The 57,671-nt window shown below is 38.2% G+C and carries 52 protein-coding genes and 3 pseudogenes (1 of these 55 running past the window's edge); 28 read left to right on the forward strand and 27 right to left on the reverse strand.

Going from position 1 to position 57,671, the window contains the following annotated elements; translation table 11 throughout:
- The first annotated feature begins 318 nt into the window (after window positions 1–318).
- The gene (locus I6F66_RS09870; protein WP_197209185.1) at window positions 319–3,378 is read left to right on the forward strand and encodes an ATP-binding protein; all 3,060 of its coding nucleotides are present in this window, start codon (window positions 319–321) and stop codon (window positions 3,376–3,378) included.
- Window positions 3,379–3,403: 25 nt separating this feature from the next.
- Here the strand turns inward: I6F66_RS09870 and I6F66_RS09875 are convergent, their stop codons facing one another.
- The 6 genes from I6F66_RS09875 to I6F66_RS09900 all read right to left on the reverse strand — a co-directional run bounded on the left by I6F66_RS09875 (window position 3,404) and on the right by I6F66_RS09900 (window position 10,603).
- The gene (locus I6F66_RS09875; RefSeq protein ID WP_165741799.1) at window positions 3,404–4,237 is read right to left on the reverse strand and encodes a UDP-2,3-diacylglucosamine diphosphatase; all 834 of its coding nucleotides are present in this window, start codon (window positions 4,235–4,237) and stop codon (window positions 3,404–3,406) included.
- A gap of 361 nt (window positions 4,238–4,598) precedes the next feature.
- Window positions 4,599–6,323, reverse strand: coding sequence for a proline--tRNA ligase (locus tag I6F66_RS09880; protein ID WP_165741928.1), 1,725 nt, complete (start codon window positions 6,321–6,323; stop codon window positions 4,599–4,601).
- 89 nt (window positions 6,324–6,412) lie between these two features.
- Window positions 6,413–7,117, reverse strand: coding sequence for a tRNA (N6-threonylcarbamoyladenosine(37)-N6)-methyltransferase TrmO (gene tsaA, locus I6F66_RS09885; RefSeq protein ID WP_165741930.1), 705 nt, complete (start codon window positions 7,115–7,117; stop codon window positions 6,413–6,415).
- A gap of 413 nt (window positions 7,118–7,530) precedes the next feature.
- Window positions 7,531–8,100, reverse strand: coding sequence for an outer membrane beta-barrel protein (locus I6F66_RS09890; protein WP_197209186.1), 570 nt, complete (start codon window positions 8,098–8,100; stop codon window positions 7,531–7,533).
- Window positions 8,101–8,359: 259 nt separating this feature from the next.
- A complete protein-coding gene (locus tag I6F66_RS09895) occupies window positions 8,360–8,824 on the reverse strand; it encodes an acyl-CoA thioesterase (RefSeq protein ID WP_007586808.1) in 465 nt (154 codons plus the stop codon).
- Window positions 8,825–8,956: 132 nt separating this feature from the next.
- A complete protein-coding gene (locus tag I6F66_RS09900; RefSeq protein WP_197209187.1) occupies window positions 8,957–10,603 on the reverse strand; it encodes an electron transfer flavoprotein-ubiquinone oxidoreductase in 1,647 nt (548 codons plus the stop codon).
- A 221-nt stretch (window positions 10,604–10,824) separates the two neighbouring features.
- Between I6F66_RS09900 and I6F66_RS09905 the strand changes: the two genes are divergently transcribed.
- Complete coding sequence (locus I6F66_RS09905) at window positions 10,825–11,574, forward strand: electron transfer flavoprotein subunit beta/FixA family protein (RefSeq protein ID WP_197209188.1); 750 nt, start codon at window positions 10,825–10,827, stop codon at window positions 11,572–11,574.
- Window positions 11,575–12,501: an electron transfer flavoprotein subunit alpha/FixB family protein gene (locus I6F66_RS09910; RefSeq protein WP_024589219.1), complete on the forward strand. Its 927-nt coding sequence runs from the start codon at window positions 11,575–11,577 to the stop codon at window positions 12,499–12,501.
- 140 nt (window positions 12,502–12,641) lie between these two features.
- Here the strand turns inward: I6F66_RS09910 and asnS are convergent, their stop codons facing one another.
- The gene (gene asnS, locus I6F66_RS09915; RefSeq protein ID WP_010552735.1) at window positions 12,642–14,039 is read right to left on the reverse strand and encodes an asparagine--tRNA ligase; all 1,398 of its coding nucleotides are present in this window, start codon (window positions 14,037–14,039) and stop codon (window positions 12,642–12,644) included.
- 297 nt (window positions 14,040–14,336) lie between these two features.
- Between asnS and I6F66_RS09920 the strand changes: the two genes are divergently transcribed.
- Window positions 14,337–14,771, forward strand: coding sequence for an ATP-binding protein (locus I6F66_RS09920; protein ID WP_007586798.1), 435 nt, complete (start codon window positions 14,337–14,339; stop codon window positions 14,769–14,771).
- A 218-nt stretch (window positions 14,772–14,989) separates the two neighbouring features.
- Here the strand turns inward: I6F66_RS09920 and I6F66_RS09925 are convergent, their stop codons facing one another.
- From I6F66_RS09925 to bioA, 8 genes are all read right to left on the reverse strand, one after another.
- Window positions 14,990–16,054, reverse strand: a complete 1,065-nt coding sequence (locus I6F66_RS09925) for an HD domain-containing phosphohydrolase (protein WP_165728680.1) — start codon at window positions 16,052–16,054, stop codon at window positions 14,990–14,992.
- A 40-nt stretch (window positions 16,055–16,094) separates the two neighbouring features.
- Window positions 16,095–16,460 carry a response regulator gene (locus tag I6F66_RS09930; RefSeq protein ID WP_010552738.1) on the reverse strand — a complete coding sequence of 122 codons (366 nt, stop codon included), beginning with the start codon at window positions 16,458–16,460 and terminating at the stop codon, window positions 16,095–16,097.
- On the reverse strand, window positions 16,435–17,625 hold the full coding sequence (locus I6F66_RS22825; RefSeq protein ID WP_010552739.1) for a HAMP domain-containing sensor histidine kinase: 1,191 nt from the start codon (window positions 17,623–17,625) through the stop codon (window positions 16,435–16,437). Before I6F66_RS22825 ends, I6F66_RS09930 begins: the two co-directional genes overlap by 26 nt.
- Before the next feature lie 441 nt (window positions 17,626–18,066).
- On the reverse strand, window positions 18,067–19,083 hold the full coding sequence (locus I6F66_RS09940) for an ABC transporter ATP-binding protein (RefSeq protein ID WP_197119336.1): 1,017 nt from the start codon (window positions 19,081–19,083) through the stop codon (window positions 18,067–18,069).
- 14 nt (window positions 19,084–19,097) lie between these two features.
- Complete coding sequence (locus tag I6F66_RS09945; protein ID WP_197209189.1) at window positions 19,098–20,597, reverse strand: iron ABC transporter permease; 1,500 nt, start codon at window positions 20,595–20,597, stop codon at window positions 19,098–19,100.
- Complete coding sequence (locus I6F66_RS09950; protein ID WP_197209190.1) at window positions 20,597–21,637, reverse strand: extracellular solute-binding protein; 1,041 nt, start codon at window positions 21,635–21,637, stop codon at window positions 20,597–20,599. The genes I6F66_RS09945 and I6F66_RS09950 overlap by 1 nt, the downstream gene beginning before the upstream one ends.
- A complete protein-coding gene (locus I6F66_RS09955) occupies window positions 21,638–22,450 on the reverse strand; it encodes a hypothetical protein (protein ID WP_007586790.1) in 813 nt (270 codons plus the stop codon). It lies immediately after the preceding gene.
- 171 nt (window positions 22,451–22,621) lie between these two features.
- Window positions 22,622–23,923, reverse strand: a complete 1,302-nt coding sequence (bioA, locus tag I6F66_RS09960; RefSeq protein ID WP_197209191.1) for an adenosylmethionine--8-amino-7-oxononanoate transaminase — start codon at window positions 23,921–23,923, stop codon at window positions 22,622–22,624.
- 93 nt (window positions 23,924–24,016) lie between these two features.
- Here bioA and bioB point away from each other — a divergent pair, with 93 nt between their 5' ends.
- The 7 genes from bioB to I6F66_RS09995 all read left to right on the forward strand — a co-directional run bounded on the left by bioB (window position 24,017) and on the right by I6F66_RS09995 (window position 31,343).
- Complete coding sequence (gene bioB / locus I6F66_RS09965; RefSeq protein ID WP_197119338.1) at window positions 24,017–25,057, forward strand: biotin synthase BioB; 1,041 nt, start codon at window positions 24,017–24,019, stop codon at window positions 25,055–25,057.
- 12 nt (window positions 25,058–25,069) lie between these two features.
- The gene (locus I6F66_RS09970; RefSeq protein ID WP_197209192.1) at window positions 25,070–26,221 is read left to right on the forward strand and encodes an 8-amino-7-oxononanoate synthase; all 1,152 of its coding nucleotides are present in this window, start codon (window positions 25,070–25,072) and stop codon (window positions 26,219–26,221) included.
- Entirely contained in the window at window positions 26,218–27,081 is an 864-nt protein-coding gene (locus tag I6F66_RS09975; protein WP_197209193.1) for a methyltransferase domain-containing protein, read from the forward strand. Before I6F66_RS09970 ends, I6F66_RS09975 begins: the two co-directional genes overlap by 4 nt.
- Before the next feature lie 28 nt (window positions 27,082–27,109).
- Window positions 27,110–27,793, forward strand: a complete 684-nt coding sequence (gene bioD, locus I6F66_RS09980) for a dethiobiotin synthase (RefSeq protein WP_197140616.1) — start codon at window positions 27,110–27,112, stop codon at window positions 27,791–27,793.
- Between the two features lie 129 nt (window positions 27,794–27,922).
- The gene (locus I6F66_RS09985; RefSeq protein WP_197209194.1) at window positions 27,923–29,506 is read left to right on the forward strand and encodes an FAD-dependent oxidoreductase; all 1,584 of its coding nucleotides are present in this window, start codon (window positions 27,923–27,925) and stop codon (window positions 29,504–29,506) included.
- A gap of 211 nt (window positions 29,507–29,717) precedes the next feature.
- Window positions 29,718–30,581: a protease HtpX gene (htpX, locus tag I6F66_RS09990; protein WP_007586783.1), complete on the forward strand. Its 864-nt coding sequence runs from the start codon at window positions 29,718–29,720 to the stop codon at window positions 30,579–30,581.
- 246 nt (window positions 30,582–30,827) lie between these two features.
- The gene (locus tag I6F66_RS09995) at window positions 30,828–31,343 is read left to right on the forward strand and encodes a hypothetical protein (protein WP_197209195.1); all 516 of its coding nucleotides are present in this window, start codon (window positions 30,828–30,830) and stop codon (window positions 31,341–31,343) included.
- Window positions 31,344–31,412: 69 nt separating this feature from the next.
- Here I6F66_RS09995 and gloA read toward each other — a convergent pair whose 3' ends face one another.
- On the reverse strand, window positions 31,413–31,940 hold the full coding sequence (gene gloA / locus I6F66_RS10000; protein WP_197209196.1) for a lactoylglutathione lyase: 528 nt from the start codon (window positions 31,938–31,940) through the stop codon (window positions 31,413–31,415).
- A gap of 253 nt (window positions 31,941–32,193) precedes the next feature.
- On the opposite strand from gloA, the gene I6F66_RS10005 reads away from it, so the two are divergent.
- Window positions 32,194–32,736, forward strand: a complete 543-nt coding sequence (locus I6F66_RS10005; RefSeq protein ID WP_197209197.1) for a hypothetical protein — start codon at window positions 32,194–32,196, stop codon at window positions 32,734–32,736.
- A gap of 5 nt (window positions 32,737–32,741) precedes the next feature.
- On the opposite strand, the gene I6F66_RS10010 is transcribed toward I6F66_RS10005, so the two are convergent.
- Together I6F66_RS10010 and I6F66_RS10015 are read right to left on the reverse strand one after the other, a co-directional pair.
- On the reverse strand, window positions 32,742–34,331 hold the full coding sequence (locus I6F66_RS10010; protein WP_197209198.1) for an MASE1 domain-containing protein: 1,590 nt from the start codon (window positions 34,329–34,331) through the stop codon (window positions 32,742–32,744).
- Window positions 34,318–34,947, reverse strand: a complete 630-nt coding sequence (locus I6F66_RS10015; protein WP_165741744.1) for a response regulator transcription factor — start codon at window positions 34,945–34,947, stop codon at window positions 34,318–34,320. Before I6F66_RS10015 ends, I6F66_RS10010 begins: the two co-directional genes overlap by 14 nt.
- Window positions 34,948–35,093: 146 nt before the next feature.
- Between I6F66_RS10015 and I6F66_RS10020 the strand changes: the two genes are divergently transcribed.
- The 3 genes from I6F66_RS10020 to I6F66_RS10030 are packed head-to-tail and all read left to right on the forward strand — an operon-like array spanning window position 35,094 to window position 36,480.
- Window positions 35,094–35,546 (forward strand): DUF302 domain-containing protein, encoded by a 453-nt coding sequence (locus tag I6F66_RS10020; protein WP_197209199.1) that lies wholly within the window; start codon window positions 35,094–35,096, stop codon window positions 35,544–35,546.
- A gap of 41 nt (window positions 35,547–35,587) precedes the next feature.
- Window positions 35,588–35,944: a hypothetical protein gene (locus tag I6F66_RS10025; protein ID WP_231611863.1), complete on the forward strand. Its 357-nt coding sequence runs from the start codon at window positions 35,588–35,590 to the stop codon at window positions 35,942–35,944.
- A gap of 32 nt (window positions 35,945–35,976) precedes the next feature.
- On the forward strand, window positions 35,977–36,480 hold the full coding sequence (locus I6F66_RS10030; protein ID WP_197209201.1) for a DUF421 domain-containing protein: 504 nt from the start codon (window positions 35,977–35,979) through the stop codon (window positions 36,478–36,480).
- Between the two features lie 92 nt (window positions 36,481–36,572).
- Here I6F66_RS10030 and I6F66_RS10035 read toward each other — a convergent pair whose 3' ends face one another.
- Window positions 36,573–37,190: a trimeric intracellular cation channel family protein gene (locus I6F66_RS10035; RefSeq protein WP_197209202.1), complete on the reverse strand. Its 618-nt coding sequence runs from the start codon at window positions 37,188–37,190 to the stop codon at window positions 36,573–36,575.
- Window positions 37,191–37,642: 452 nt separating this feature from the next.
- On the opposite strand from I6F66_RS10035, the gene I6F66_RS10040 reads away from it, so the two are divergent.
- From I6F66_RS10040 to I6F66_RS10055, 4 genes are all read left to right on the forward strand, one after another.
- On the forward strand, window positions 37,643–38,260 hold the full coding sequence (locus I6F66_RS10040) for a cold shock domain-containing protein (protein WP_197209203.1): 618 nt from the start codon (window positions 37,643–37,645) through the stop codon (window positions 38,258–38,260).
- Window positions 38,261–38,548: 288 nt separating this feature from the next.
- Window positions 38,549–39,424 carry a hypothetical protein gene (locus I6F66_RS10045; protein WP_197209204.1) on the forward strand — a complete coding sequence of 292 codons (876 nt, stop codon included), beginning with the start codon at window positions 38,549–38,551 and terminating at the stop codon, window positions 39,422–39,424.
- Between the two features lie 113 nt (window positions 39,425–39,537).
- Window positions 39,538–40,119, forward strand: a complete 582-nt coding sequence (locus I6F66_RS10050) for a hypothetical protein (protein ID WP_197209205.1) — start codon at window positions 39,538–39,540, stop codon at window positions 40,117–40,119.
- The gene (locus I6F66_RS10055; protein ID WP_197209206.1) at window positions 40,119–41,033 is read left to right on the forward strand and encodes a DUF4868 domain-containing protein; all 915 of its coding nucleotides are present in this window, start codon (window positions 40,119–40,121) and stop codon (window positions 41,031–41,033) included. The genes I6F66_RS10050 and I6F66_RS10055 overlap by 1 nt, the downstream gene beginning before the upstream one ends.
- A 37-nt stretch (window positions 41,034–41,070) precedes the next feature.
- On the opposite strand, the pseudogene I6F66_RS10060 reads toward I6F66_RS10055, so the two are convergent.
- Window positions 41,071–41,253 (reverse strand): annotated as a pseudogene (locus I6F66_RS10060) (IS110 family transposase); the annotation flags it as partial.
- Between the two features lie 95 nt (window positions 41,254–41,348).
- Here I6F66_RS10060 and I6F66_RS10065 point away from each other — a divergent pair.
- Entirely contained in the window at window positions 41,349–42,323 is a 975-nt protein-coding gene (locus tag I6F66_RS10065) for a transposase (protein ID WP_197209207.1), read from the forward strand.
- A gap of 110 nt (window positions 42,324–42,433) precedes the next feature.
- Window positions 42,434–42,595 (forward strand): annotated as a pseudogene (locus I6F66_RS10070) (transposase); the annotation flags it as partial.
- 187 nt (window positions 42,596–42,782) lie between these two features.
- Here I6F66_RS10070 and I6F66_RS10075 read toward each other — a convergent pair.
- Window positions 42,783–44,849 (reverse strand): hypothetical protein, encoded by a 2,067-nt coding sequence (locus tag I6F66_RS10075; protein WP_197209208.1) that lies wholly within the window; start codon window positions 44,847–44,849, stop codon window positions 42,783–42,785.
- 771 nt (window positions 44,850–45,620) lie between these two features.
- Here I6F66_RS10075 and I6F66_RS10080 point away from each other — a divergent pair.
- Entirely contained in the window at window positions 45,621–46,187 is a 567-nt protein-coding gene (locus I6F66_RS10080) for a PD-(D/E)XK nuclease family protein (protein ID WP_197209209.1), read from the forward strand.
- 271 nt (window positions 46,188–46,458) lie between these two features.
- Here the strand turns inward: I6F66_RS10080 and I6F66_RS22555 are convergent.
- Window positions 46,459–46,548: pseudogene (locus I6F66_RS22555) on the reverse strand (thiamine biosynthesis protein ThiC); the annotation flags it as partial.
- Window positions 46,549–46,708: 160 nt separating this feature from the next.
- On the opposite strand from I6F66_RS22555, the gene I6F66_RS22830 reads away from it, so the two are divergent.
- The 3 genes from I6F66_RS22830 (at window position 46,709) to I6F66_RS10095 (ending at window position 49,096) form a co-directional block, all read left to right on the forward strand.
- The gene (locus I6F66_RS22830) at window positions 46,709–46,972 is read left to right on the forward strand and encodes a pentapeptide repeat-containing protein (RefSeq protein ID WP_197209210.1); all 264 of its coding nucleotides are present in this window, start codon (window positions 46,709–46,711) and stop codon (window positions 46,970–46,972) included.
- Window positions 46,973–47,007: 35 nt separating this feature from the next.
- Window positions 47,008–47,982, forward strand: coding sequence for a transposase (locus I6F66_RS10090; protein ID WP_197209211.1), 975 nt, complete (start codon window positions 47,008–47,010; stop codon window positions 47,980–47,982).
- 535 nt (window positions 47,983–48,517) lie between these two features.
- Window positions 48,518–49,096 (forward strand): hypothetical protein, encoded by a 579-nt coding sequence (locus I6F66_RS10095; RefSeq protein WP_197209212.1) that lies wholly within the window; start codon window positions 48,518–48,520, stop codon window positions 49,094–49,096.
- Between the two features lie 287 nt (window positions 49,097–49,383).
- Here the strand turns inward: I6F66_RS10095 and I6F66_RS10100 are convergent, their stop codons facing one another.
- From I6F66_RS10100 to I6F66_RS10120, 5 genes are all read right to left on the reverse strand, one after another.
- Window positions 49,384–49,986 carry a thiamine biosynthesis protein ThiC gene (locus tag I6F66_RS10100; protein WP_197209213.1) on the reverse strand — a complete coding sequence of 201 codons (603 nt, stop codon included), beginning with the start codon at window positions 49,984–49,986 and terminating at the stop codon, window positions 49,384–49,386.
- Window positions 49,987–50,339: 353 nt separating this feature from the next.
- The gene (locus I6F66_RS10105) at window positions 50,340–51,041 is read right to left on the reverse strand and encodes a metal-dependent hydrolase (protein ID WP_197209214.1); all 702 of its coding nucleotides are present in this window, start codon (window positions 51,039–51,041) and stop codon (window positions 50,340–50,342) included.
- A 163-nt stretch (window positions 51,042–51,204) separates the two neighbouring features.
- The gene (locus I6F66_RS10110; RefSeq protein WP_197209215.1) at window positions 51,205–52,833 is read right to left on the reverse strand and encodes a diguanylate cyclase; all 1,629 of its coding nucleotides are present in this window, start codon (window positions 52,831–52,833) and stop codon (window positions 51,205–51,207) included.
- A complete protein-coding gene (locus tag I6F66_RS10115; protein WP_197209216.1) occupies window positions 52,820–53,266 on the reverse strand; it encodes a hypothetical protein in 447 nt (148 codons plus the stop codon). The genes I6F66_RS10110 and I6F66_RS10115 overlap by 14 nt, the downstream gene beginning before the upstream one ends.
- 2 nt (window positions 53,267–53,268) lie before the next feature.
- Window positions 53,269–54,531, reverse strand: a complete 1,263-nt coding sequence (locus tag I6F66_RS10120; RefSeq protein WP_197209217.1) for a hypothetical protein — start codon at window positions 54,529–54,531, stop codon at window positions 53,269–53,271.
- A gap of 360 nt (window positions 54,532–54,891) precedes the next feature.
- Here I6F66_RS10120 and I6F66_RS10125 point away from each other — a divergent pair, with 360 nt between their 5' ends.
- The 3 genes in view from I6F66_RS10125 to I6F66_RS10135 are tightly spaced (each overlapping or abutting the next) and all read left to right on the forward strand, a layout consistent with a single transcriptional unit that may run on beyond the window.
- Window positions 54,892–55,704: an ABC transporter ATP-binding protein gene (locus I6F66_RS10125; RefSeq protein WP_197209218.1), complete on the forward strand. Its 813-nt coding sequence runs from the start codon at window positions 54,892–54,894 to the stop codon at window positions 55,702–55,704.
- Window positions 55,704–57,152: a DUF3526 domain-containing protein gene (locus tag I6F66_RS10130; RefSeq protein WP_197209219.1), complete on the forward strand. Its 1,449-nt coding sequence runs from the start codon at window positions 55,704–55,706 to the stop codon at window positions 57,150–57,152. The genes I6F66_RS10125 and I6F66_RS10130 overlap by 1 nt, the downstream gene beginning before the upstream one ends.
- Window positions 57,149–57,671, forward strand: partial view of a DUF3526 domain-containing protein gene (locus tag I6F66_RS10135; RefSeq protein ID WP_197209220.1) — the beginning only. Its footprint extends 791 nt past the window's final position; 523 of the gene's 1,314 nt are visible here — the first part of the coding sequence; it begins with the start codon at window positions 57,149–57,151; its stop codon lies off the right edge, out of view. Before I6F66_RS10130 ends, I6F66_RS10135 begins: the two co-directional genes overlap by 4 nt.

The following is a 57,671-nucleotide window of genomic DNA, read 5'->3' on the forward strand; positions in this document are numbered from 1 at the left end:
CCCGATGGGTTAAGCCAAAACCATCTAAGTATCCCCATAAAAAGAAAAATGCCAGTCAGCTTAACTGACTGGCATTAAGCATTGGCTACCTTTTATATTTTAAAGGAATGATTGCTTGAAAAAACTATTTTATAAGCTGCGTGAGTCGATATGGGTACTCTCATTCATTTATAATTCATATAGAGAGAGTGCTCTAAATAAAACTAATGATTTAGTCTTTTTATTATAAAAATTATAACGATAACCGATTAGTTAGGTGGTCCAATTCTTTCGTTAATGCTCTATACTAATAACAATAAAAATTTATGGTGAAGGTAAATGTTGAAAAAGAATAATTTTTTGAATGTGACAAAAAATAATAGACTAATGCTCGTTGCAACAATAATATTTGTTCTTATAGCTTTACCATCTCTGTATTTGTTTGACCAAAAAGTAAGAAGTGATGTTTATAATTCAGCCCAAATAGAATTAAAACGTGAGCTTGAAACAAAAAGCCTTTCACTAAAAAACCATCTTAAAGATAGTGTTACCGCTATTCGCTTTTTAGACGCAACGCCCCCGATTAAAGGCATTACTCGCGCCACTGAAAACAAGAAAATAGATCCCTTGTTAGGCACGCACATCGACGTTTGGGAAGAGCGCTTAGCGAGTATTTTTAGTGGTTTTATGCGCACAGACGACAGCATACTTCAGGCTCGCTATATTATTCTCGCAGATGGTGGGCAAGAAGTTGTCAGGGTTGATAGAAACCAACTCGGAGAAATTAATCGACTGCAAGGTCTGCAATTACAAAAGAAAGGCCAACGCGATTACATGATAAAAGCGAGTATGCTCGATAATAAAAGTGTTTATATTTCTCCAATTAACTACAACCGTGAAAATGGGCAGATACAAGAACCTTATATAAGTACTTTTCGTGTAGCTAAGCCTGTTTTTGATGAAAAAAATAAAATTTTTGCAATATTAGTCACTAACTACTTTGCTGATAAATTAATAAAAAGTTTAACGGTTGAATCTCCACAAGGAACACAAATTTACCTAATGAATAATGAAGGTGAATTTTTATATCATCCAAACTCTCAATTACGCTTCGGTTTTGAATTTAATAAAGCAAAAACATGGACTGAAGAATTTTCCACTGCAAGCACAATGGCAGAGCAAGGCACTTTACCGCTAAGTAATTACCCAATTGCTTACACGTTAAAAAAACGTATTTCGTTTGATGGTGATATTGCGATGTTACCTTTAGAGCTTGGTGTAAGTGTTGATACTAAAACGTTGTTTGCAAAGGTGAACGAAAGGCGTCAAAACTTTATTGCAATGCTAGTGGTATTCTTTAGCGTATTTTTAGTTATTGCCTTTTTATACCAACGTTTTATAAACCGTAAGTTGTTAATTAATTCTCTAAAAGAGCAAAACAATAAAGTAATAGAAAATTCTTTGGATGCTATTTTTACAATTGAGCAAAACGGCGAAATTGTTCACTTTAATAATACAGCTAAAGAGGTTTTCTGTAATTCAATCTCAGGCACTAGCCCTGACTTTGTTTCTTTATTTAACTTAAATGAAGCCGATAATAACTGTATAGAAGAGACTATTTCAAACGGATCAAAAATGCCGTTTGAAGCTATCTACACAGATGGTTATGGCAACAAACAATACTTTTCAATTACACTCAGTAGTATTTTTGATGTCTACAATAACCGTTATCAGGTAGCGGCTATTTTAAGAAATATTAGCTCATTAAAAAATACTCAATCAGAGCTTGAAGGCTTAAACAGTACTTTAGAGCTAAAAGTATCACAAAGGACTGTTGAGCTAGAGCGAGCAATTGATCAAGCATTAGCAGCGAGCCAAGCAAAAAGTGACTTTGTAGCAAATATATCTCACGAAATACGCACACCGATGAATGGCGTTTTGGGTATGCTTGAAATGCTCAAAGAAGATGGCTTAAGTGAACAACAATACCATTACTTAAAATTAGCTAATAGTAGTGCTAACTCTCTGATGAATTTGATTAACGATATTCTCGATTTTTCTAAAATAGAAGCGGGTAAGCTTGATATTGATAATCATACATTTGATGTTGTTACAGTATGTAGCGATATGATTAGCTCTTTAGCGTTACAGGGCCAGCGCAAAGGTCTTGAAGTGTTTTTAGATACAAAAGATGTAGTAGATAGAATGGTTATTGGCGACAGCCATCGACTTAAACAAATTTTAATTAACTTAGTTAATAATGCATTTAAATTTACTCACCGAGGTGAAGTAAGTTTAACTGTCGGCTCTAAGTACATTACCGACTCAAAGTTATTAATGAGCTTTACAATAAAAGACACGGGAATTGGTATAGCGCCAGAGAACATAGACAAACTATTTGAAGTGTTTACACAAGAAGATTCAAGTACAACCCGCCATTTTGGTGGTACAGGCTTAGGCTTATCTATATGTAAAAAACTTGCTCAGTTAATGGGTGGTAATATTACGGTTATAAGTGAAAAGGGTGCTGGTAGTACCTTTACCGCAACAGTTGAGCTACATGTAGCACAAGAGAAAAAATTAAACACAGGTATTGAGCTTGCTACAAGTATTAACGTAGCGGCATTAATAGCGCGCGATAACGTTTATAAAAACGTGTGCGATTTATTGCTACTAACCTGTAAAGTAAATGCAGAAAACATTGTAAGACTCGACTACTTTAGTGAGCATAAAGAGTTTGAAGCTGACTTATTATTGATTGACGATGAGCATCCTCAAATTGATGCGTTAATTGATTACTGTAAGCAGTTTAATAAAAAGTACGTCTTAATTTTACGCGACATGGTGACCGATAAACCGACTAAAATGATATTACCTGAGGGTAGCCACATTCTAAATAAACCGCTTACCCAAGATCAATTTAGCTATAAGTTAGCCAGCTTATTTGGTGCCAGTAATGATTGTATTATAGCGCCACCAAAAGGCTTAACAGAAGAACAAGTAGAGCCTGATTTGTCTGCTTATCATATATTATTAGTAGACGATAATATGATTAATATTGAAGTTGCTAAGGCGATTTTAAAACGCACTAAAGTAAAAATCACCTGTGCATCAGACGGTGTAGAAGCATTAGAAGCATTGAGAGAAAACACAGAGCAAGCTTTTGATGTTATTTTAATGGATTGCCAAATGCCTAATTTAAATGGCTACGATACAACAAGTGAAATCAGAAATAGTAAGGCCGGGGTAGACTACACTTACATACCTATTATTGCTATGACAGCAAGCGCAATGGAAGGTGATAGAGAACGTTGTTTAACTGCAGGCATGAACGACTATATTACTAAACCAATCAAACCAAGAACGCTGAAAGATAAGTTAATCACCTGGCTAAGTTAATCGTTATTAGATGAGAATCAGCTGCTTATGCAGCTGATTTTTTTGGTTTAGCATCCGTTGATATATTTAACCTTGTTATGTCGGCGCTATCGAGTACGGTTTGTGTGTCTGACCAATGTAGTAATTCAATTTTTCCATCTTGCTGCTCTACCAGCGCCGTACAACTCTCAATCCAGTCTCCATCGTTACAATACATAATTCCGTCATCTACTTTTATTTTGGGATGATGAATGTGTCCACAAATAATACCGTCTACGTTTTGCTTTTTAGCTTCATGAATTGCGGCATCTTCGAAGGCTTTAATTGCTTCACGTGCTTTGTGTACGCGAGCTTTTATCCATGATGCAAGCGAGTAGTAATTACCACCAAATAGCTTTCGAATACGATTGGTCCAGCGGTTTAAAAATAATAAAAAGTCGTACCCTGCATCACCTGCGATACTAATAAGTTTGTTATAGCGTGTCGCGGAATCAAAGTCATCACCGTGTACGAGTAAAAAACGTTTATTAGCTTTAGTGGTGTGAATAAATTGCTGGTGGATTTCAATACCAAATAACGTTTGATTTATATAGTTTCTAAACGTTTCGTCATGATTACCGGGAATATAAATGACGCGTGTACCGCTAGCTGCTTTTTTTTGTATAGAGTTTAATACTTGATAATGCGAAGGGTGCCAATAAAACTGACGTTTCATTGACCATAAATCAATAATATCACCCACTAAATAAAGTGTGTCGGATTCTACCGAGTTTAAAAAATCGAGTAAGTAATCTGCTTTACAGTCTTTGTAACCTAAATGAACATCAGATATCCAAATAGCAGGGTAGTGTTGCTTCTTAGTGTTTGCGCCATTACTCATTTTCATTCCCTAAAGTATCGAGTGTAATAGTTAAATAACCTGAACTCTGGTTAAGAGATTTACTAAGGTATTGAATCATGGTGATATTTAAATTTATTTTCTCTAGCCAGAGATTTTCAGTGAAAACAAGGCGAATTTACGCGTCAATAGCGAGCCTATTGCAAGTAAATTCAACGCAGTTAGCGCTGAAAATAGCTGCTCGAGATAGATTTATTATCCAGAGTTCAGGTTAAATACTTTAGGGAATAAAAATGACAATTATACGACAGTAATACTAAAGCTAAATGACACATGTAAAATTTAGATATAAAAAAACCGCTTTTAAAAAGCGGTTTTAAAATTACTTATAAGTATTTTTAGCTTAACCTTTAACGGCTGCTTTAATTGCATCAATTGCTGTATCGATATCAATCATTAGCTTTTCACCTGTACGGCGGTTTTTAAGCTCAATTTTGTTTTCGTCAAGGTTACGCTCACCAATTACTAGCGTAAATGGCACACCAATGAGTTCCATATCGTTAAACATAACACCAGGGCGCTCTTTACGGTCATCAAATAACACATCAAGACCTGCATCTTTTAAACCTTGGTAAAGGTTATTTGCAATATCAGGAATACGATGCGATTTGTGCATGTTCATTGGAACAATTGCTAAATCGAATGGCGCGATTGATTTTGGCCAAATGATCCCGTATTGATCGTTGTTCTGCTCAATAGCAGCAGCAACAATACGTGAAACACCAATACCGTAACAACCCATAGTCATGGTTTGGTTTTTACCACCTTCGTTTAATACACCCGCTTTCATCGCTTCTGAGTATTTAGTGCCAAGTTGAAAAATATGACCTACTTCAATACCACGTTTAATTTGTAAAACGCCTTGGCCACATGGGCTCATATCGCCTTCAACAATATTACGAATATCAGCAACTTCGTAATCAGTTACGTCACGATCCCAGTTAATACCGCTGTAATGCTCGTCGTCTTTATTTGCACCGGCAACAAAATCAGCAAGTATGTTAGCTGCTCTATCAACAATAATAGGCATTGATAAGCCGACAGGACCTAATGAGCCAGGTTTTGCGCCAATAGCAGCAACAATATCTGCCTCTGTTGCCATTTCAAGCGGAGAGTCTACTAATGGGTGCTTTTCAGCTTTTAGTTCATTTAATTCGTGATCGCCACGCAGTACTAAAGCTACTAAACCGCGTACTTCGTTTTCATCAGGCGTACCATAAACAATTAACGTTTTAACACCGCGATGTGGCTTAACACCGTAGTGTTTTTTAAGCTCGTTAATCGTTTTAGCGTCAGGAGTTGGAAACGCTTTAAGCTCTTTTGATGCTTCAGGGCGAGGCTCGCTTGGTGCCAGTGCTTCTGCTTTTTCAATATTAGCGGCGTAATCACTGCCATCACTAAACGCGATTGCATCTTCGCCCGACTCAGCAAGTACATGAAACTCGTGCGATACGCTACCACCAATAGAGCCTGTATCGGCTATAACAGGGCGGTAATCAAGGCCTAAACGCTCAAAAATATTACAATATGCTTTGTGCATCGCTTGATAAGTCGCATCTAAACACTCTTCACTTAAGTGAAAAGAGTAGGCATCTTTCATTGTAAACTCACGAGCACGCATTACACCAAAGCGAGGACGACGTTCGTCGCGTACTTTAGTTTGTACTTGGTATAAAGTAACTGGTAATTGCTTGTAGCTGCTTATTTCTTTACGTACGAAATCAGTTATTACTTCTTCGTGTGTTGGGCCAAGTGCAAACGTACGGTTATGACGGTCTGTAAAGCGCATAAGCTCAGGACCAAATTCATTCCAACGGCCAGACTCTTCCCACAAATCAGCAGGTTGAATAACAGGCATTAGCATTTCAATTGCACCCGCTTTGTCCATCTCTTCACGTACAATGTTTTCTACTTTACGTAGCACGCGTAAACCAGAGGGTAACCAAGTGTATAAACCCGAAGCGACGCGACGGATCATACCGGCTCTAAGCATTAACTGATGCGATACGATTTCAGCATCTGATGGCGTTTCTTTAAGTGTTGCGAGTATATATTGGCTTGTACGCATGTTTTTTCCGAAATAGAGTAATTATATTCTTTTAATAGAGCTTAAGTTTACCAGCGGATGCTTTTACACTAAAGCGCTAAGTGAGTTATTTAGTTTTTTTCTATGCTTGTTACTAAGTTATGTGCATCATTAACCTGCCAGCGAATATTAAAGTCATAGAGAGTCATCCCGTAGCTTTGCATTTCTTCTTTTTGTTTTTTATAAGCAGGGCGAGGATCTTGTTTTAAAACATTGGCTATAAAATCATGTAAGTCTGGGTATTGTGTTTGGGCATTAACAAACTCAATTGCCTGAGGGCTAAATTCAACCGTCATTTGTGTTTCAGGGCGCGTGTCAGCAAAGCCAGCACTAGCATCCGGCATAGAGTCTGAATACGGCAAATACGGTTTTATGTCAATAATCGGTGTGCCATCAAGTAAATCAATGCCAGCGAGTAATAAGCTAAGTTGTCCGTTTTTATATTCAATACCTTCAAGTTTTACGGCGCTCATTCCAATTGCGTTTGGTCTGAATGTAGCACGGGTCGCAAATACACCTTTTCGCTCATTGCCACCCAAACGAGGCGGGCGCACCATAGCAGAATAACCTTTATCAGCTGTTCCATGAAAACGAAATAACAACCAAATATGAGTAAATTCATCTAAACCACGTACAAACTCTTCGCGATTAAAATCGGGGGCAAATATAAGCTTTGCTTTAGCTTGTGGCACTAAACGTGGTTGCCTAGGTATAGCAAACTTTTGTTTATAAGGAGATTGAATGTGGCCAATAGCCGAAATGGTGTAATCGCTCATAGTACTCGGGTACAAATAAAATAGAGCGCTATTCTACCCGCATTTAGCATTTATGGCATTAATGTAAGCAAGTTTATTGCGTATACCAATTTTATTAAAAATATGATTATTCTACTGCATTAAATAGCGCACTTACTTTGTTAAAAATTATTCTTAGTTGACTGTATGGATGCAGGAGGTAGAACAATGCAGGGAGCAATTAGTGATAACAACTATATATTATAATTTTGCCTTGTTATTGCGCTATTTTCTTAGTGCTATAATAGAACACCTATTTAATGCACTTGGCATTATAGAGCAAACGGTTTAAAGTTTTTTATTAGACTGATTGGTTTATATTAATATATTTAAAAAGAGCCTAAAACAAAAAAGGTAAGCCCTTGGGCTTACCTTTTATACATGCTAAAGACTAATTAAAACATGTATTGAACTGATACAGACGCTACATCCATATCTGGGTCAATATCGTCATCAAGTTTATAGCGTTCGTACTCTAAACGAAACTGTACATTTGTTGTAAGCGCGTATTCAATACCAGCGCCGTAAAATGCATCACCACCATCTGTAGACGCTGATACGCCACCTACTGGTAAATCTTGTGTGTAATCTGCATCCCATTCAAGCCAACCGCCTTTTGCATACACAGAAAAGCTTTCTGTTATAGGGTAGCCCAAACGTGCGGCAAGCGATACGCCATCAATTTCAGCATTGCTGTCTATATCACTTACTTCATCAAAGTTTTGATAAGCAAGCTCTAAGCTTAAGTACTCGTTAAATTGTGCACCAACGTAACCCTTAAGCATTTGTGCATCGTCGTCAAAGTCAGTGTCGTTGTCACTGTCTTCAAATTCAAAAGAATATTGACCGTAACCGATACCAGTATAAATACGTGGAGAATCGAAATCAGAAATGTCAGCGTGTGCTGCAGAGTTAAAACCCAGTGTTGCTAGTGCAATAGCTGAAAGAGAAAGTGTTTTAATCATTGAATAGCTCCTTTACAAAAAATAATCAAATGCTTGATTTCATTAATCAAACTTCAATTATCTACTTGCAGCGAGCGTGCCAATATTAAAATGAATTAAAAACACGCCTTAATTAATTCTTTTGTATTGGTTTTTACGGTGTTTAGCGTGTTTTATAATCAAAGTGAACTTTTGTGTAATTGAGTACTCTAAAATAAGTTGTATCTTTTACAAAGTATAATGAGTTTTTTACATAGCCTGACTTTATTTAAACTAGTAATTACACTGTATGAAGCAAGTTTTCTGTTTCAATTGCTATTTCTTTCATTTTTATAGCGTAATTTTCTAATTTAATATCTTCTTCTGTTACAGCTTTAAACGAAGGCACTTCTATTGGGTAGCCCGTTTCATCCATAGCAATAAAGCTGATAACACAATGATTTGTTTCAACCATATTTTGTGTTTTTGGATCGCCACAACGCACTTGTATAAATATTTGCATACTACTTCTACCCGTATGGGCAATTTTAGCTTCTACTTCGACTATTTGACCTACTAGAATTGGGCGTCTAAATTTAACACCCGCAACTGAAACCGTTACGCAGTAGTGACCACTCCAACCCGCAGCACATGCATAGCCTGCTTGGTCAATCCATTTCATGACGGCCCCACCATGAACTTTACCACCAAAATTAACATCGGTAGGCTCTGCTAAAAAACGAAAAACAACTTTTGACGACGGCATAGATAACACTCTTATTATTAAAACTACTATTAGCATAACGTAAAAAAGGGGCCGAAGCCCCTGCAATTTAGGATATGTTTATAATTTATATGTAAAAAAAGTGATTATATGTGTATATAACGCATAATTTAGTTACATATTAGGGTAGTTTGGCCCACCAGCACCTTCTGGGGTTACCCAAGTAATGTTTTGGCTTGGGTCTTTAATATCGCAGGTTTTACAGTGCACACAGTTTTGGGCGTTAATAACAAACTCTTTATTGCCTCCTATTTCTTGTACTTCGTAAACGCCTGCTGGGCAATAACGTTGTGCGGGTTCATCAAATTTAACTAGGTTTACGTTAATAGGAATTGACGCATCTTTGAGCTTTAAATGACAAGGCTGTGATTCTTCGTGGTTAGTATTTGATAAAAACACACTTGAGAGTTTATCAAAGCTAAGGTGTCCATCTGGCTTTGGGTACGCTATTTTGTCAGCGGCGTTAGCATCAACAAGGGTTGAATGATCGGGCGTATTATCTTTAAACGTAAAGGGTAAACCACCATTAAAAATGTTTTGATCAAGCGTGTTATACGCACCCCCTATAAACTTACCGAGTTTGTGCATTGCAGGGCCAAAGTTACGAGATTGATATAACTCTTTATATGCCCACGATTTCTCAAACGCAGTTTGATAATGAGTTAAATCGGTATTTGCCAACTCATTTTGCAATGCTTCAAAAATAACCTCAGCGGCAATCATTCCCGATTTCATTGCAGTGTGATTACCTTTGATTTTTGCAAAGTTAAGTGTGCCTGCATCACAACCAACAATTAAGCCACCCGCAAAATGCATTTTTGGTAATGAATGCAAGCCACCTTTAGCAATAGCACGTGCGCCGTAAGCAATACGTTCACCGCCTTCAAGTACGCTTTTAAATACAGGGTGATGCTTCATGCGCTGAAATTCATCAAATGGACTTAAATGCGGATTTGAGTAATTTAAATCAACAATTAAACCAACAACTATTTGGTTATTTTCGCTGTGATACATAAATGCACCACCATTCGTGTCACCACTTAGTGGCCAACCTGTACCATGAACAACTTTACCTAGCTCATGTTTACTTTCATCTATTTGCCAAATTTCTTTAAAGCCTAAACCGTAATGCTGCGGCGATGAATCTGCATCAAGTGCAAACTCATTAATTAGCTGCTTACCTAAATGACCTCGGCAGCCTTCTGCAAAAATAGTGTATTTTGCACGAAGCTCCATGCCGGGCATGTAACCATCTTTTTCATTACCGTCTTTATCGACTCCCATATCGCCAGTAATAATGCCTTTCACTGCTTTATCTTCAATTATTAAAGAGTGAGCACTAAATCCTGGAAATATCTCTACGCCTAACGCTTCTGCTTGCTCAGCAAGCCATCGACATACGTTACCCATAGACACAATGTAGTTACCGTCATTATGAAATGTTTTAGGCGTTGCAAAGTGGGGGATTGATGTCGCTTTTTGTTCGTTATTAAACCAATAAATTTCATCGTTAGTTACTTTTGTCGTAACAGGGGCGCCTAGTTCTTGCCAATTTGGTAGTAATTCATCCAAAGCTTTGGTTTCAAAAACCGCGCCAGAGAGTACATGTGCGCCCACTTCAGAGCCTTTTTCGACGACGCAGATCATGCACTCTTGTTGTTTTTCTTGTGCTAATTGCGCGAGTTTAATTGCACTTGAAAGCCCTGCAGGGCCTGCACCAACAATAACTACATCAAATTCCATGGTTTCACGTTCGACCATAATAACCTCTTTATCTATGACGGACTTATTTGAATGTTTACTACACATTTAAATAAGGTGTACAGCCTATTACTAACCTTGCAAATTAAACGTTACAGACTGTGAATAGTTAAAGGTTATTTTAGGTTGACGTTTACGTCAACAGGAAGTAGTCTAATTTCATAAAATAAATAAGTTGACGTGCACGTTACCTTGTAGGTTTAAATAATTATGGAGTTCCTATGAAAGTTCTCGTACCAATAAAAAGAGTGATTGATTACAACGTAAAAGCACGCGTTAAAAGTGATAAAAGTGACGTTGATTTAACTAACGTAAAAATGGCAATGAATCCGTTTTGTGAAATTGCCATAGAAGAAGCAATCCGCCTTAAAGAAGCAGGCACCGCAAGCGAAGTTGTTGCCGTTACTATTGGTCCAAAAGCATCGCAAGAGCAATTACGCACCGCATTAGCACTTGGCGCCGACAAAGCCATTCACATCGAAACCGATGAAAAGCTCGAGTCACTCCATATTGCAAAGCTCTTGGCTAAAATTGTTGAGCAAGAGTCTCCTGAACTTATAATTTTAGGTAAACAGTCAATCGATTCAGATAATAATCAAACAGGTCAAATGCTTGCTGCGCTTACTAATCGTGGGCAGGGTACATTTGCATCCAAGGTTGTTATTGAAAATGGCAAAGTAAACGTGACCCGCGAAGTTGATGGGGGCCTGCAAACGGTAGCACTTAATTTACCGGCGGTTGTTACAACTGATTTACGCTTAAACGAGCCTCGTTACGCATCACTGCCAAATATTATGAAAGCCAAACGTAAGCCGCTTGAAGTAATAGCAGCTGATTCGCTTGGTGTTGATTTAACACCGCGTATTCAATTAATAAGTGTAGAAGAGCCAGCTAAACGTACCGCAGGAATTATTGTTGAAGACGTTGCACAGCTTGTAGAAAAATTAAAAACAGAGGCAAAGGTGATTTAAATGAAAACACTCGTAATTGCAGAGCACGACAACGGTGCCTTAAAACCAGAAACCTCAAAAACGATTAACGCTGCAGTAAAAATAGGTTTTCCTGTTGATGTGCTTATTGCAGGGAACAGCCTAAGCGCAATGAGCTCACAAGTGGCCAGCATTGATGGCGTAGCTAATGTTTTAGTTGCCGATAATAGTGTTTATGAACATCAGTTAGCTGAGAGCATGACCGATTTAGTTTTATCGCTTAGCGACACCTACAGCCACATTGTTGCAAGTGCAACGACAACAGGCAAAAACTTTATGCCACGTGTTGCTGCGTTATTAGATGTTGCGCAAATTTCTGAAATTATCGCAGTAGTGGACGCCGATACATTTAAACGTCCAATTTATGCAGGTAATGCAATCGCCACGGTTAAATCACTCGACAGTAAAAAAGTAATTACCGTACGTGCCAGTAGCTTTGATTTACAAGGTGAGCAATCAGCTGCTGCTATAACAAGCATTGATACAGTGTCTGATTCGCAATTAAGTAGCTTTGTAAGTGTTGAACAAACAGAGTCTGAACGACCTGAACTTACGGCTGCCACTGTGGTTATATCGGGTGGTCGCGGTATGCAAAACGGTGAAAACTTTGCACTACTTAATGGTATTGCCGACAAATTGGGAGCAGCCATTGGTGCGTCGCGCGCAGCAGTTGACGCAGGCTTTGTACCTAACGATATGCAAGTAGGGCAAACAGGTAAAATTGTAGCGCCTAATTTATACATTGCAGTAGGGATTAGCGGTGCTATTCAGCATTTAGCCGGTATGAAAGACTCAAAAGTAATTGTCGCGATTAATAAAGACCCTGACGCACCTATTTTTCAAGTTGCAGATTACGGGTTAGTGGCTGACTTATTTGAAGTACTGCCACAGCTCGAAAGTGCTTTATAGCGCTTAATTAAGCAAAATTTATTCTGGTTGAAAGCCGTGGTGCTCTTTGAGTGCTGCGGCTTTTTTATTCGGTAAATCAAAGACACAAAAAAACCAGCCAATTGGCTGGTTTTTAGTATTTATAAACGGCTAACTTAGTATTAGTAAGTTGCGCTGCCTTTAGTACGAGGGAAGGCAATAACGTCACGTACGTTGCCCATACCTGTTACATAAGCAACTAAGCGTTCAAAGCCTAAACCAAAGCCTGAGTGCGGCACGCTACCGTATTTACGTAGATCGCGGTACCAGCTGTAATCTTCTTTGTTTAAGCCCATTTCTTCTAAGCGTGCATCAAGTACATCAAGGCGTTCTTCACGTTGTGAACCACCAATGATCTCACCAATACCTGGTGCTACAATGTCCATTGCGGCAACGGTCTTACCGTCTTCGTTTTGGCGCATGTAGAATGCTTTAATGTCACGTGGGTAGTTTTTAATAACTACCGGTGCTTTAAAGTGCTCTTCAGCTAAGTAACGCTCGTGCTCAGACTGTAAATCTACACCCCATTCAACAGCGTACTCAAACTTTTTACCACAGTTTTTAAGGATCTCTACTGCTTCAGTGTAATTTACCTGCGCGAAGTCTTTTTCTACAAATTCTTCTAAACGCGTAATTGCGGTTTTTTCTACACGTTGTGCAAAAAATTCCATGTCATCACGGCGCTCTTCAAGTACGGCTTTAAACACATACTTAAGCATATTTTCAGCAAGTTTTGCGATGTCTTCTAAATCAGCAAACGCAACTTCAGGCTCTACCATCCAAAATTCTGCAAGGTGGCGTGATGTATTTGAATTCTCTGCACGGAATGTTGGGCCAAACGTGTAAATTTTTGACATTGCAGACGCGTAAGTTTCGCCATTTAACTGGCCAGATACAGTAAGGAATGCTTCTTTACCGAAGAAATCTTCGCTGTAATCAACTTCGCCTTTGTCTGTAAGCGGTAAGTTTTGCATATCAAGCGTAGATACACGGAACATTTCGCCAGCACCTTCACAGTCACTTGCCGTAATAATTGGCGTGCTGATCCAGTAAAAGCCTTGCTCGTGATAAAAACGGTGAATAGCTTGTGCTAAACAGTTACGTACACGAGTTACCGCGCCAATCATATTTGTACGAGGGCGAAGGTGAGCGTGCTCACGTAAGTACTCAATGCTGTGGCGCTTTGCCGACATTGGGTATGAATCTGGGTTTTCTACCCAACCTAATACAGTCACTGTATTAGCTTGAATTTCGTAAGATTGACCTTGACCAGCAGATTGTACTAAAACACCAGTAACCGACACAGAACAACCGGCTGTTAAGCTAGTAACTTCATCATAATTATTCAGTGAATTAGGAACTACCGCTTGAATAGGATCAAAACACGAACCGTCATGAACGGCTAAAAATGAAATTCCTGCTTTTGAATCGCGGCGAGTACGGATCCAGCCCTTAATTGTTACTTGGCTGTCTACCGCAACATTGCCTTTTAATAGCTCTGAAATCGCTAAATGGCTCATCTTCACTCCAATGATATAAGTTGCCTAACTATTTTATTTTAACTGTGCGCAGCACTCGGGCATAAATTGCACATAAACGGCGCTGCACTTGAACCCTGTATCTTACCTAGTAAAGTTGAATAAAAAAACTATTGTGGGCAACTCTTTAAAAGTTTTTATGCATGCGGTTTATTTTTAAACAGTTTTTAGAGTTTAATTACTACTATTATGATTTGTTGCTCTTAAATTTAATGATTTTGTGGCATTATTAACAAACAAATCAAATTAATATTTATTCACACTTAAAAAATCGATGCTATGAAACAAGTTTTTATTTTACGAGGACTACCAGGAAGCGGTAAGTCTTACTACGCGCAAAGCCTTGCTGACGAATTAGGTGGAGTTGACGAAAGCCAATACCTAATCTGCTCAACTGATGATTACTTTATTAATGAGCAGGGCGAATATCATTTCGATAAATTTAAATTGTCGCAATTTCATAATTTAAATTTAGCGCGCTTTATAAATGCACTTGCTCAAGGTATGCCATTGGTAATTGTAGATAACACCAATATTAAAAAGTGGGAATTTATAGCTTACACTCAAGCTGCTGTTGCTTTAGGTTATCAAGTAAAAGAAGTGATAGTGGGTGAAGTGAAAGACAAATCAATGCAGCACTTATATGCTAAACGTAACTCGCATAATGTCCCGCTTAAAACCATAAGCAAAATGGCCTACATGTTTGAGTGGTAGTGCTGAATTTTAGACAGCACGTCTAAATTATTTTGAGTTATAGTATTTAAATGAGCAGTGATTTTATCATTGCTCCAATCTCACCAAGATATATCTAGCAGCGTATTTATTGTTTTATCGTCAAATATAAAAACCTACTTGAGGAAAACCTTCCATTGGTGAAGGATTATTGGGGTTTGGTCCGTTCATTGGGTTTTCTCTAATTAATTATGGACGTGTTACTTTTCAGCATACTTTTGTTTAATTGCTAAAATTTCTTCTTGAACTGCAAAAAAAGCATCCACTACTGCGGGGTCAAAGTGCTTCCCACTACCTTCTTTAATAATGGCAAATGTTTTTTCTTGTGAGAATGATTTTTTATAAGGACGCTTTGACGAGAGAGCATCAAATACATCAGCAATAGCAACTACGCGTGCTGCAATTGGAATTTCACTACCTTTTAAGCCATCAGGATAACCAGAGCCGTCCCACTTTTCATGATGTGAGCGTGCAATAATTTCACCGAGTTTAATAACCTCAGAATCAGAACCCGAAAGTATGCTAGCGCCTACAACGGTGTGCTGTTTCATTATTTCCCATTCTGCAGCATCTAATTGTCCTGCTTTTAGCAAAATATGGTCAGGTGTAGAAATCTTTCCGAGATCGTGCATCGACGCTGAAAATAAAATATTTTCAACTGTTCCCTCATCTAACCCTACACTGCGTGCAACGGCCTCAGAATACAAACTCATGCGTTGAATGTGCGCACCCGTTTCTTCATCTTTGTATTCAGCAGCTTTGGTTAGTCTATTAATTGTTTCTAGTGATGCGGCTTTAATGCTTAGCATTGCTTGCTTTAATGATTCAGTTCTTTGAGCAACTTCAGCTTCTAATTGTTTCTGATAATTTGTTCTTAAATCGTTATAGTCTTTAATCTTAAGAAGGGACTTAACGCGCGATAATAGCTCGTTTTTATCTACAGGCTTTGTAATAAAATCATCGCAACCAGCATCAATCCCTTTAACTCGCTCTTTTGTCTCTCTTAAAGCAGTAATAAGGACGATAGGTAATAGCTTTAATAGGGCGTCTTCTCTAACACGGCGTGTTACTTCAAAACCGTTCATACCGGGCATCATTATATCAAGTAAAATAAGGTCTACAGGTTGTTGTGCTAAGATATCTAATGCTTGTTGCCCGCCAGTCGCTGTTACTGTTTTATATCCCTTGGGTTCAAGATAAGCTTGCATGAGTTCAATATTTTGAAGGTTGTCATCTACAACCAAAATTAAAGGGCTATCTTTCATTAACTGTTCCTGTGTATCAAGGTTTAAATAATTGTAGTCATTACTTTATATATAAACTTATTTGTTGAGCAAACGTGCGTGTATCTATAGGTTTAGAAATATACGCACTGTTAGGTATACACAGTAATTGGTCTATATCTGCGGGTAAAACAGAAGCGGTAACAAAAACAATAGGAATATCTGCCGTTTCTTTTTCATCACGCAAAATTTTCGCAACCTCTGTTCCAGACATATCTGGGAGTTGGACATCTAATATAATAATTTTTGGAGTCTCACGCTTTATTGTTAAAAGCGCATCTCTTGCATTCATAGCAGTGAATACTTCAAAATTTGCCATGAGTAAAAGATCTTCCTCTAGCAATAGGTTATTCGCATTATCATCAACTATAACTATTTTGGTTTTCATTATGCTTTACCACAGACTTTTGTTTAATTGGCAAAGTTATACGAACCGATGTGCCTTTATTAACACCTTCAGATTCAATAACAAACTCGCCTCCATGCAACTTTACTAGACTTTTTGCGATTGGCAGCCCAAGTCCTGTACCTTCTGTTAATCTAGAATAGGGGGTTTCTATACGGAAAAAACCTTCAAATATTTTTTCCATATTTTCAGCAGCAATACCTATACCCGTATCCCAAATTATTATTTCTATTTCTGTATCAGTATGTCGTGTTTTAACGCCAATTTGACCCTCATCGGGTGTAAACTTCACTGCATTTGAAAGCAAATTATAAAGTATCTGTTTAACCTTAAGGGAGTCAGCTTCAATTGGTGGCAAGTCATCAGCAATATCAAGACACATATTCAATTTTTTCTGGTTAGCTGTATCTGCTGTAAGCCCTGTAATTTCGTGCAATACTTGGCGTATCGGCAAATGAGAGATGGTGAGACTCATTTTGCCTGCTTCAATCTTTGCCATATCCAGTATTTCATTAATAAGTAACAGTAAATGTTTGCCGCTCACCAATACATTTTTAACATACTGTTTTTGTTTGTCATTTAAAGTGCCAAATGTTTCATCGTAGAGCACCTCAGAAAAACCATTTATAGAATTAAGCGGGGTTCTCAGTTCATGCGACATATTTGCTAAAAACTCTGATTTAACTCGAGCAGCACTTTCCAAGTCACTCGTTAGCACTTCTAGCTCTTTATTCGCTTTTACGAGTCCTTCTTGAATCGCGTTACGTTCAGTAATGTCCTCGATAGACAATAAAATAATACGATCTTTTGACTGAGTACGTTTAATTTGCCTTGCGTTGAGCAGCATTGTACGCCAACCAATTGTTTTAAAATTGTGCTCAACTTTATAATCATCAAAGCTCGTTTTTTGAGGCAATATGGTTTCTAATAATTCACGAAGCTTGGGAATGTTCCATTGATTATTACCAAGGTTGTATATTAGTTTCCCGACTGTGTCTTTGTGATTAGCGCGAAAAAACTCATAAAATGAGCGGCTTGCTGTAACTACTCTTAAATGTTGGTCTAAAACAATCAGTGGTTCTCGAACCGTGTTTACAATACTTTCGGAGTATTCTAAGAGTTCTTTCTTGGTACTTATTTTATTCACTATCTAGATCCTTTGTACCATTAAGGGCTGAACAATTTTATAAACGTTTAAAGGATAATTAAGGTTCAGCAATGCTTGAATATAGCTTTATTTTTATAATAGGTTCGCTAAAAGCAATGCTTAATAATGTGTTTTAATGTTTGTGTGTGGTTTTAACTAATATAAAAGGCGTAACCTGATAAGTGATATCTGAGAGGAACTATTTAACATTAATCTTTGTTCAGTAAACAGCAACAGCTGATTAATAGCAAGAGGTTCATAATTTAACCTGCATATTATTGTTGTTTATTGACTATAGTGAGTTTTTTAAAGGTAAAAAGTATTAGTTTTAAGCGAGATAGGGTTTTAACGGGGAACGTATTTAAACTGAATTTTGGGTCTAAATAGTAAGTATTGATGTAGGTATTAATGTTTAAATTAATGCCTACATCAATATTTTAATCAGTCTATAGATTTATAAACCGCTAATGGGTGCGAGGTACTTAGTGATACATGCACTTCGTCGCCAGGGTTTACAACAACTTCATGGCTTACTCGGCTAGTTACAACCGTAGAGCACGCAAGTTTTACAGCACACAAGCGGCTGCCACCTTCAAAACGTACCCAAATTACTTCGCCGTTATTGCCAACACTGCTTTGTACAAGTAACACATCGTCTGGTCGAAGTAGTACATCAACGTCGCCACTTTCACAGTCAACGCCATGAGCGGGCGCATTACCAATTGAGGTAGTGGCTTGTCCTTGGCTAAATTGGCCGCTAATAAAGCTGGCTTCACCTAAAAAGCGTGCCACAAAGCGATTATTTGGGGTACTAAAGCAGCGCTCGGGTGTATCGATTTGCTGAATTTTGCCGCCTTTAAGTATACCAACACGATCGCCAACTGAGAGTGCTTCTTCTTGGTCGTGTGTTACCCAAATCGCAGGTACGCCAGCTGCTTTAAGTGCGTTTCTAATATCCCAACGAAGCATGTCTTTAAGGGCGGCATCTAAGTTTGAAAGCGGCTCATCAAGCAATACAAAATCAGGTTGGTGGGCAAGGGTTCGCGCAAGTGCAACACGTTGCTTTTGTCCGCCAGAAAGCGTTGCTGGTTTTTTATCTCTAAAATCGCTCAGTCCAAGTAGGTTTATCCAATACTCAGCAGGGGCTGTATCTTTTAATCTAAAGCAAATGTTTTGCTGTACGGTTAAGTGCGGAAATAACGCAAAATCTTGAAACACCATACCTACACTGCGTTTTTCAGGAGGTAGTGTTAATTTGGGTGTAGCGCGCCATTTACCCGTGTTTATTTCGCCTTCGCTAATAGGTATAAGGCCAGCAAGGGCTTGTAAAATTGTACTTTTACCACAACCTGTTGGCCCTACAAGCATAAGGATTTCGTTTTCACCCAGCGATAAGTTTAAATCGCTTACTACGCGGTTACTGCCATAATCTATAGACAACTGACTTACAGATAGCATTGTTTCTTAAATCCTTAATGTTCAAACTGGTTGCGTTTTTCGCCAGACATCATAATAGCTAACCCGCAGGCAGATATCACTACTAACAATAATCCAGGAATAGCAGCGCGACCAAAATAGCCCGCTTCGTATACACGCCATAAATATGTAGAGAGGGTTTCAAACCCTGTTGGGCCAAGTAATAGCGTGGCTTCGAGTTCGCGCATTGACTCTAAAAACACCAGTGCTGCACCGGCAATAATACCGCGCATTGTTAAAGGCAGTGTTATACGAGTAAATACTTCACGTGGGCTTGCCCCTAATACGCGCGCAGACTTTACTAAGCTTGGGTCTAAGTGTTCGGTGCTTGTTCTAACAGAGCCCACAGCAAGTGGTAAAAATCGCAGCATATAAGCAATAATAAGCAATCCCAGTGTTTGATATAAAAACGGTAACTGCAAACCACCGTAAACAAGCGCTGTGCCCATTACTATACCCGGAATACCAAAACCAAAGTAAGTAACACGCTCCATTATACGACCCGCTTTTCCACTCAGTGCGGCATGTGCAACGGGGATCGCAACGATAACGGCTACAATTGCCGCAATACCCGATGCATACGTAGAGTTCCACGCAATATTAAAATCAAATGAGCTAAAACCATCACGAGCTAACCAAAGCGAAAATATAGCCAAAGGCAAGCCAATAGCTAATAGTAACACTGGCGCAAAGGTAGCAAACATGGCGCTTAGCTGCCATTTGCTTGGAAACAAAATAAGTGGGCGACCTTGTTTTTCACTGGCTGTTTTTATTTGCGATTCTATTAATAATAAAAAGCCAACAATCACCATTAATTGCAATGAGAGCATGGCAGCTCGACCTAACGCAAAGGCGTTGTATTCAACATATATAACACGGGTAAATGTATCTAAGCGCATCATTGCAGGTGTACCAAAGTCTGACAACGTATAAAGCGCTACCAGCAATGAGCCTGCGGCTATGCCGTTTACTACACGGGGTAATATGACTTTAAATATGCTTTGCGTCATCGACATACCCAGTGTACGTGCAGCGTTAACCATACTTGCATCAAGGCTTAGTAGGGACGAGCGAGTGGTCATCATTACAAATGGGAATGTGTATAAGGTCATTACAATGGCGGCGCCCGTTAAGCCATACATAGAAGGGGTTTCTATACCGGTTAACGTGTTTATTTCGCCGCCCGGGCCAAAGGCCGCGTATAAGGTAAACGCACCTATATAACTGGGCACAGCTAAAGGCGCTGCAAAAAATACCAGCCATAGTTTTTTAAATGGTAAATGCACATACGCACTAATAAAGGCCAGTGGCACACCAATTAAAATAGAACCTAAAACCGTTAACCCCATTAGGGCTAAGGTATTACCTAAAATTTTTAAATTATGACTATCAAAAACGGAACTGGCATCACTAGCAAGCACCATTAATATAAAAACAGGGGTAAGCGTAATGAGCGCTGCAAGCAGCGCCATTGGGTAAGAAGCGGGTAGTCGCATTATAAAACGCCGTTATTTCTCATCAAATCGATGGTAGGTCGTAAATCTGCCAGTTGGGTTAAATCTATTTTAGGCGGTGAAATATCAGCAAGTGAAGGTAATCCCTCTGGTTGGCTAATATTATTGATTAACGGAATTTCGTAAGCTTCAGTAGCCAAATAACCTTGCACTTCTTTACTGAGTAAATAACGCATAAAGTTAGTAGCAAGTGGATCGTCATTCAAAGCAAGCACACCGGATGCATTAACTAAACAACCCGCATCATTTTGTGTAAATGCTAAATCAAGCTTGGCATCAGGCTTGCCTGATTTTAAACGCAATGTGTAATAGTGATTAGCAAAACCAATATCAACTTCACCGCGCTCAACGCCCATAACAACACCTAATTCGCCAGCGTATGTTTTAGAGCGTTTTTTAACTTTTTTAAGCCACTTAGCGGTTTTGTCGTCGCCTTCTAAAATTCGCATTGCGGTTACAAATGATTGAAAAGAAGCGTAGGCGGGTGCCCAGCCAATACTTAAATCGCTGTCGGCAATTTCCATAATACTTGTTGGAATTTGATCTTTGGTCAAACGCGACGTGTTATATGGCAATGTACGAATACGGCCAGTTACTGGAGCCCACTCTTTATATCTAAATTGTGGTTGTAACTGAGCAGATAAATCACTTGGGATAGGTTGTGCAAGGCCTGCATCGGTTACTAAACCAATCGCGCCTGAATCAACCGCCCAAAATAAATCAGCGCGGCGAACGCCGGCTTTAGCTTCTGCAACAATCGTATTTGCTAAAGCAGCAGTAGGACCTCGGCGTATACCGAGTTTAAAGTCTGGATTTTTTTTCTGGATTGCTTGCAATACGTTTTCATACAAACCACCTTCGCCTCGGCCTAAATAAAGAGTTAACTCGCCTTTAAGCTTTGGTAAATCATCAACAGAAACTGGGGTTGCTATATCAGCGGCTAGCGCACGAGAAAGAGGCAGTGGCAATGAGCCAACCACCCCTAACGCAGCTAGGCCTTGAATAAAGGTCCTACGCTTCACTTAAAATACATCCTTACGGGCTTTTTCGGCTTTTTCTATTAAAACCTTAGCGCGGTCTAATTTTGTTTGCATATCACTGATCACATCGCGTACTTCATCGACGCTTTTGCTGTTTTTAATTGCTAGTGGCAGTGTTACGTTAAAGTCTTTTTCCAGCACTTCAACTAGGTTAGCGTCTTGCTCAATAAGTGTACCTTCAACGCCTTCAAACAGGTGCAGGTAAGTATCATGAACAATTTCAGTTGCTTCGTCTTGTAAACGCTCAGCAAATTTAGCTACTACACGGTCTAATTTGTGCTTAATTTCATCAATTGTGGCACTTTGTGTCATTTCTTTTGTAGCGGTAGCTTTTACAGTGTCTAACAAGCCTTTTTGCTGGAATTTTGCAGCAAGCTTAACAGCCCCAAGGCCTTGCCACAAGGCTATGTTCATCGCTTTTTGTTGTTTACGAACTTCCTCAGCAGGCTGTTTATTATCAATGGCCATTTTTACGCCATAAAGACCCTGCCAAATAGAAGCGTATACCGGTACGAAGTTAGTTTCTATTGCGCTGTGAAACTTAACTGATTCCCAATATTCAATTAAATCATCAGTTTTTACAGCTTTTGCGCCTTTAGTGTCGTAGTCGCTTACCATGGTATCAACTTTGCCTACCATCCATTCTACTTCTTCTGCGTAACTTTTAAGGTTAGCTTGAAGATGATTAACATGCTCGCCAATAGGGCCGTTAGCTAATACTGGTTGAGCCATAAACGCCGAGGCTAGTAAAAGGCTTGCACCTAAAGTTTTGGCTGGTTTAAATAGTAATTTCATAGCAAAGAAGTCCAAAAAGGTAATTGTAAATGATAGACATTATCATATAGCTAATAGTTAACGAGATCAATAACCACAAACTCGCTTAATAGATAAAAACACTAAATGTAGCGGTAGGTTACAGAAAATAGCCCTATAACCTGTATTAGGATTAGTTATTGAGACCGGCTATTAAGCGTAATGCTTGCCTTTAATGGCATTGTAAATGGCATCACACAGTGTTTTTATACTGGTGTCGTCACTTATATACGGTGGCATAAGGTAAATTAGTTTACCGAATGGACGTATCCATACGCCTTGCTCTACAAAATAAGCCTGAATTTTAGCAACATCAACATTGCCAGCAGCCTCGTTTAGCTCAACAACACCAATAGCACCTAAGGTACGTACATTGGCAACCGCATCTAGTTCACTGCATTTATTAAGTTGTTGTAGTTGGGTATTTATTTGCTTTATTCGTTGTTGCCAGTTTTGCTCAAGTAATAAATCAATACTTGCGCAGGCCGCAGCACAGGCAAGCGGGTTGCCCATAAACGTAGGGCCGTGCATTAAAACACCTGCTTCACCTTCGCTTATGCCAATGGCTATTTTATCACTTGTTATAGTGGCCGATAGCGTCATTGATCCGCCAGTTAATGCTTTACCAATACACATTATATCGGGCTCTATATTGGCGTGCTCTACAGCAAATAATTTACCTGTACGGCCAAAGCCAGTGGCTATTTCGTCGCAAATTAGCAGTACATTATATTGGGTGCACAATTTACGAACGCAGGCTAAATAATCGGGGTGATAAAAGTTCATCCCACCCGCGTTTTGTACAATAGGCTCAATGATAAAGGCGGCTACTTTGCTGTGGTTTGCTTTAAAGTATTCTTCAAGCTCTTTGGCTTCAGCTTGGTTAAACTCGCCCCCAAATTGACTAACCGGTGCAGGTACAAAAACGTGTTCAGGTAAAAAGCCTGAATATAAACTATGCATTGAGTTAACGGGGTCGCATACGCTCATGGCTGCAAAGGTGTCGCCATGGTAGCCCTTGTAAGGCGTCATTAATTTTTGTTTTGTTGTAATGCCTTGGCTTAACCAATACTGCAGCGCCATTTTTATTGCTACTTCAACACTTACCGATCCGCTGTCGGCTAAAAACACTTTAGTTAAACTCGGCGGCGTTATATTTACTATTTTTTTGCAAAGCTCTACCGCGCTGTTATGTGTAATACCGCCAAACATAATGTGGCTCATATTATTAATTTGCTCAATCATGGCGTTATTTATAACAGGGTGGTTATAGCCATGTATTGCGCTCCACCACGAGGCCATGCCATCGATTAATTGCTCGCCAGTTTCAAGGTGAATAATGTTGTGATTTGCATGTGTAACGGGATATACCGGAATTGGCTTAGTCATAGATGTATATGGATGCCAAATGTGCTCACGATCAAAATCAAGGTCAATCGCATTCTTTTTAATCATATGTAAACTTTAACTTGGTGGGCTTCGTTGACAATGTTACTTCAACTCGTAGACTAAGCCAATATCACCGTTGAGAAAAAATAAGAGAGTATTATGGAACTTGCACCTGTTCGTCACAATTGGACCCACGCTGAAGTTAAAGCATTATTTGAAATGCCATTTAACGATTTACTTTTTAAAGCCGCATCGGTTCACCGTGCTAACTTCAACCCAAATGAAGTGCAAATTTCTACGTTGTTATCAATTAAAACAGGCGCTTGCCCAGAAGATTGTAAGTACTGCCCGCAGTCGGGGCATTACCGAACAGATTTAGAACGCGAACGCTTAATAGAAGTAGAAAAAGTAGTAGAGCAAGCGCGCCTTGCAAAACAAAAAGGCGCGACCCGTTTTTGTATGGGCGCTGCATGGTCAGATCCAAAAGACAGAGACATGCCATACATTTCGCAAATGGTTAAAGAAGTAAAAGAGCTAGGGTTAGAAACCTGCATGACGCTGGGTAAACTCACTAACGAAAAAGCTCATGAACTTCGAGACGCTGGGCTTGATTACTATAACCATAACCTCGATACATCGCCTGAGTATTACGAGCAAATTATATCAACCCGTACTTTTCAAGATAGATTAAATACCATTGACCACGTACGCGATGCCGGTATGAAAGTATGCTCAGGCGGAATAGTCGGCATGGGCGAGCAAGCAAGCGACCGCTTTGGACTACTTATGCAACTAGCTAATTTACCACAACAGCCAGAAAGCGTGCCTATTAATATGCTCGTTAAAGTTAAAGGCACACCGCTTGAAAACGCAGACGATTTAGATCACTTTGAATTTGTACGTACCATTGCAACAGCGCGCATTATGATGCCACACAGTTATGTGCGTTTATCGGCAGGGCGTAACGCCATGAACGAGCAAATGCAGTCAATGTGCTTTTTTGCAGGCGCTAACTCAATATTTTATGGCGACAAACTTCTTACCACCGAAAACCCAGACGCTGATGCCGATATGAACCTAATTAAAAAATTAGGCATGAACCCAGAAAAGCGTCACGACTATTCAGACGAAGCAGTAGAAGCTTCGCTTTCATCGCAAGTAGCCGACAAAGCAACCTCTGAATTGTTTTACGAAGCGTAGGCTTTTATATCTATGCCTTTTGATTTTATAAACACGCATCTGCAGGCTCGCCTGCAAGATGCGTTACTTCGTAAACGCCACGTAGTGCAACATGCAACAGCGCGTACTATAACGGTTAATAATAAAACCTATCTTAATTTTGCCAGTAACGATTACTTAGGCTTTGGAGATGTGGCTGTTAACCTTAATAACTCCCAAGCATTAGGCAGCCACAGCTCCGCATTGGTTACAGGTTATCAGGCGCAGCAAAAAGGGCTTGAACAATATTTATGCGAGCAATTTGGTTATGGCGCAGGGATGCTATTTAACTCAGGGTTTAGCGCTAATAGCAGCGTAATTAAGGCGTTGTTTCAAGATAAAGCCGCTGCACAAAACAGCGCTATTTTTCAAGATAAGTTAAATCATGCAAGCCTGATTGACGGTGCTCTGCATTGTAACGCGGCTTTAGTCCGTTTTAATCATAACGACATGAACCATTTACGCTCACGGCTCGAAAAATCAAAAGCGCAAAACAAGCTAATTATAAGCGAAGGCGTGTTTTCGATGGATGGCGATACCGCGCCTCTTAAAGAATTACTCGCACTTGCAAAACAGCACAACGCATGGCTAATGATTGACGACGCACACGGCTTTGGCGCATTAGGTAAAACAGGTTTGGGCAGTTGCGAAGCATTTATTACTCAAACGCTTCCAGATATATTAGTCATTACCTTTGGTAAAACAGTGGCTAGTAGTGGTGCGTGTGTATTAGGCAGTAAACAGTTTATTGATTACATGCTGCAATTTAATCGCGATTACACGTATTCAACTGCTATGTCGCCGCTTATGGCAAGTCACACACTTGCGCGTATTAAAAGCATAAAAACAGCTGATGATAAACGCGATAAGCTAAATGCCAATATTGCGTTATTTAAGCAACTCGCTAAAACCCATAATATTGCTGTAATGGAGTCAAACACAGCCATACAGCCCATTGTATTAGGTTGTGCTGAGCAAACGTTGCAAGCGGCAGATAAACTTAAACAACAGGGTATTTGGCTCACTGCAATTAGGCCGCCCACGGTTGCACATAATACCTCACGTTTACGCGTTACTTTAACCGCCGCACATACTGAGCAAGACATAACGCACTTAGTTAAGCATTTAGTAGGTGCAATAGCATGACTGCTCAGCCAGTATTAAAAACAGACCTAGTGCAAACACAACTTGTAAAACCGTGCCTAGTAAGTAGCGAATTGGATATAGAGTTAAACAAGGAGCTAAATAAGGAGCTTAAAAAGTCTACACAAAGTAAGTTTTCAAAGGCGGCAGCGCGTTATAACACCCATGCAAATGTACAAAAACATGCTGCGAGCGATCTATTTTCACTCATAAAACCAGGCATTAATAAAAATAAGCTTTGTGTTGATTTAGGCGCAGGCCCACTTGTTAATACACATACCTTACAAAGCGTATTTGAAAGCGTTGTGGCAATGGATTTGAGCTTAAATATGCTGCAAAGTAGTGATTTAACCGCACCAAAAATATGCGCCGATATGGATAACTTACCGCTACAAGCAAACAGTGTTGATGTAATTTACAGTAATTTTGCAGTGCAGTGGTCTGCTAATTTTTCGGCTTTAATGCAATCACTTTACAGCATATTAAAACCAGGCGGGCAGGCGTACATAAGCGCTGTGGTAGAGGGCTCACTTAACGAAATAAAAACAGCCTTTGCAGCGCTTGATTCTAACAGCCACATAAATACCTTTAATAGTGAGTTGCATATAAACCAATCAGTCCAAAAAGCAGGGTTTACTATTAACAGCGCTCAAAAACGTATTTACACCGATGAATACACAACACCTTTAAAAGCTATTGCCTCAATTAAAGCTATAGGTGCAACTACGCAAAATCATACCAATACACGTCAAGGGTTACTTACTAAATCGGCGCTACAAAAAGTATGCAGTTCGTATCCGCTTATAAATAACAAAGCATGTGTGTCTTATCATGTGGTGCTGTTATCATTAGAAAAACACTAAATAAGCCCAAAGACATTAAAGGCAACGCATGAAAGAATTTTTTATAACAGGCACCGACACCGATGCCGGAAAAACCCACGTTACCAGTTTGCTATTAAAGTTACTTGCCCAACATAAAAAACAAGCTATTGGCTTTAAACCCCTTGCTGCTGGCTGCGAAATGGCGTTTGAGCAGCTAGTAAACGCCGATGCCCTTATACTAATGGAAAGTGCAACAGTCAGCGCTAAATACGACGTAGTAAATCCGTTTGCGTTTGCACCCCCTATTGCGCCGCACATAGCAGCGGAGAAAGTTGGGGTTAGTATTACTATTGATAAACTAAGTGATGCTTATAATGATGTAAAACAGCAGGGCGCTAATTACATACTTACCGAAGGTGCTGGTGGCTGGGCGTTACCTATTAACAATACGGAGTATTTATACGACTGGGTTAAAGCAGAGCAACTGCCGGTAATACTCGTTGTTGGTATGAAATTAGGTTGCTTAAATCATGCGTTACTAACCGCTGCGCATATGCAAAGTATGGGTATAAACTGCGTTGGCTGGATTGCAAACCAAGTCGATAAAAACATGGACGAGTATCAAGCAAACCTTGATTCACTTAAAGCACGTTTACCGTTCCCAATACTTGCTATAAGCCCATACAGCGAGCAAACTCCTAAGTTACAAATATACAAAAGCTTGCTTAGTGCATTATCTATAAACACTTAAGTGGTTTAAAAAGATTTACTTTTTTAGGTAAATCTTGAAATAGTCAGCCTTAGTACACATATAAACATTTATAAATACATAGCTTGCTTAAAGACAATGTTACTAAGTTACTAAGGATATAACGACTATATGACGCACCCATTTATTGAAAGCTACGCCCCAGATGCGCACGTAAGCGCCGAGCCAAAAGCACTAAACTATGGCTTACCTAAAAAACGCGTAGGCATAATAGGTGGGGGCACAGCTGGCGCCACAATAGCCATTAGACTTGCTGCGTTAGGGTTAGAAACTTATGTACTTGAAAAGAAAAAGTCGTTAATTGATGGCCCTCCAATGTGCCATTTGCATGCAGGTGGCAACTTATACCGTGAAATACCCGATGAAGACTGCATAGATTTACTCAAGCAATGTATAGACATTGCGCGCCTTTATCCTCACACCATCGATGTTCGTCCTACCGTATTTGCCGTACCTAAACGCGATGACGACTCACCCGAGGATTTATTTCCGCGTTTAAATAAATTAGTAAAAGCCTACAGCGAGCTTGTAGAGCAAGACAGCGCTAATAAAGTATTAGGCGAGCCAGAGCATTATTATCAGTTATATAGTTATGAGCAAATGCTAAAGCTTGCTAAGCAAAAACAAGTAGCCAAGCCCACGTCGTTAGATGAGTGGATGATACCCGTTGCTAAGCATTTAGATTTAGATAAGCTAAAGTTTCCGCTTATTGTCGCACAAGAATATGGTTGGAATATATTTCGTTTATCGGCCAGTGCACAACTCGCCCTTGCACAGTACAAACACGCTCACGTTTTAACAAGCACCAGTGTTAAAAGTGTATCGCCAGTTATAAATACCAATAATGATAAGCAAACACTTAAATGGGGCATTGAATACCAATCAGAGCCAAGCCTTGATGAACAACCTGATACTCAAACCGATACACAAGTCGATACACAAACGATTGAGGTAGATTACCTTATTAATGCGTGTGGTTTTCAAACCGGTATTATTGACGACCTGGTTGGGGTAGATGTAAAACGCATGGTCGAATTTAAAGCCTCTTACATTACTCATTGGCAAGGTGCTGGTGGGCAAATACCCGAAATAATTATTTATGGTAACCGTGGTACGCCAGAAGGTATGGCGCAGCTAACCCCTTACCCTAATGGGTATTTTCAAATACATGGAATGACTAACAACATTACATTGTTTAATGATGGCTTAGCTGATGCAACACCAATGAGCGCACAACCTAAACTCCCCGATAAATATCTGCATTATATTAAAGATGGGTGGGACAAAGCAGCATTGCAAACACGCACCCAAACAGCAATTGATTATGTAGCCGAGTTTGTACCTGCGTTTAAAACTGCTAATACACAAAATAATGCCTTGTTTGGCGGGCAACAAATCCCAGGGGATGACGACACTTTGCGCGTAGCCGATGTAAGCTTATATTCGCATATTAATTATGCACGGGCCGAAAATGTTAAAGCATCGTCAACGTTAATAGCGGCAGATCAGATAGTGGGTGAATTTATAAAATTGGGAATAATAAGCAGCGATCCTGCTGTAAATCATCACCGCAGTACCCATCAATGGTCATACCTTAAACATAATAGCAGCGAAAGTATTGACGAAGTTGCGCGCATATTGGCACACGAGCGTGGATTTCCAATTGATATGGCAGAGCTAAATCACAGCTTGTAATAAGCTGATTTATAAAAAACTTCATATTTAAATTTGCTGTAAAACTCTTCCTAAAAAAATTATCAATAAACACATAAATAACACTTGTGTTATGACATAGTTTGTCACAAAATAGCGCTAACGTTATGACATAGTGTGTCATAACGCAGTGATTGCTTTAACCTAATTTAATTTTATGTTCGGTGATCAAAACTATTTTTGTGAGGACAATATGAAACGTGTATTTTTGTTTTTATTAACTAACCTAGCGGTTATGTTGGTATTAGGTGTAGTGCTTTCAATAATCATGAGCGCGCTGGGCTTAAGTCATCGTAGCCTAGGCGGAATTTTACTTATAGCCACCGTATTTGGTTTTGGTGGATCGTTTATTTCGTTATTTATGTCGAAATGGATCGCTAAAAAATCAACAGGCGCGCATGTAATTACGCAGCCTCGAAACGAAACCGAACATTGGCTTGTACAAACAGTATCTGCGCAAGCACAAAAAGCAGGTATTAAAATGCCAGAAGTGGCTATTTACGACAGCCCAGAAATGAACGCTTTTGCAACCGGCCCAAGTAAAAACAACTCGTTAGTGGCAGTAAGCACAGGCTTAATGCACAACATGACCAAAGATCAAGCCGAAGCCGTACTTGCCCACGAAGTATCGCATATTGCAAACGGCGACATGGTAACGCTTACGCTAATACAAGGCGTGGTAAACACCTTTGTAATATTTGCCGCAAAAGTACTGGCAGGCATTGTAGATAACTTTATAAATAGCGATGAAGAAGAGGGCGGCAGTAGCTGGACATACTTCTTATTCGATATGTTATTCCAAGTATTATTTGGCGTGCTAGCAAGCATAGTAGTTGCAAGTTACAGCCGTAAACGTGAGTTTGCAGCCGACAGCGGCGCAGCTAAATTAGTAGGTGCAGACAAAATGCGATCAGCGCTTGAGCGATTAAAGCAAAACCACCCATCGCAATTAGAAGGTTCAATGATGGCCTTTGGTATTGCAAGTGGCAAAGGTATGGCTGAGCTGTTTTCATCTCACCCACCGCTTGATGCGCGAATAGACGCACTTCGTAAGTAGCTATGTAAGTAACTATATAGATTAGTAAATATATTAAGCCAGCTTAACCGCTGGCTTTTTTATGTTTACGTTAAAATACTAAAAACACGAGTACTGTATTTATATACAGTTGTTTTTAATGGGTGCTAAAATCGTTACTTATTTAAGCTATTTATGTTTACGGATATTCTTGGCATGCGTACACTTAAACTCCTTAAAAGTTAGCACTGCTGCTGGTTTTAATACTTAACAAGGATGCTTATTGTAATGGTACATATTCAGCAAACTAAAGAATGCATTATGTGTTTTAGCTCAATTGATTCTCGCGCTAAAAAATGCCCGCAATGCACCTCTCTTCAAGCTAAGTACTCTAACTTAGAAAATAATCCCATAATTATTGGTGCATTGGCCTTAAGTATTGTTGGTATTTTTGGGTTTGTTTTTTATCAAAATATTTATGTAGCAGGGCTTGAAGAACAAGCACAAAAAAACTTAACTGCTAATGTAAGCCAAATAAGCACTAAAAATGAAACAGATGGTTTGTATGTTGCGTGTATAGGGCAAATAAAAAATGAATCAGACTTTTCGTTTAAAAATATAAAGTTTAAAGTCGACTTTTTATCAGAGCAAAACGCACTAGTCGATACGCTATCAATAACCGACGAAGATCTAATAATAGCTAATGGCTTAACTAATTTTAGAGTAAGAGGCATAGCCCAAAAGTCTGCTACTAGTTACAACAAGTGCCAAGTGTTTATAACCGATGCTTGGGCTTATAAATAGAGACAAATTTTACGAGCAAAATAAAAAAACCAGCAAAAAAGCTGGTTTTTAATATAAACAAATCAGTTGTTACTGAGAAAGTATAATTTCGGTAATTCCCTCAGCAGAGAGTATTTCAATCCAATAGCCGTCAGGGTCTTTAATAAACGCAAGCCCTTTCATTGAGCCATCATCTGGCTTTTTAACAAACTCTACATCGTATTTTGCAAAGCGCTCACTAGCTTCGTAAACGTCGGGCACGCTAATACCAATATGTCCAAAGCCTTTAGGTTCTTGATTGCCACTGTGGTAGCCCTCAAAACTGTCATCGTTTTCAGTGCCCCAGTTATGGGTTAACTCTATTAGCGCAGGGCGGCGAAACACCCATTCAGCTTTTGCTTTATCATCGCCTTCTGGCAGCTCTTGCTCGTAGCCTAAAAAGTAAAGCGTAAACTTCATACCAGGAAAGTCATACTTACCTAACAGCTTCATACCTAATACATTTTGATAAAATTCTAAAGACGGCTTTGGATCCTTAATACGCAACATTGTTTGCTGCATTACATAGCTTTGTGTGGCTTGTTCAATTTGCTCTGGAGATTCGTTATAGCTAGACATGGCGATCCTTTCAAAATAATAAAGCGAAAACATAGATATAGTAATTAACTTATCATAATCAACCGTACGATAAATTTAAACCACTGCTTAACATTTTAACCATTAATAATGGGTTTAAGCTCATAAATGGTGTTTTATAAATAGCACATGTTATTTACTAAGCCATTTTCCTAGATTGATTAGGAATATGGATGATTTTTTACTTTCATAATTACTATTAAACTCTTTATAACTAGGACGTTGAGATACAAATATGACTTTATTGGGTGAAAGTACAAAAGAATTTGGCAGCATGAGCGTATTACTTCACAACATTAATACAGCAAGTTATTGTATTGAATGGTTTAGTAAAATGACTGGAGCGTCAATTACCTTATCAAGAGTAGAAGCTGGAAAGTATTTAGTTACCCGAAAGTGGGCTGCAGGGCGAGAGCTAGACGATGTTGCTAGCGACTTTAGCCGCGCTAACCAAGCCATTATTCATTTTTTGAATAATGTTGATATAGCTAAAATGAACGAACAAAGAGTTGCCGCAGCTAAACTTTATTGCATAAATTTATTTGTAAAAGCAGAAGGGTTAAGACCTGTTACTAACCCTAATTTACCAAAGCCAAGGCTGCAAGACGCAATAGGCAAAATGGTGGTTGTAAAATCAACCTTAGGTAATTGCCAAATAGCTACCGGGTTATTGCTACAGCTGGTGGGCAACCAAGTTGAAATACAGGTAAACCCCGATGACTCATTTGATGACCAACCAAGGCAAAAGTTTTACACTAAGCAAGTATCAATTTGTTAAAGCGTTTAACGCCCAATATTTATAGGCAGTTTTACTTTAATGGTAAAGCCGCCTTGATCAGTAACCTTAAAGCTACCCCCTAGCGCAATAGCGCGCTCTTCCATAAATGCTAAACCATAGTGACCTGAATTTTCAGTCTGTTTTACTTTGCTTCCGTTATCACTAATTTCTAATTTTATAAACTGACTATCCGTTTTAATATTTATAATAAGATTGCCCGCATTACTGTGCTTAATACAATTGGTTACGGCTTCTTGGCAAATTCTGTAAACGGCAATTTCATGCTCTTTTGTCAGCGCATTATCTACATTAAAATTAACCTCGTAGCTAATATTTGCTTTGGTAAGTAAGCTTTTTAATCGCCCTTGGGTCATCGCATTTTGTAGCCCTAATTCGTCCAATTCACGAGGGCGAAGGTAATGCATTAATTGATAAACAGAATCGTACATAGAGTTTGCATTGCTTTTTAACGTTGCCACAAACGATTGCGTTTTTTCATCACTAAGGTGCGACAAAATAGCCAAATCGGTTTTTAAAGCCGTTAAGTTTTGACCAAGTTCGTCGTGTAACTCTTGTGACAGATGCTTTCGCTCGTTTTCTTGTACGCTCACCATTTTAGCCCCAAGAAGCGTGTTTTGCTCAAGCTGTTTTTTAAGCGCGCGGTTAATCTTTTTTAATTCAGTATTTTTACGTTTAAGCTCTGTAATAGCCGCGCCTAACACCATACTGGTAATCGCATTAGCTAAAATAAACAACTGGCTAATATAAGTATTGCTAGGCTCATGGGTAATATTTGCTTCAACTATTATTAGTGCATTTATAAGTGTAGCGCTAGTTACCGCGCCTAATACGCCAAAGCGATACGAAAACCAAATAACAGGTAATAACGATGCAAGGCGAAGCAATGGGTAGGTATCAGGGCGTATCAGGTATACAAGCATCATAACAAGTAAAAGGGTAGCCAACGTAACCGTTAAATTAGTGACTTTAAGTAATGCAGGGCGCTTTAACGGAAGGTTTAAAGAATGAAGTAGCATAATAAACGGCGCAATTAATAACGAGCCAGTTATATCGCCAAGGCACATATTTAATTGATACTGTAATAGCTCTTTAGCAACCAATATGTTTGTAAATTCAAACGCACTGGAAAACAAAAACCACTTTATTGAGGTGCTCGCAACACACAATAAAATCAACGAAAGTATACCTAAACTATTATTAATGTTCGGCGGCCAGCGGCTATGTTTAAACGCATACACAAGGGCAAAAAAGCAAAGCTCCTGCCAAAAACCATGCAGTAAATTAAACTCCCATGCGCCTGTCATTGTATACCCTAAGTGAGCAGCCAAAGCACGAGACGATACCCACAACGTGATCCAATATCGAGTTGGCGAAAGTAAATAAAAAGCAATTTTTATCCCGGCAGGAATAAATATAGCGCTACTTTCGGGCACAGTTTCTAAATTAGTACCTACCCAAAAAGCGGCAATACAGGCAACAAAATAAATTACACCAACTACAAACTGCTTTGTAATTTCTTTAACGGTCGCCGTAATAGTAAAGCTAAAGGCGGGCAGTGTACTAGGTAAGTTCATCTAGCTTTATTACTCCCGCATCAATAGCTATTTTTAACAGCTCAAACGAAGTTGTAACATTAAGCTTACTGTAAATATTTGCCTTATGTACATGCGCTGTTTTAGGCATTATTTCTAATTTTTGTGCTATTTGCTTTGCATTAAAGCCCTTTGCTAACAGCGGTAAAGCTTCAAGCTCACGGTTAGTTAAAATAGTTAATGCTGAGTTTGGTGTATTTAAAGCAAAATTTACGTCTTCACTTATGTAGCGTTTACCTAATGCAACCGATTTAACGGCATCAATTAACTCCTCCGACGCAGAACGCTTAGACACATAACCAAGCGCGCCTAGTCGTAGTGCATTACTTACATAAGGTTCGTAATCGTGCATAGAGGCAACAATAGTTTTAATTTCAGGGAAATTTTCGTTAAGGTAGGTTAAAAATGTAAGGCCGGTTTCTGATTCATTAAGTGATATATCAACAATAAATATATCGGGTTGTTCAAGCTCAACAGCCAGTTTTGCTTGGCTAACGTTGCAGGCTTCTATTATTACTTCCCAGTCTGCTTGTAGCTCTAGTAGTTTTTTAAAACTGTCGCGTACTAATTGATGATCTTCAATTATTCCAATGTGCATGTATTTCTCCCTTTAAATTTATTATACATTGAAATACATAACCATCAGCCAAAAAATTTATTAAATTTAATTACCTAGCAAAAATGTACACTGTAAAAATTAAAGGAGCAATAACGCTCAGTATTTATATTTTAAACGGAGGCACTATGAAAACACTAAACATTATTTTTGGACTCGCATTACTCTTTACTATTACAAATGCTAACGCAGTAGAGGGGCTAATTTCAGTAAAAAGCCCATTAAGTGCAAAAGCCACTATGGATAAGTTTGAGAATTTGGCAAAACAAAAAGGGCTAAATATATTTGCAAGAATAGATCACGCAGCGGGTGCTAAAAAAGTAGATAAACAACTACGCCCAACAGAGGTTCTTATATTTGGTAATCCTAAAGGCGGCACACCACTTATGCAGTGCGCTCAAACAATAGGTATTGATTTACCGCTAAAAGCACTGGTATGGGAAGACGCACAATCGCAAGTGTGGTTAAGTTACAACGATCCTACTTATATAGCTGCGCGCCATGATGCTGTAAATTGCCCAACGGCTAAAAAAATAAGTAAAGTATTAGCTGCACTGGCAGATAAAACCGTTGAACCATAAAACTAACTTTAACCTACACATTAGCTAAATTAAGGATGATTTTGAAACAATCTACAATCGTATTTTTAGCGATAGTAAGCCTGTTTTTACAGGTTTTTTTGCTAATATCACTGATTAGTTTTTTTACAGGTTTTTACTCTGCCTATATAGCATTTTCTGGTGGCGATCCTAAATTAATCGCAGGGCATATTTCATCTGGTATAGTTATTTCGTTAATACAAATGGTACCAGCGTTGGTTGGTTATTTTATAAGTTACATGTTGATTAAAAATAAACGTGTAAACGATTTTGCATTACTTAAATCTGCTTTAAAATTTTTTGCCTATCTATGGCTTTTATTCATCCCCATTGGTACTGTTTTAGGTGCGAAATTATTAACTAAATTAAACAAGGGTTAGATTTAATAGCGGCATTATATAAAGGAGCCATTATGTTTTACGATGACATGCAGGGGTTATTACGCGTACTTATAATTGGTGTACTGGGTTATGTAGCACTGGTGTTTTGGTTACGTGTATCGGGTAAACGTACGCTTTCAAAGTGGAATGTGTTCGACTTTGTAGTCACCATTGCGCTGGGTTCTATATTAGCGTCTGTTATTATTTCAAAAAGCGTCCCGTTAGCTGAGGGCATACTAGCCTTTGTAGTATTAATAGGGCTGCAATATGTTATTACGTGGTTTAGTGTTCGCTCGTCAAAATTTGCAGCGCTTGTAAAAGCAAACCCCACGTTATTATTAAGTAATGGCGAGTATTGTGATTCGGCCCTTAAATCACAACGCGTAACAAAGTCAGAAATTCGCGCCGCTGTGCGAGGCGCAGGTATTATTGCAATAGAAGAGGTCGCCGCAGTTGTGCTCGAAACAGACGGCAGCTTTAGCGTAATGCCACACAATAACAGCGGCTCTAAAACCGCATTAAGCGATGTAGTGTGAGTACTAAATAATAAAGAGTAATAAAGATCATTAAAGAGAAGACAGGCTTTATTGCCTAGCAGGTTCAAGCCTGTCTTATATAACTAATTTAGCTATTTAGCCGGTTCTAATAAACTAAACGTAGGTAAGCGCCATTTAAAGCGTATTGATGCCATACGTATTAAGTATCCCGCAACTAGGCTTACAATAATGCTTATGTTGTCGTCAATATTGTAATGGTGCAGCGCTAAGTATAAGCACGCTACAATTAGCGATACGCTGGCATACAACTCGTTGTGCAATACCAACGGCGCTTGACGACATATTAAATCACGCAGTAACCCACCAAATACGCCAGTAACAATGGCTGCCACAACACAAATACCATAATGCAGGCCCATATTTAGCCCCACTTGGCAGCCAATAATGCTAAATGCAGCTAAACCCAGCGCGTCTAAGCGCATAAATATGCCTTTAAATTTAACCACCCACTTAGCAAGCCACGTAGTAACAATACCGGCTATACAAGTAATTAATAAATACTCTGGGTGCTGTACCCACGTAAGCGGGTAATTGCCTAGTAATATATCTCTTACGCTACCACCGCCAATTGCGGTCGCACTGGCTACCAGCACTACGCCAAACCAATCCATTTTCATTCGCCCAGCGCTAAGTGCGCCAGTCATGGCTTCTGCTGTAATACCAATAATATAAACAATCGTTAATAGCATGAGATAATCACTTGAAATATGTGCGTAAAAATAAAGGAGTGATTGTATAGATAAATGAGCTGAAAAACGAATGAGAAATCGTACTAAAAAAGCTTAATTCAGATAGAAATAACTAATGACAAAATACAGTGTAAACAGCCTGTTAAGTGACTGTGGAGCTGAGGGTTAATTATTAAAATTTAAAGGACATTTATCCGTTAGCCATAAAATAAAGTAGGCTGATTTTTTACTTGGTTTTAGCCCAGTGAGCATTGTTAGGGCACTAGTTTTAGCGCTTTAATTAATAGCTAAATTTAATAGATAAGTTTAATAGTTAAGCTTAAATAGGTAGAGCGTAAAATTAACGCAATATGAATAAATAGTTGCATGGTTTTAATTTAGGGACGTATAATAACAAGTGTTAACTAAATGGAATTTGCGTAAAACGCAGCTTAAGCAGAGCAGGTGGATACATGAACAAAGGATTGTTAAAGTCGTGGAAAACAGACAAGGGTTTTGGTTTTATTAAATCAGACACTCTAGAACACGACACGTTTATACACATATCAGCGCTCAAACACATGAGCCGCAAACCTAAAGTTGGCGACACCATTTATTTTGAAGTTGCAACACAGCCCGACGGTAAAACAAAAGCAATTAACTGTCGCATAGAAGGCGTTACAGAGCTAAAAGCACCTTACCAAAAACACACACAACAGCCGTACCGTATGGCTAAATCTAATTTTGCCAGTAGCTTTTTAGGTAAAGTTGCCTCAATAGCGCTAATTGCTGCACTTTGCTTTTATGCGATTAATAAATACAACGCTCACTCAAGCAACCAAACTCCCATTCTCTTAAATGACGATTTAGCCACCAATGATGATTTAGCCACCTTTGATGAAAAGTACCCAGAAGTAGTTATTCCAAAAAGCACGCAAAATTTTACGTGTGATGGCAGGCAGCACTGTAGCCAAATGAGATCTAAAGATGAAGCAATCTTTTTTATTAATAACTGCCCGAATACAAAAATGGATGGTGATAGGGATGGTGACCCTTGTGAAAATGATTCACGGTTTAAAAATGAGTGGTAATTTTATAAATCATTTAGTTAAAGGTTTGGGTGAATAAAAATAAATATAATTAATGGCTGTGTGTATATACAGTTTTGTAAATTTTGACCCATAACATTATTAAAAGTCGTTTTGGGGCTAAATAACAAGAGTCATTGAGTAACTCTTGTAGCTAGTTGTTATTAATAGAGTTATTAAGTGTAATTATCTAACGATTTAAATACGTCTTTTTAGGGGATAAGCCCCTAAAGTGCTGTTTAATAGGACGTTAGGTTCAATATGTGACCAAGTCATGGAGAACTAGAAGTTATGAATAAGAAAAAAAATGCTGTGAAAAATTCCCGTGATGAGATCTTGAAAAATCTATCGGACCTGCTTGAAGAGGCCTTACGTGCATCCTTAATTGCGCAACTTTGCGCTAGAGGGAAAAGCCTTTCGGAAGCTAAGGAGGGCTACCAGAACCTAACGGAAAAAGAGGTTGAGACGCTAATAGAACCAGAAGGGGCGAGCGGTTATCTTAATTATCAATGGATAAGCGAAAGCATCGTGAAAGCAAAGGAGAAAATATCGGAAATTAATCTGCAAGATTTTTGGGAGTTTGTTCGGGCAGAGAAAAACACCAATAATATTTATGAATCTCATCTAAAAGCTGCACAGCTGATAATTAATAATAGAACATCGGGGTTACAAAAAAATATAAAAGAGCTTTACGATAAATACCCTGAAAACAAAGTAACAAGAGAGTCGCTACCAATTATCAGGCAAATCCAAGAAGCAGCTAAAAAAATTGAGTATACAATTGAGCAGCTCTTGTCTTTGTCTCCGCCAGCTAAGCGAAGAGCCTTAGTAGTATCGCGTAAATTTGTAATTGTGCTGTTTATGTTGAGCCTTATTTCAATTCCACTTCTTTATTGGATTGGGGCTGAGATAGCTGACAGCTCAGAAGGGGTTTCGTCTAAAATTGAGCAGGACGTTTCGACCATAAAGGCTACAGCAGAAAAATCCCCAGCGAATTTACCTAAGTTGGTATTTTCAGAAGTTGTGCCGTTAGCCTCAAATATTCTGCTGCTCATTAGTATTGCACTTGGCCTAATTCGCACCTTTTCACACGACTCACTAAAAGATACTAAACGCATGAGTAAGGAGCTAACTAAAGCTGCTAAGTTACTTCGGGAACTAGGTTAAAAAATGGGCTTAACAATAGTATGCAGTCGAACTTAGACAAGCACTGATGCAAAACAGTATGCGATTTGGTACGTCTTATACATTCTCCAGGGATATCAACATGGTCTTAATATATGCAGTTTAAACTTACATCTGGATTTATAATTTTTTTAGGGTCGTACTTGCCACTAGCATTAATTCTAGCAGTACAAGACATTCCTATATCATGGTGGAGCAATTCATTTTGCGATTTTTCTGACATAGATAATTGCTTATTTAACCCGTTTCAACACCGATATTTTTCAATTGTTTTCATTGTTATCAGCATTATTTCAGTAATTATTTCAAACATGTCTTTGAAAAAAATTGATTACCCATTCGATGGCGAAGTCAAAAGCTCAAAAACAATTCCGAATGACATTATAAATTACGTGTTTCCTTACGTAGTTTCATTTATGGGGATAAGTTATGACGCTCCTGAGAAAATGTTAGGGTTCGTGGTATTTTTACTATGGATGTTTGCAATTACTTATAAGTCAGGTCAAATAATAATGAACCCGATTTTATTAATGTTTGGTTGGAAGTTATATGAAGCAAAAATTGTAATAAATGGTCAAGAAAGGGATGTTCGAGTAATGAAGAAAGGAGCTCTAACCCGAGGTAATTATAAGTTTCAATCAATTCAAGATTTTTACATTTCAAAGGATATAAGCTAATGGATGCTGAGTTTCAATTATTAAGAGCATTTGACTTTGCCAATGCAACACCTCATTTATGGATTTTTAAAAACAGTAGGTCACAGGAAAAATTTAGAACTTTTTATGTTCAAACGGAAACGGATCTTAATCGACAATTTAAAACGTTTGTAAATACGGAAATAGAGAGAATTACAGAACACTCTCCATATTCTTATATTGCTCAGACAAATGAAAACAGTTGTTTAACTCTAGATTCTACAACAACAAATTTTTCAAATTTGAAGGTATTAGTTGATCGGTTAGAACCAGAGCATCGAATAAATGATAGCAATGATTTAAAAGGTGCTAATGGCTACGTAGTTAAATACATAGCAAATGGTGTAACCGTATATGCTGTGAAAAGATCTACATCTACTTGGAAAACTTCATATCCTAATAAGTATATTAATATGGTGTTTACGAATGGCGAACTATCAGGTGTAGTAGATAATAGTTTCTCGATCGAAAAGAACTTTGATTTTTACGTTATTAATAATGTTGCATTTATAGCGAATAAGCGCGGTTTCGAATCATCTATGAAATATCGTGAGGCATACTCACAAGCATTTACTCAACTACAGCAAAATCCTTCATTTAGTAATTTATTCTCTGATTTACAGCCTATCATTGAATATGTTGGTACTAATTCAATGCAGTTACGCCGAATGGGAGTTATTGAGGTAAAAGAGGTCTATACGAGCCCCAATTTTATAACAAAATTAATGGCTGTAAATACCGCTAGAGGTTGGGGGCTTAACTTTGATTTAGCAAATAATACTATTGTACCTTGTGCTGACACAACAAGCACTATCCTTCAAGTTCTTTTAGATCACCGTTTAATGAGTGAAATAACTGCAAATATTTACGATGTGCCAGATGCCGTTCAAGTGTAAGGAGCGAGCGCCTAACAAGAGACTATGGCGTCAATAGTTAATTTATAACTTTTGGCGCTTCCCATAAAACACCATCTCTTAGCATTGAATTTAAGATAACAATCATCTTTCTAATGCATGCAATAATGGCAACTTTTTTAGGTTTCCCTGCGGCTAATAACCGCTGATATGTTTCTTTAAAAACAGGATTTGATTGCATTGCTGACATCATTGCCATGTACCAACCAGAATTAACAAGACACCCAATCTAAATTTTGCACTTTTCGAAGTTAGAGGCTAGCCTTTGTTTAGTGTAAAAAACAAGCAGGGTGTCTTATGGCAATTGCAAGAAAGCGTCAAGTAAGTTTGGTTGATACAAAATACTATCACTGTATTTCACGGTGCGTTCGTCGTGCATTTTTATGTGGGGAAGACCGTTTTACTGGTCAATCTTTCGAGCATCGACGAGGGTGGGTTGAAGATAAGCTGCTTGAGTTAGCTAAAGTATTTTGTATTGATGTATGTGCTTATGCCGTAATGAGTAATCACACCCATTTAGTATTGTATGTTGATGATAAAAAAGCGAATAGGCTAAATGATAAAGCGATTGTTATTCGTTGGCATAAGCTTTGTAAAGGCACATTGTTAACGCAAAAATATGTACAAGGTGAAAAGCTAAGTAAAGTTGAACTCATCTTTTTCAATCAAACGGTTAAACAATACCGTGAACGTCTAGCAAGTATTAGCTGGTTTATGCGTTTGTTAAATGAAGACATTGCGCGCAGAGCAAATAAAGAAGATAACTGCACAGGGAGGTTCTGGGAGGGAAGATTCAAATCGCAAGCATTACTAGATGAAGCAGCACTTGCGGCCTGCATGGCGTATGTTGATTTAAACCCCATCAGAGCAAACATGGCAGAAACGCCCGAAGAATCAGATCATACAAGTGTCCAACAACGCATAACACACGCAGAAGAAAGTAAACAACCAAAACAGTTACTACGTTTTGCTGGTATGCCTCGTCAGATTATGCCCAAAGGGCTGCCGTTTGAGCTTAAGTCGTACCTTGAACTTGTTGAGTTAACAGGGCGAATAATACGAGAGGATAAACGCGGGCACATTGATAGTATGAACCTTCCTTTGCTAGAAAGAATTAATATATCCCCAGAAAACTGGTTAAAACTCACCACGCAATTTACGCGAGTATTCCATGGTGCAGTAGGTAGGCCCACTTCACAAGCAAGTTACTGTGAAAACTTAAAGCGGAAACGGCGATCAAATATTAGCAACTGCGAAAAGCTACTCGCATAAAACGTAAGCTAATCAGTAAAACTATTCAGTAATAAATCACAACTGCATTATGCAGTTATTTTCATGCGTGTAATTTAGTTGGTTTGTGCAAAAAACAGGCAGGGTGTCTTATGGCAATTGCAAGAAAGCGTCAAGTAAGTTTGGTTGATACAAAGTACTATCACTGTATTTCACGCTGTGTTCGTCGCGCATTTTTATGTGGAGAAGACCGTTTTACTGGTCAATCTTACGAGCATCGACGAGGGTGGGTTGAAGATAAGCTGCTTAAAATTAACAAGACACCCAATCTAAATTTTTTATTCAAAAATTAATGCTTAAGTTTTTTTATGCGTTAACGACTAGTTATGCATTTAGTAAGTATTACAAACAACAAAATGGTATTCATAATTTATGAATACCATTTTAATGTTCAGTAAAAGCTTATTTAAACTACTTACCTCAACTGCTTATAATAGAAATTTAAAGTCTACGCGTAATACTCTCGTCTGAGTTTATTACTTGTAAAGCTGCACTTGTGGCAAAACCACCCGCATCATTAAAGGTGACATTAATCCAGTTACTGCCTTGTAAAATGTCATGAGGTACAGGGATTTCAATCACGCCAAAGAAACTTGCACGTCCGTTACGGGTTTTACCGTTTTTTTGGTCATATCCTCTAAAGTCTTTTGGCACTGTTACCGTAACACCATTCACTTTTACAACTGGAACAAGAGACTTACCATGAGCACGGCCCATACCTAAGCGTAATACAGCTTCACCTTGGGCTCCCACTTCAACATTTTTAATATTAAATAATAGACTACTATTCGCCTTAATCGGCTTTTTATAAGTTGTTGCGTAATACTTTGTTTCTTGATTTACTTTATCAATGTTTATCTTGTTTTGATAAGTAATGGTCATAATCTTAGTACTTTCTTTCGGTAAAAATACGGTACCTGGCACACTCGTTAGGTTTTTAGTTTCCAATAACGCATGGTTATTATTATCGTAAGATAACGTTTTTATTTGAACTGATTTAACCGAGTTACCCGTAATACCCAATGCTTTCAATGAAACATCAGTATCTTCAAACTCTAAACTCGTCATGATGATGTGTGCTTTATTATTTTGCACATACGCATCAACCATTATATCTAAATCTGATGCCCAACTATCAACATGCGTACCTCGAACATTCGACCATAATTGATAAAACTTCACTAAATCAGTGTATACCCATTGTGTACCTGTTTGACCTGCTTTCTCAAAATTTTGACGCATTAAACGGTTTTCATATGGGTAACCGGTATCACCATGTCTACCCCATTCAGCTTTCACTGGAATAAATGGGATAGCTTTAGCAATAACATTAGGGCGTTCTAAAAATTGTGTTAATAACGCATTATAACCACGTAATTTTTCAGCATCGCGAACATGCGTCCATGGTTTATTACGTAATGCATGCACCGAAGCACCATATTCAGAGATTAATAATGGTTTAACTCGACCAAACTTAATCGTTGAATATTGCTCTAACATATCAAGGGTTGCTTCAACATTACTACCACGTCTATATTCTTCGCCGCGTGGGTGAGTAGGAAAATCATATAAATGAATTGAAAAAACATCCATATCTTTGCCTGCCGTGTCGATAAATAATTTATCGTTGTCTTCCCAGCGTTGGAAGTTATCCCAATCATAATTAGGGAATGCTGTGGTATATCCAGCAATTTTAACGCCTTTATTTAACTTTTCGTTATTTGTTTTACGAACTTCTTTAGCGACACTGGTGTGGTAACTAAAAATATCAGAAATAGGAGCTTTTGCTCTGCCATCTTTAGGATCGATATTAAGATCGTAAAGAGGTTCGTTAACTACCTCTATAAACGCAGGTTTTGGATGACCTACTGCAGTATTACTTTGCGCAAAGTAATTTTTTAAGAACTGGCCCATATAGTGACCTGTTGCAGTACCAAGTGGCTCTTGCGCTGTATCTGTTTGTGAGAAAGCCCAACCAGTATTGCCAATGTTAGTACCATCAGGATAATACGGGTGAACTTGACCTGCAACAACCATATTTTCTGATCTATTTTTAAAACGTCTACCATTAACGAATCTGGTCTGAGTGCTTTTTTCAAAGGTATTTACTGCTGCTTTCCCTAGAGTTGTTGCGGTTGATTCGTCAATAAAACCTGAACGGATGTTATCTTGTGCTTGACCAAAAAGTTGGTTTTTCATATACCCTGTATCACGACCAAAATATACGTCGTAACCTTTGATGAATTTTCCGATCAAATCATCTAATTCATTATTACCTTTGCTATCATCATTCCAATCATTTTCAGTTGGTGCTGAATGTAACGAAATAAACTTTTCACGATTGAAACTTTGAATATTACCGATACGATGTTTAGTATCTAAATTAACATCAACGTTAACTTTATTTGTAGCCGCTATTACATTACTTGTAAAAGTAGCTGTAAGTATTGGTAGAGCGATAATTAATGCTTTATATAGCATTGAATAATTTTTTTGCTTGTTTATCATATAGTATCCCGGATGTTTAGATGTTGTAATTATTTCCATATAAGAAAATCCTCTATTTCTTTTTTATCCTTTTTATTTCTTCCATTAATTTTTCTATTCCATCTGACATAAATCATTAATTAACAGCGATTTTTTATAATTTCAACTACTCGCTGTTAATTTATATTAATAATTAAAGTCAATATTTTAAATCTGAATAGAGCAATAAAACTTCTTTAAAAAAATAGCTCTATTCAATAAATACCTAGCCAAGATACATTGTAAACAATTAACTATCAACCAAAGGTGCAATTTACTCAGTATGCGTCACGACAAGAAAATATCAGCAATTACGAAAAGCTACTCGCATAAAATTTAAGCTACTCAGTAAAACTATTCAGTAATAAATCACAACTGTATTATGCAGTTATTTTCATGCGTGTAATTTAGGTTTAATAGGGCTAATTACTTATTTAACGGATGAAATAAAGTACCCAGCAATAAAAGATAAATTTTGAACTTGAAGAGCAAATTTAGTGTCACAGTTTTGTTTGTTCAATAAATGTGGCTGTCTAGTTGGTCTGTTCCATAAAGATTGGCCTATTGAGAATACGCAAAACTAGCAAGAGACTTTAGATTGGGCAATTTTATAAGTTGTCCATGTTCTACAGGCTATTAAAAAGGCTGCTTAAATTAAGCAGCCTTTTACATTTAATGTTTTTGAGATTAACCTCAGAGGAAATAAAGAATTAATCTACTGAACGATTAATTTTTAAGGCAAGGAGTCTTCAATTGACAACAAAAAGAAAATTCATCCAAAGTATTCCTAATGAAATGGTAGATCCAATTACAGGTCTTAAAGCGAGTAATGAGACAGAGTTGAGCTCGTTATTGGCCTATCATCATGCAAATAGCTCTATTGACTGGGGTAGTGTTAACCTTTATTCAATTCCATATTTATCTGACAAACTTTGTTCTTCAGAATATATTAATTGCTCAACCCCATTTTATTGTGAATATCCTCTTTTTTCAGATTCAGAAACTGTAGATATATGGGGGCAGATGCCTGCAGATTTACTTTCGTTTTCTAAAAGCGAAAATACAATCGTGTTAATCGAAAATAAAATTGGAAGTAAATTTACAAGCGCTGGTACTCAGCTTATAAGGCAAGCAAAGTTCCTTGAGAAAAGTGGTTTTAAAAACAAAATATTGATAGTTCTTACTTCAGAGTTATTTTTGTCTAAAGGCTGGTATTTAAGTGAAATGCAGAATGTAATCGACAACGTTGAAGGTGTTAAAGTTTTTGCTATGAAATGGGAAGATATCTTCAATGCTATTGAATATAAAGGTATTAATTAGGGAAATAAGAATCTAAAGGGGTCAAATGTTGACTTCATACATCAGAACATAAATTGGTTAAAAGGTTTTGATATTAGCTATTTTTACCCTCTAAAAGCGCAGCGCCTCATATCCTCTTTGTGAATTAATCTTAGTTTACGAAAGTAGGCATTAACTTGAGGTACGCTAGGCGAATGCTTTAAACATAAAACATCGGCGAATTAGAATATCTAATACACGCCGATGTTTATACTTTATTCAAATGAATAGCTTACTTGAAAGGTATTAAGCCTTAGTTTTGTTTGCGGTAAAGGCTTATTAAGCATATCGCTAAAAGTAACGTTGCAATCATGCCTGAAGCGCCAGCAACTCCTGATCGAATTAACAGTGACACCCATCCTAAATTTTGATCTTTTTAAAATTTAAGGCTACGTTTCAGTTAGTGCGAAAAACGAGCAGAAAAGAATTAACAGTGACACCCATCCTAAATTTTGCAATAAGCTGTTAGCGATACATTTCACTATAATCACCAAGTTGAGTTTATGACTTTAAAAGATAGCAATAGAGTAAAATTTACCGACAAAAAATTTGATACAACGATAAGTGAAGGTAAATTCATCAATACGTTATTCGAACGGCTAGTAGCATTAAAAATTACGTTTAAAAACGTAGATTTTCGCTATTGTATTTTTGATTCTGCATATTTAAGAAACTGTAGTTTTGAAAGTTGTGACTTTACTGGCTCCAAGAAACAAATTAACAAGACACCCACCCTAAATTTTGCGCTTTTCGAAGTTAGAGGCTAGCCTTTGTTCAGTGCAAAAAACAGGCAGGGTGTCTTATGGCAATTGCAAGAAAGCGTCAAGTAAGTTTGGTTGATACAAAGTACTACCACTGTATTTCACGCTGTGTTCGTCGTGCATTTTTATGTGGAGAAGACCGTTTTACTGGTCAATCTTTTGAGCATCGACGAGGGTGGGTTGAAGATAAGCTGCTTGAATTAGCTAAGGTATTTTGTATTGATGTGTGTGCTTACGCCGTAATGAGTAATCACACCCATTTAGTCCTGTATGTAGATGATAAAAAAGCGAATAGACTAAATGATAAAGCGATTGTTATCCGCTGGCATAAACTGTGTAAAGGCACAGTGTTAACGCAGAAGTATGTACAAGGTGAAAAGTTAAGTAAAGTTGAGCTCATCTTTTTCAACCAAACGGTTAAGCAATACCGCGAACGCTTATCAAGTATCAGCTGGTTTATGCGGCTCTTAAATGAAGACATTGCGCGCAGAGCAAATAAAGAAGATAACTGCACAGGACGATTCTGGGAGGGCCGATTCAAATCGCAGGCATTACTAGATGAAGCAGCACTTGCGGCCTGTATGGCCTATGTCGATTTAAATCCCATTAGAGCTAAAATGACTAACACACCAGAAGAGTCAGACCATACCAGTGTACAAAAGCGTTTAAAATGCGCAGCAGAAGGTAAACAGGCTAAACAGTTACTACGTTTTGCTGGTATGCCTCGTCAGATTATGCCCAAAGGGCTGCCGTTTGAGCTTAAATCGTACCTTGAACTTGTTGAGCTAACAGGGCGAATAATACGAGAGGATAAGCGTGGGCATATTGATAATATGAACCTTCCTTTGTTAGAAAGGCTTAATATATCCCCAGAGAACTGGCTAAAACTGACTACGCAATTTACGCGCGTATTTCATGGTGCAGTAGGCAGACCCACTTCACAAGCAAGTTACTGTGAAAATTTAAAGCGTAAACGGCGATCAAATATTAGCAATTGCGAAAAGCTACTTGCATAAAACTTAAGCTACTCAGTAAAACTATTCAGTAATAAATCACAACTGCATTATGCTGTTATTTTCATGCGTGTAATTTAGCTTTAATAGGGCTAATTACTTATTTAACGGATGAAATAAAGTGACCCACTCATAAAAGATAAATTTTGAACTTGAAGAGCGAATTTTTTGGCATAGTTTTGTTTGTTCATTTGGCATAGTTTTGTTTGTTCAATTAAAGTGGCTGTCTAGTTTAGTCGGTACTTATTTAACGGATGAAATAAAGTGACCCACTCATAAAAGATAAATTTTGAACTTGAAGAGCGAATTTTTTGGTATAGTTTTGTTTGTTCAATTAAAGTGGCTGTCTAGTTTAGTCCATTTTCTCAATTAAAGTGGCTGTCTAGTTTAGTCCAGTTTAGTCCATTTTGTCCTTGAAAAAGAAAAACTGAGTGCAGCTAATAAGTGGACACTTGATATTGAAAGAGCCAGAGCATCACTGACATCAATAAAAGGAAACTACCATAAAGATCTAAATAGTCATCCTCTGCAAAGGTTGATGTCGATCCCGAGTATAATTTTCAAGTCTGAACCTGTAGCAGAAAACTACCAAAATCTAGCTTTTATAGTTCCGTCGAAAGAGGATGCCGTTTCTACAGAAAATAAGTGGTCTCAAATTTCAAGAATTAGTGCCATGGTAAGTAATTACAATGCACTTTTACAAATGTGGGAAAAACGAAACGAAGTTAATGAAGCATTTAAACAATCAATACTAAACACTTATGGAAAAGATGCATCTCTTAAGATTTCATTCAAGGATGCCGAAGCTGCTTTTGGAAGCTCTGGATTAGTCACATTGATAGATATTACTGAGCGTTGTATTAAATTAACCGACCAAATCATTATTGAACTAAACGACTTTTTAGAGCGCTTCCCAAGCTTTGCAAAGACTAAGATTAGTTTGAAACGATTAAAAAATTACGGGAAATTAATTAGTTACTCAAATAATGATAATAAATTCTTACTTGAGATAATAAAACCAGAAGTTGAAGTGGATTTTACCAGTGTGATGGGGTTGTATGGCGAAAGTATTCAAGTTATTAAAAAAAGACATACGACTGGTTACGAGCAGCTCTAACAAGAAACCTCTACACTGAAGTAGAAATTATTTTTCGGAGTTCAATTATGAAAGTCAAAGGGGTCAAATCTTGACATCATACATCAATTGGTTAAAAATTTTTAATTCAAGCTATTATCCCCTCTAAAAGCGCAGCGCCTCATAGCCTCTTTGTGAAAACTTATTAAGGTGGCTGGCACTTTAAATTTCATCACTTTAAACGAAAAACATCGGCGAATTAGCACTCTAATACACGCCGATGTCTATAACTTATTAAAGTAAATACCTTACTTATAAGGTATTAAACCTTAGTCTTGTTTACGGTAAAGACTAATCAAACATATCGCTAAAAGTAACGTTGCAATCATGCCTGAAGCGCCAGCAACAGCTGATGGAAGAAATCCATCACGGCCAAAGGTAATTAAAATACCATTGGCAAGCATTGCAACTCCGCCTGCTAGTGCTGTAAGTCCGCCAATGGCTTTGCCACCTTTTGCTAAGTAAGACAGGCCAAACACAAGTGCTGCTAATCCCAATAATAATTTAGCTGCGTAGTAAATCATGAATGACAAAGAAACCACGCCACTAATTAAAGGTTGTGCGCCTTCTAAGGCACCCGCTACTTTTCCAAATGTAGAAAACAATGTAAGGCCAATACTTACCTGTACTAGGTTAAGTACCGCACTAAAGGCGATAGCCGACCAGCCTAGTTGAGAATGTTTTGCTTGTACCATTGCTGTACCAGCAAAGGCAGCAAGCACAGTAAATACTAGTGCTTCTAGCCCCCATGAAAACTGCCTTGAAAAGCTAATTTCTGCACTATAAAGGGCAGAAGAAATAGCCTGAGATATTGCCAATACTAACAATAAAGATGCTGAAATTAGGATGGTGCGTTTATTCGTAAATTCCATTATTTACCTCTTATAATTTTATATTTTATGCTTTAAAAAACTTTAATAGCTCGCATACTTGGGTAGAAGACAGGTAAAGCTATTTAATTATTTCACTCAAACCTACAAAAGTAATAATTAATAACAAATAGGCTCAAGCTACGGATTTTAATTAAAACTTAAATCGTCAAAGTCGCTGTGATTTAAGCCATTTATGCCTCTAAAAGCGCAGGGTCTCACACCCTCTTTGTGAATTAACTTTTAGATTACTAAGAGGGCATTTTACACGTATTCTAGCAATGGACATAAGCGACTTTGAAAAAGCCACTTATTGTAGTCAGGCAATGCTGTAAAAGGCCTTAAAACCTACTTTGTTAAGATAGAAATATAAAGTGAGACCAATCACTTAACGCTGTGATAGTTTGTGCTGTAGGGGGCGCAACATAGATTAAACCTGCAATGGCAATAACCGACGCTAGCGTAATTAGTTTATTATCGAAGTCAGCTATTTTTAAAGCGGTACCGAAAGAGCGTTTAATGGTGACATTACTTAAATCTACACTGTAAATTTCGTCCAGCAATAAATGAATTAATCCGCCGAGTAAAATAAATCCACCCGTTAACCAGGCAAAAACGGCTGCTTGTGTGGTTGATTGGTCATTCAGTTTCCATGTTACTTGAGTTGTTAATAGCGCGCATAACAGTATAAACAGTAAAGAGTGGCAACTACCTCTATGTACTGTGATCCATTCAAAAATGGGTCTAATAATATATTTCATAAATCCGTAAACCAATAACGGCACTACGATTAACTCGATAAAACTAATTTCAATAATGAGCTCGGTGGTTATGTAATTCAGTACCAGTAATACAGCGCTGAGTGCGAATAAGTTAAAAATAGTATCGAGTGATGTTGAGTTATCTGAATCTATGTCTGGTAATAAGCCGCCGATTGAGCCTAAAAACCATAACCAGAGTGCGCCCTTTAATTCAATATGTCCTGCAGATAATAAGGTGGCTGAGGTTAAGCCTGTGATGATTACGGCAGTATTAAGATGAGTATTGAAGTTTGCCATTGTATCTCTTGATAGGAAAATAGGGGGGCATTCTAACAATTGAAAAGTTTATTGTTCAATGTTCTTTAAAAATTGGGCTTAAATAACCTTGGCTCTGCTTATAAATCACTCTCTAGTAGCCATTTTTAGTGCTAACTGCGTTGAAAGAGCTCAATTAACCATCTTACTTTTTAAACTCGTCATAAAATGCAATTTGCCCTCGGCCTGTTTCTTTTACGTGGTAGAGCATTTTGTCACCATTGATCATTAATTCGAGTAGCTCTTCACCATCATTAGGGCCGACTGCAATACCAATACTTGCACCCACTGCGCATGTTTTATTTTGTGAAATATAAATGTCTTGTTGTAACTCGTTTAGCAAAGCGATTGATTGCTCACGCGATGCTGCTTTGTTGTAGGTATTAACCTGCCTTGCAACTATAAACTCGTCACCGCCTAGGCGGATACATATGTCGGTTTCTTGGTTAAAGTGCTTTTTAAATCGATGTGCTATTTCAATAAGTACTTTATCACCGGCTTCGTGGCCGTAGGTGTCGTTAATGGGTTTAAACTTATCTAAATCAATCATCATTAGTACTAGGTGCTGATTGTGTTTAATGCACTCGCGCAGTGCTTTTTTAAGGCGTTTTTCGCCGGCTCGACGATTAAGTAGGTCGGTAAGTGGGTCGTGATCGGCTTCAAAGCGAGTTTGAAATTCGCGTTCGGCGCGCTCAGTTACATCATGTAAAATTACTTCAACGAAATGTTCTTGATGAGCGCTTCGCTTTGTTTCACGTTGCTCTGTTAGTCTTACAAATAAGCAGTGCAACCAAATGGTTTTATAGCCCACTTTGCACTCTATATCTAGGGTTGCTTGTGGTGGGTTTTTATCACAACGAATATCTGCAAGCAGGCTTTGTAATTCATCAACGTTATTTAATAGAGCAGGAAAGTGCAAGGATGATAATTCTTCTTCGCCGGGTACGGTAAAGTAATGTTTAAACGCGGGATTAAAGGTGGTGATAATATTTTTGTCATCTAATAAACAAATACCGGCGCTGGCTTGTTCAAAAATAAGTCTAAATTTAGCTTCTAGTTCTTGAGTTTTTTTACGAAGGGATTGCTCATTACTAATGGCTAGCTTTAACTCATGCATTAAGGCATTTATACCTTGCGTTAGCCTGCTTATTTCGTCTCGCTTACCTTGCTTAAACTCTAGCATTGTCATGGTTTCGGGGTTGGTCGGATCAATTGTCGCAAAGCTGTCTGTTAGGTTTTGAATAGGCTGAGTGAGCCATTTGCGTACTACTAGTGACACAAAAAAAGCGATGACGATTGATTGAATCAGCATTAAAATAAATTCTTTTCTAAGTGATGACTGTGCTTGTTGTTCAATAAAGTTATCGTCGGGGTATATGGCCAGTACACCTATAAAAGTGTCTTCTATAAAGGGGTGAACTAATTTAATTAAAACAGCTTCTTTTTTCTTGTTAGTAGAGCCACTTGCAATAAATAAATCCATTTCTCCTTTTGGGTTTACTTCTCCTTCTAAGCTTGCGCCTTGCACTAGATCATTACTTAGCAAGCCATTAATAATTTCTTGGCTTAATTCACGGTCGTTTAGGTAGGCTGCTATGGCGGCTGTTTTTCCCATTGTTTGAGCTAACTGCTGCACGAGTAGGTAATTGGTGTTTTTCTTTTCTTTAAGACCCGAGTAATAAGAAAGTGTTGACGATACTAATGTAACTACAATGGCGACAATAGCGATTGATAGAGCAACGCGTACGTAGAGTGCTTGGCTAATTTTTATCAAATGTGTATACCACTTTTACTGCGTCTGTAACTTGCGATTGAGGAATATAACCAATTGCAAATTGTGACGCAGCGATTTTGTTTAACGCATCTTCAACGGATGTTGATGGTGAAGGGGGCTTTGCGCGTCCTGAAAATAATAACCTTGCCCAATAAGCATTAATTTTTTGCTCATTTTTGTTGACCAGTTGCAGGTAAAAATCATTTTTTAATGTTGATTGCGCCGGTAAATCAAGTGGCTTAGAGGTTTCACCATCAGGAAACGTTAAATAGCGACCCATATAAATATCAATAACTTCGCGTTTGGATAAAGCATTAATTGTATTGTTTTTATTTACCACCACTACAAACTCTGTAGGTTTGGCATTAACACTAACAAGAAGCAGGCAAAGCGGCAGCAACACATAAAGGAGTGAGTTACGATAGCTCATCATTGTTAAAACACCATACTAGCGTTCAAGCTTAGCATATGTACTTTGTGGCCTTTGTCTACATCGGCAGGATTACTAAGACTCCATAAACCCGCACCTTCGGGCTTTATATCAAAGCGGTCTAGTTGAGCTTTTAGCGCTAATCGCTCCGATAGTTGCCATTTTACACCTATGTTAATTGAATGCTGATGAACATAAGGCACCTTAATAGCAGCTTGTGTTGCAAGTGCTAGCTGTTGTATTGGTTCTGAAATTTGATCGGGTACGCCTGGTGAAAAAACAGGTTCGTTTACTTGTATAACATCGTGACGATTTTTTGCTGCAGAAAAGCTCGTGTAAAATATTGCATTGTTTACCCTATAACCAGCGCTAATATAAGTATTGAGTACTGATGGAGCTATTATCCAATCGGATTCCGAAATACCTACTTCAGATTGAATAAGCCAATTATTATGATCGTAGGTTAGTCCAAACGCCGCGTATTCTATACTGTGGCCTTTGGTATTAAATTTGTTAGATATCGTTTGTGCTTGTGGCCATATACTTTGTGGTACAGCGTCAAGAAAGGATAAAAACTCATCCAGCGAATCTAATTTATTGTCACCAAAATCAGATTTTGAAAGCGAAAAGCGCATAGTCCATTTATCTAGAGAATAGGTTGCACTAAGAGTTGTTAAATTATCAAAATCGATAAAGAAATCTTTATTATATGCTTGTAACTTTGCAGTGGAATTACCATAAGCGAGCTTTAAACGTAAAAAACCTTCATCAATAGCTTTACTGTATTCAATATCTACACCGTCGTAATTTCCTGCAATGTTTGCAAAAGAGTAGTATTCATGAGGAGGGCGGATCCACAAATAGGCGTATCCTACATAAGGATATTCAGAGAGTAAGTAAAGGTCGCTGTTTAGCCTGCCAGCACGAATAGCCCAATGGCGCGAGGGGCGATAACGAATAAAAGCGAGTTCTAAAAAGTTATCAAGACTTTTGAAGCTATGATCTTGTACTACTACTTGAACCACAGAGTCCCAATTTTTTGACAATGTGATATTAGCTTGCCCACCTAAAATTGAATCACGCGTTGCTGAAAAACCGGTATCGTTTTCGTTTAAATAATTTGATGCAAAGCCGATATCTGAATCGTCAGTGTAACTGAGTGTTAAGGATGCAAAACCACTAAATTGTACGTCTATTTCATTTGCATAGCTTTTATTAGCAGCAGAAAATACCAATATTGCAATGGCAATTGTACCTCGGAACAACATGTTAGCGCTTATTTTTATGATATGGATAATAAAATGATAGCACATTTTTTAAAATTACCAACTTACCCAACATAAGATTTCACCAAAGGCGTTAGCATGAAAAAGCTAAAAAAATTAAACCTTTATGCTTGGTTTTTAATTTACGTTAAATCGTAAATTAAAAACATAACATCATCCTAAATTTCACATAAAAGGCGCTATTTTAAGTTGCTTTAATTTTTACTTCCAAAGTAATAACCTATTAGCTAAGTAACCATAATTATCTTATTTGTTAACTGTGATGATGTTATATTGTTGCAATTATTATTTGATATAGTATAACATTAACTTTCATATAACTTCCCTAAATAGAGTTTGAGTGTGACAACACCTACCGCGATTAATAAAACACCAACAATTGCCCCTAAAACTTTTGATAAACAACTTAGCAATGCAGACGCCGTCCTAAGTGATGCGATGATTGAAGTGAGTTCTTTAAATTTTAGTATTAAAAATAACGCTATTTTAAAAAACTTAAGCTTTAGTGTGGCCTCAGGTGAGGTTTATGCGCTACTCGGTGGTAATGGTGCGGGTAAATCAACCACGTTAAAAACGTTACTTGGTTTTAATAAACCAACGCAAGGCTCTGTAAAAGTAGCGGGTAAAGAGGTGAGTAAAGCGCTTGATTTCGTTCGAGGTAAAACAGCGTATTTGCCAGAGTCGGCTACGTTATATCCGCATTTAACTGCTCGTGAAAATGTTGAATATTTTTTATCACTTGCTGATATTAAAAAATCAGATGAGCAAATTAACGTGGCTTTTAATCGTGTTGCACTGCAACACGATGCATGGGATCGCCACATGCAAACTTATTCAAAAGGCATGAGGCAAAAAACAGCAATTGCACTTGCGATACTGCGTGAAGCACCCATTTTTTTACTTGATGAGCCAACCTCTGGCCTTGATCCTGTTGCTATTGATGAATTTAATCAACTTGTACGTGAACTTGCATTAACTGGTGCGACTATTTTAATGGTTACCCACGATGTATACGGTGCCTGCCAAGTCGCTAATCGAATTGGTTTACTTAAAAACGGTGAGCTGGTGGGTGAGTTTGATGCGCCCCAAAGTGGGCGTATTGATACCGAGCAAGTACACGCTGCGTTTGGGCATCACGCTAAAAGAGGTGCTTAATGAGTATAAATAACTTTTCAAAGGTGGTGATTGTTGCCAAAGATGAGTGGCGTTATTGGCTACGCTCAAAAATAGCAATGACCGTGCTTGCTATAGGTTTGGTGCTCACGCTTGCTTCGGTAATTGTAACGGCTATTACCATGATGGAGCTAAGCCATACTCGCCATGAGTTACAAACAACAAGCGATAAAAGCTTTGTTGATCAACCTGACCGCCATCCACACAGAATGGTGCATTACGGGCATTATGCGTTTAGAACGCCTTCGCCACTTAGTACGTTAGACCCTGGTATTGACGCTTATACAGGCAACTCTATATTTTTAGAAGGGCACAGACATAACAGCGCAATGTTTGCAGATAGTCGCCAAGGGACTGCATTAACTAAATTAGGCAGTTTAACGCCTGCATTTATTGTGCAAACACTCGCACCTTTATTATTAATATTAATTGGCTACAGCGGTATTAGCCGAGAGCGCGAATTGCAAACGCTTTCGTATTTGTTATCGCAAGGTACATCGGGTGTAACGCTAATTGCAGGTAAAGGATTGGCGCTACTTTCTGTTGTGGGCTTAATTTTAACTCCGCTTACGGTATCGGCTTTATTTACGGTTGCTGCGGGCGAAAGCTTACTGGCAGTTGTAAGTTTTGTTGTTGGCTACGCTTTATATTTAACTGTGTGGGTATTACTGATTTTACTGGCATCGAGCGTGTTTAGTAAAAACAGTGGTAGCTTTACCGCACTTGCCTTTGTGTGGATTTTACTGTGTATTGTTATGCCACGCGTAGCAAGTACCAGTGCCTCAACGGCTGTGCCATCTGCCGGTAAAATAGAAACAGACTTTGCTGTAAAAGCACAACTTAGAAAATTAGGCGACGGCCATAACGCAAACGACCCTGCCTTTATGCAATTTAAACAATCACTTCTTAAAAAGTACAACGTTAAAAGTATAGATGAGCTACCGATTAATTTTAGAGGATTAGTAGCCAGCGAATCTGAAGCAAAATTGACTAACGTACTAAACAAATTTGCCGAGCAACGTATGCAAGCTGAGCTTAAACAAACGAAGGTATCTCGTTATTTTGGCTGGGTTTCACCTATGGTGGCTATTCGGTCGTTATCGATGATTGTAGTAGGAACGAGTATTGAAACTCATCACCGCTTTTTGCGTGAAACCGAACAGTTGCGTTTTGATTTTGTGCAAGGGCTTAACAAAGTTCATGTAGAAAAGCTTAGCTACCAAGACGATATGAACCGCAATGCCAGTACCGAAGCGACTAAGCAAGCTCGTGTAAGTGCACAAAATTGGCAAGTACTGCAAAACTTTACTTTTAATGTAGATAACGCACAAGTGAGAGCGCAGCGAAGTATCCCTGCATTTTTACAGTTATTTATTTGGATTGCAGTGCTGTTAGGCGGTATTAAATTTGTAGGGAAGCGTTTGGTATGAGTTATGTATTTTCACAGCTAATTCGTGAATGGCGTTTTTTACTTCGCCAAAAATATTTAGTGATACTACTAGCATGTACATTTGCTATATCGGGGTTTGCAGTTTTCAGCGGCCTTAGTGAAGTAAGCCAGCAACAACATACTATTGAGCGTTTAAAAACGGCTGATTTAACTGAATTAGCTAACGTACAAAATAAATACAGTGATGCTGGTTCGCTTGCCTATTACAGCTTTCATTTAACGTATTCAGCACCTTCAAATTTAGCATTTGCTGCTTTAGGCGAGCGTGATATTTATCCGTGGAAAAACCGCTTAAATTTACTTGCCCTAGAGGGGCAAATTTACGAGAGCGATTCACAAAACGCAGAGCTAGCGCAGGCAGGTAAAATTGATTTTGTATTTGTAATTAGTGCATTAGCACCGCTGATAGTTATTTTACTATTTCATGATTTATTTGCTAATGAGCGAACAAGCGGTAGGCATGACTTATTAGTGACTACGGCTAAGTCGTACTTTGCAT

Origin of the sequence: Pseudoalteromonas sp. NZS100_1 (genome assembly GCF_015864285.1) — a bacterium.
In the GTDB taxonomy this organism is placed as follows: domain Bacteria; phylum Pseudomonadota; class Gammaproteobacteria; order Enterobacterales; family Alteromonadaceae; genus Pseudoalteromonas; species Pseudoalteromonas arctica.

Coding starts and splice junctions, on each gene's coding strand:
- I6F66_RS09870 (WP_197209185.1), top strand. CDS start 319: ATGTTGAAAAAGAATAATTTTTTGAATGTGACAAAAAATAATAGACTA.
- I6F66_RS09875 (WP_165741799.1), bottom strand. CDS start 4,237: ATGAGTAATGGCGCAAACACTAAGAAGCAACACTACCCTGCTATTTGG.
- I6F66_RS09880 (WP_165741928.1), bottom strand. CDS start 6,323: ATGCGTACAAGCCAATATATACTCGCAACACTTAAAGAAACGCCATCA.
- tsaA (WP_165741930.1), bottom strand. CDS start 7,117: ATGAGCGATTACACCATTTCGGCTATTGGCCACATTCAATCTCCTTAT.
- I6F66_RS09890 (WP_197209186.1), bottom strand. CDS start 8,100: ATGATTAAAACACTTTCTCTTTCAGCTATTGCACTAGCAACACTGGGT.
- I6F66_RS09895 (WP_007586808.1), bottom strand. CDS start 8,824: ATGCCGTCGTCAAAAGTTGTTTTTCGTTTTTTAGCAGAGCCTACCGAT.
- I6F66_RS09900 (WP_197209187.1), bottom strand. CDS start 10,603: ATGGTCGAACGTGAAACCATGGAATTTGATGTAGTTATTGTTGGTGCA.
- I6F66_RS09905 (WP_197209188.1), top strand. CDS start 10,825: ATGAAAGTTCTCGTACCAATAAAAAGAGTGATTGATTACAACGTAAAA.
- I6F66_RS09910 (WP_024589219.1), top strand. CDS start 11,575: ATGAAAACACTCGTAATTGCAGAGCACGACAACGGTGCCTTAAAACCA.
- asnS (WP_010552735.1), bottom strand. CDS start 14,039: ATGAGCCATTTAGCGATTTCAGAGCTATTAAAAGGCAATGTTGCGGTA.
- I6F66_RS09920 (WP_007586798.1), top strand. CDS start 14,337: ATGAAACAAGTTTTTATTTTACGAGGACTACCAGGAAGCGGTAAGTCT.
- I6F66_RS09925 (WP_165728680.1), bottom strand. CDS start 16,054: ATGAAAGATAGCCCTTTAATTTTGGTTGTAGATGACAACCTTCAAAAT.
- I6F66_RS09930 (WP_010552738.1), bottom strand. CDS start 16,460: ATGAAAACCAAAATAGTTATAGTTGATGATAATGCGAATAACCTATTG.
- I6F66_RS09940 (WP_197119336.1), bottom strand. CDS start 19,083: ATGCTATCTGTAAGTCAGTTGTCTATAGATTATGGCAGTAACCGCGTA.
- I6F66_RS09945 (WP_197209189.1), bottom strand. CDS start 20,597: ATGCGACTACCCGCTTCTTACCCAATGGCGCTGCTTGCAGCGCTCATT.
- I6F66_RS09955 (WP_007586790.1), bottom strand. CDS start 22,450: ATGAAATTACTATTTAAACCAGCCAAAACTTTAGGTGCAAGCCTTTTA.
- bioA (WP_197209191.1), bottom strand. CDS start 23,923: ATGATTAAAAAGAATGCGATTGACCTTGATTTTGATCGTGAGCACATT.
- bioB (WP_197119338.1), top strand. CDS start 24,017: ATGGAACTTGCACCTGTTCGTCACAATTGGACCCACGCTGAAGTTAAA.
- I6F66_RS09970 (WP_197209192.1), top strand. CDS start 25,070: ATGCCTTTTGATTTTATAAACACGCATCTGCAGGCTCGCCTGCAAGAT.
- I6F66_RS09975 (WP_197209193.1), top strand. CDS start 26,218: ATGACTGCTCAGCCAGTATTAAAAACAGACCTAGTGCAAACACAACTT.
- bioD (WP_197140616.1), top strand. CDS start 27,110: ATGAAAGAATTTTTTATAACAGGCACCGACACCGATGCCGGAAAAACC.
- I6F66_RS09985 (WP_197209194.1), top strand. CDS start 27,923: ATGACGCACCCATTTATTGAAAGCTACGCCCCAGATGCGCACGTAAGC.
- htpX (WP_007586783.1), top strand. CDS start 29,718: ATGAAACGTGTATTTTTGTTTTTATTAACTAACCTAGCGGTTATGTTG.
- I6F66_RS09995 (WP_197209195.1), top strand. CDS start 30,828: ATGGTACATATTCAGCAAACTAAAGAATGCATTATGTGTTTTAGCTCA.
- gloA (WP_197209196.1), bottom strand. CDS start 31,940: ATGTCTAGCTATAACGAATCTCCAGAGCAAATTGAACAAGCCACACAA.
- I6F66_RS10005 (WP_197209197.1), top strand. CDS start 32,194: ATGACTTTATTGGGTGAAAGTACAAAAGAATTTGGCAGCATGAGCGTA.
- I6F66_RS10010 (WP_197209198.1), bottom strand. CDS start 34,331: ATGAACTTACCTAGTACACTGCCCGCCTTTAGCTTTACTATTACGGCG.
- I6F66_RS10015 (WP_165741744.1), bottom strand. CDS start 34,947: ATGCACATTGGAATAATTGAAGATCATCAATTAGTACGCGACAGTTTT.
- I6F66_RS10020 (WP_197209199.1), top strand. CDS start 35,094: ATGAAAACACTAAACATTATTTTTGGACTCGCATTACTCTTTACTATT.
- I6F66_RS10030 (WP_197209201.1), top strand. CDS start 35,977: ATGTTTTACGATGACATGCAGGGGTTATTACGCGTACTTATAATTGGT.
- I6F66_RS10035 (WP_197209202.1), bottom strand. CDS start 37,190: ATGCTATTAACGATTGTTTATATTATTGGTATTACAGCAGAAGCCATG.
- I6F66_RS10040 (WP_197209203.1), top strand. CDS start 37,643: ATGAACAAAGGATTGTTAAAGTCGTGGAAAACAGACAAGGGTTTTGGT.
- I6F66_RS10045 (WP_197209204.1), top strand. CDS start 38,549: ATGAATAAGAAAAAAAATGCTGTGAAAAATTCCCGTGATGAGATCTTG.
- I6F66_RS10050 (WP_197209205.1), top strand. CDS start 39,538: ATGCAGTTTAAACTTACATCTGGATTTATAATTTTTTTAGGGTCGTAC.
- I6F66_RS10055 (WP_197209206.1), top strand. CDS start 40,119: ATGGATGCTGAGTTTCAATTATTAAGAGCATTTGACTTTGCCAATGCA.
- I6F66_RS10065 (WP_197209207.1), top strand. CDS start 41,349: ATGGCAATTGCAAGAAAGCGTCAAGTAAGTTTGGTTGATACAAAATAC.
- I6F66_RS10075 (WP_197209208.1), bottom strand. CDS start 44,849: ATGATAAACAAGCAAAAAAATTATTCAATGCTATATAAAGCATTAATT.
- I6F66_RS22830 (WP_197209210.1), top strand. CDS start 46,709: ATGACTTTAAAAGATAGCAATAGAGTAAAATTTACCGACAAAAAATTT.
- I6F66_RS10090 (WP_197209211.1), top strand. CDS start 47,008: ATGGCAATTGCAAGAAAGCGTCAAGTAAGTTTGGTTGATACAAAGTAC.
- I6F66_RS10095 (WP_197209212.1), top strand. CDS start 48,518: ATGTCGATCCCGAGTATAATTTTCAAGTCTGAACCTGTAGCAGAAAAC.
- I6F66_RS10100 (WP_197209213.1), bottom strand. CDS start 49,986: ATGGAATTTACGAATAAACGCACCATCCTAATTTCAGCATCTTTATTG.
- I6F66_RS10105 (WP_197209214.1), bottom strand. CDS start 51,041: ATGGCAAACTTCAATACTCATCTTAATACTGCCGTAATCATCACAGGC.
- I6F66_RS10115 (WP_197209216.1), bottom strand. CDS start 53,266: ATGATGAGCTATCGTAACTCACTCCTTTATGTGTTGCTGCCGCTTTGC.
- I6F66_RS10120 (WP_197209217.1), bottom strand. CDS start 54,531: ATGTTGTTCCGAGGTACAATTGCCATTGCAATATTGGTATTTTCTGCT.
- I6F66_RS10130 (WP_197209219.1), top strand. CDS start 55,704: ATGAGTATAAATAACTTTTCAAAGGTGGTGATTGTTGCCAAAGATGAG.